Genomic DNA, 45843 nt, shown 5'->3' with positions numbered 1-45843 from the left:
CTGCCGTGGAATACACGGCCGACGTGCTCAACGCCACCGGCGAGCTGACGGTGGACTACATCTGGGCGCCTGTCGAACAGGCTACGCTGGCCGACTTCAAGATGACGTTCCTCGATGCAGCAGGCAACGAGCTCTCGGCCAACAGCGACTTCAAGAGCATTCCCATCCGCCGCAACTACCGCACCATGGTATCGGGTAATCTGCTGACCAAGCAGGGTACGTTCAACGTGACGATCGATCCGGAGTTCTATCAACCCGACATCACTGTTGTCACTACGGCGGAGGAACTGCATACAGCGTTCGCCAACGGCGGTAGTGTCACGCTGTCGGAAGACGTGACGGTCGAAAAACCGCTGGTCGTGGAAACCGGCAAGACGGTCGAAATCGACCTGAACGGTAAGGACATTATCAACACAACCTCGCTTCCTGACGGAGAGTATGGCAACACCACCGTATTCGAAGTGAAAGGCGGCGCTACCCTGAATATCAAAGGCGACGGCGACATTAAGGCTATCGGAACCAAGCCCAACGAAGACGGCTACCGCATGGCCGTCTATGCTTACGGCGATGCAAAGGTGAACATCTACGGCGGTAATTTTGTCAACGACCAAGATTATAATGACCATAACGCACAGCTCGACCTTATCTACGCGGATCAGCAGGCCGTTATCAACATCTACGGCGGTACGTTCGAGTCGAAGAGTGCCAACAACCGCGGCTATTGGGTACTGAACCTGAAAGACGACTCGGGTGCCGCCATCAACGTATACGGAGGTACGTTCATCAATTACGATCCGTCGAGCTCGATGACGGAAAATCCGGTAAAAAATTTCGTTGCGGAGGGCTACACGGCGATCAAGACCTCTGACGACCCGGCTCCTAACGGAACTTACACGGTGGTAAAGGGTACGGAGGTAGCAACGCCTGCGGATCTGGAATCAGCCTTGAAAAGCGGCGATATCACCATCGTTTCGAGCAGTATGACTATCGATGACTCTCCCTACATCTCCTCGGTCGCTTCCGCCAGCTTGTCTCTGAAAGAGGGTGCGGTATTGACAGCACAGGAAGGTTCCGAATTGCAACAGTGCATCCAGGTGAGCAAATCGTGCAAAAAGATGGTTATTAGCGGAAAAGGCTCCATCGTCGGACCGAAAAACAGTACAGCCACAAACATTGCAGGCATCTACAGCGGTTGCCCCGATCTGGTTATCGACGGCGCCATTACCGTTGACGGCGGCAGCGGCAGCAAAGGGACCAATACAGCGATCCGTATTGCGGAGGGCACTACGACGATCAAGGACGGATATTTCACCGTCGGTACGGATGCTTCCGGAATTGCTAACTCGTGTATTTTGGTAGCAACGGCACGCCCCTCTCAAAATGCTCACCTGAAGATTTATGGCGGTGTATTCGAAACGAAGGGCAATCCCATCAACGGTTGGTATCCGGTCATCAACATTCAGGACGCCGATCGGGAAAACGGCCGTGCCACGGTTGAAATTTACGGAGGTATTTTCGTTAACTACAACCCCGCAACGGGCGACAATACGGGTGCAGCAGACGATACGTTCGTCGCTCCGGGCTACAAATCGGTACAGACTACTTACAACGGGCAAACGGCCTGGGAAGTGGTACCGGAAAACTAACGGCCTGCGTCCCGAAAACAATATCAGGAAGGTGTGTCGAAATACACACCTTCATTCTTCTTTTGGCAAAGAGCTTTCTTCGCTATTTCAACGGTAAAATATCAGCAAAACAATGCCTTTTCCGTAAACTCCCCGACTTTCAGGTATTTCCGATAGATTTCCTCATACAGCTTCGCATTGGCAGCATTGGGAGTATATTCCATAGCAAACCCGGAGCTCATGGCTTTCTGAGCATCTTCAACACGGTTATATACCCCGGCCGCGGTAGCCGCAAACATAGCAGCTCCCAGAGCACAGGCCTGATCAGTCTTACAGACTTTGATCGGCATATTCAAAACATCACTCAGCGTCTGCATAACAAACGGAGATTTCAAAGCAATTCCTCCGATTCCGATCACGCTATCGATCTGAACCCCCTCATTCCGGAAACGATCGACGATCGCCTTCGAACCGAAAGCGGTAGCCTCTACCAAAGCCCGGAAAATACGGGGAGCGGTACTTCCCAAAGTCAATCCGGTAATCGTTCCCTTCAACAACTGATTGGCATCCGGGGTGCGCCGTCCGTTCATCCAATCGGTAGCAATAACCGTACTTTCTTCCGCCGGTATCTTTTCAGCCTCGGCCGTCAAAGCAGGAATAATCCGGTTGCAAGCTTCTGCCACAAGCCGCTCTTTCATCTCCTCATCCAGCAAATCGCTCTTTCCGACTATCTCTTTCAACGGGAATTCCAACACTCGTTTAAACCAGGCATAAATATCCCCGAATCCCGATTGTCCGGCTTCCAAACCGACCATACCGGGAATAACCGACCCATCTACCTGCCCGCAAATGCCTTTGATCAGTTTATGTCCGATCTCCTCATAAGTAGCCACCATGACATCACAAGTCGATGTACCGATCACCCGCACAAAAGTATGCGGAGTGACCCCGGCTCCGACAGCTCCCATATGGCAATCGAAAGCACCTCCCGCAACCACGACTTCTGTAGTCAACCCCAGGCGTTCAGCCCATTCCGGTGATAACTTACCTACCGGTTTATCGGCAGTCTCCGTCTTTTCAAACAAGCGTGAACGAAAACCGGCCAACAAAGGATCTAAAGTGGTCAGAAACTCCTCACTGGGTAATCCTCCCCATTGTTCGTGCCACATCGCTTTATGGCCACAGGCACAACGGCTGCGGACGATATCGTCACTCTTGGTCACTCCGGTGATCAAAGCCGGCAACCATTCACAATATTCTACGATCGAATATGCTTTCGCCCTGACATGCTCATCTTCACGAAGTACATGTAAAGCTTTTGCCCAAAACCATTCCGACGAATAGATTCCTCCTTCATAAGCCGAATAATCGATATTCCATTCTCCGCAAAGTCTATTGATCTCGGCAGCTTCCCGGATTGCCGTGTGATCTTTCCAAAGTACAAACATCGCGTTCGGATTCTCAGCGAATTCCGGCAAGAGCGCCAAAGGAGTCCCCGTGGCATCGGTAAAAGCAGGGGTACTCCCGGTTGTATCGAAAGCGATCCCCACCACTTTTTCCGCCGTACCGGCAGGACAAGCCGCCAAAGCCTCTTTCACCGAAGCTTCCAACACATCGATATAATCCTGCGGATGCTGACGATATTGATTGATCGCCGGATTACAGTATTTCCCCTCTTTCCAGCGGGGATAATATTTCACAGCAGTAGCCAGTGTCTCCCCTGTCAGCGCATTCACAACGATCGCCCGGGCCGAATCACTACCATAATCTAAACCTATAACGTATTTTTCCATATTTTCTCTAATTGAAAACTGAAAATTGACAGAAATAATTGTCAATTATCAATTAACAGAGTGCTTTATTCAGCATATAATAAACTTCGTTCATACGGAGTTCTTTCTTGAATTCCGGAATGGTGGTGTTTTTGTCGATCACAACCATTTCTATCCCTGCTATCTCGGCATAATCTTCCCAATATTCGGTAGTCAGGTCATACGAAAAACTGGTATGATGCGTACCTCCTGCCAAAATCCAGGCACCTGCACCGACTTCCAGATTCGGTTGCGGTATCCACAAAGCCGAAGCAACGGGAAGTTTAGGTAATTTTTTACTCTTGATACAATCCACCACATTGACAATGAGACGGAAACGGTTACCCAAATCCACGACAGTAGCAGCAACTCCTTCTCCTTGTTTGCTGGTGAAAACCAAACGGGCGGTTTCGCTGTCGATACCGATACTCAGCCGGTGTACTTCCAGCCGTGGTTTCTGCTCTGCAATCAACGGGCATACTTCCAGCATATGAGCCTGTAAGATGGCACTCTTTTCCCCATCGAAATGCAAGGTATAATCTTCGAGGAAAGAACATCCTTTAGGTAATCCCTGACTCATAAACCAGGTAGTCCGGTAAAGAGCCGCCGTTTTCCAGTCACCTTCCGCCCCGAAACCATATCCTTCAGCCATCAGACGCTGTGATGCCAAACCCGGAATCTGATCGAACAATCCCAGATCGTTGAAATTGGTTGTAAATCCTTTTGCTCCGGTATCTTTCAACAAACGGCGCAAGGCAATTTCGGCTTTTGCAGAGTTCCAGACTTTGGTATAAGCTTCCGTACCGGTCTGTTCCAGAGCAGCATCATGCTCGTATTCTTTAAAATAAGTAGCCACTAAAGCCTGTACATCCTTATCCTCGACAGCCTGATAATAAACCATCAGATCATTCACCGGGCAATAGTCGACATGATACCCCAATACCTGTTCTGCAGTCACTTTATCCCCGTCGGTCACAGCCACATTATTCATCTGGTCACCGAAACGAAGGATCAGCATATCCTGAGCATCGGCCCAGGCAGCAGCGACACGCATCCAAACTGCAATTTTTTTCTGAGCGGCCTCATCTTGCCAGTGCCCCACCACCACCTTGCGGGGTTTACGCATACGGGTCACGATGTGACCGAACTCCCGGTCACCGTGAGCACTCTGATTCAGGTTCATAAAATCCATATCTATGGTATCCCAGGGGATTTCTTTATTAAACTGAGTATGGAAATGCAACAACGGTTTCTTCAGTTCCTGCAATCCATGAATCCACATCTTAGCCGGAGAAAAAGTATGCATCCAGGTAATTACCCCGATACATTTCGCATCATGATTAGCAGCCTTGAATGCTTCCGTGATTTCTTTCGCCGAATTCACCGTACCTTTATATACTACTTTCACCGGCAAATTTCCGGATTCATTCAATCCTTTTACCATCTCATTGGAGTGAGCATCTACAGCCACAACAGCATCTCCTCCGTACAGCAGCTGAGCTCCTGTCACAAACCATACTTCAAAATTTTCGAAAGCCATAATTATTTTAAATTGATAATCGACAATTGATAATGCTATCCATTTTCAACAGTCAATCTGAATTATTACTTATTTTACCTATTATATTCCGGCAATGCACCCGACAGTAAAGGTCAACTGTGCATTGTCAATTCAATTTATTGTCCGTAATAAGCATTCGGACCGTGTTTACGGAAGAAATGCTTCTGAATCAGATAAGGATTCATAGATAAACGGGGGTTAACCGTAAATGCCACAAAAGCCATCTTAGCCACTTGTTCCATCACCACAGCATGGTGTACCGCTTCGTGAGCATCTTTTCCCCAGGAAAAAGGACCATGGTTTTTGACCAGTACTCCGGGGATATATTCCGGGTTCAACTTCCGGAAACGTTCCACAATCACATTCCCGGTTTCCTCCTCGTAGGCTCCTTCGACTTCCGCCTGAGACATATCCCGGGTACAAGGAATCGGCCCACTGAAATAATCCGCATGTGTGGTGCCGATATTCGGTAGATCGATACCGGCCTGAGCCCATGACGTAGCATACGTAGAATGGGTATGCACCACTCCTCCGATCGCCGGGAAAGCCTTGTACAACACCAGATGGGTCGGAGTATCCGAAGAAGGTTTCAAACTCCCCTCTACGATATGCCCGTCTAAATCCACTACTACCATATCTTCCGGTTTCATCTGTTCATAAGCTACACCGGAAGGTTTGATCACCACCAGGCCCGATGTCCGGTCGATAGCACTGACATTCCCCCAGGTAAAAATAACCAGGCCATGCTTCACCAATTCCAGATTCGCCTCACAAACCTCTTTTTTCAATGCTTCTAACATAACTACTATTTTAATTTATTACCAGAAATACCAATAGAACACAACGGTAATCAGTATAATGATAGCGGAATGGATGACATCCCATTTGTTCCAGCTAGCACGGGTAACCGCCTTTTGTTCGTCTGTCGTCGAACCGAATGTCAGGCCGACGATCTGTTCTGCAGGTGCCGGTGTTGTGAAACGGCTAACAACCACAATCACCAGCATACAGAACAATAACATACCTCCACAAAAGAACAACCAGTTCGTATCGTAAAACAGATATTTAAACCAGGAATCGCTGAAAGTCGCTCCCGAGGTATAATACACTTTAGCCCCCAAACGGGTGATACCGATAATAAATCCGGCGATCAAGCCCCACATACCACCCTTCGGAGTTGCTTTTTTCGAGCAAATACCCAATAAGAAAGCCGCTGCAATACCCGGTGCCAGTACAGATTGTACATCCTGCAAATAGTTATACAACACCGATCCTACACTTTTCATTACCGGAATCCAAAGAATACCTAACACGACTACCACTACCGTAGCGACACGTCCGACATAAAGCAAAGTCTTTTCGGAAGCCTTCGGTCTGTATTTTTTATAGAAATCGATTGTAAATAACATAGCGGAAGAGTTGAATAAAGAAGCCAGCGAACTCATCAAGGCTGCCAAAATACCGCATACGACCAACCCCTTAAAACCGGCAGGCAATAATTTAGCTACCAAAGTCGGGAATGCAGCATCGGCGGAACTCATCGTAAATGTTTCCCCATTCACGGTAATACCGTGTTTTTGCATAGCAAAAGCAACCATTCCCGGAATCAGGAATAAAAAGACAGGCGTCAGTTTCAGATAAGCACCGAATATAGCCCCCCGCCGAGCCTGAGTTTCATCTTTACCCGACAATACACGCTGTACGATAAACTGGTCGGTACACCAATACCAGAAACCGATAACAGAAGACCCGATGAACACCCCTAGCCAAGGGAAATTGGTATCCCGGTTACTCCGGATCAGATTGATCATCGAATCACCATATTCATTTACCGGAGTCACCCGACAAGCTTCCAACACCTGATCCCAGCCTCCGACAGCTTTCAAACTCAACACCAGAATCACCAAAGAACCGATCAGCAAAATCGGAGTTTGAAGCACAGAAGTATAAAGCACCGATTTCATACCACCGATCACCGTATACAAAGCAGTCAACAGCACCAATCCGATCGCAGCGATCCAGAAGAAATCGATTCCCCATAGTTCCTGAATACCGAACACTTCTTTGAAAACCAAACCTCCGGCATATACCGTCACGGCTACTTTAGTCAAGACATAACTGACCAAAGAGATTACCGATAAAATCGTCCGGGATTCTTTATTATAACGTCTTTCAAGGAATTCGGGCATCGTAAGCACCATACTTCTGGAATAAAAAGGCACGAACACCCAACCGAGAATCAGGATCATCCAGCCCTGAATTTCCCAATGTGCCATAGCCATTCCACTCGAAGCACCGGCACCGGCTAAACCGATCAAGTGCTCGGAACCGATATTCGAGGCAAAAATCGAGGCCCCGATAGCCAACCAGGTTGCATCACGTCCGGCCAGAAAAAAGTCGCCGGAACTTTTCTGTTTTTGTTTGAAAACCCAGACAACGATTCCAATCATGGCAATCGCAAAAAGGGCAATTACGATATAATCTAATGTTCCCACAATAATGATATTTAAAAATGAATATTTAGCGATACACTTTATTTCTCTACAGAAAATTTATAGATACAACGACTGGAATAAGTCTGCCCCGGTTCCAGGTAAACAGACGGCCATCGGGGTTTGTTCGGAGAATCGGGAAAATGTTGTGTTTCCAGGCAAACAGAAGCCCGTTGGTTATAAACGACCCCTTTTTTCCCTTTCACAGTTCCATCCAGGAAGTTGCCGGTATACACCTGAATACCGGGCTCATCCGTATATACTTCGAGTACTATACCGGACTCAGGCGAAGACAAACGGGCAGCGACAGTAGAAAGATCTCCTTTAGTGTTCAATACAAAATTATGGTCGTAACCGTTTCCATTTTTCAACTGAACAAAATCATAACGGTCTATCTCCCGTCCGATTTCTTTCGGTTGAGTGAAGTCCATAGGCGTTCCGGCCACCGGAACGATCTCACCCGTTGTCATAAAGGTACTGTCGACCGGAGTATACCCATCCGCATTCACATACAACAAATGATCCGTAGCGGCAACAGCCGGATTACCCGACAAATTGAAATAAGAGTGATTCGTCATATTGATCACCGTTTTCTTATCTGTCACAGCCTCGTACTGAATATCGATAGCATTATCATCTGTAAGATGAAAGCGCACTTTCGCCCGTACATTTCCAGGGAAATTCTGATCGCCATCCGGAGAAAAACGGGTCAGTTCGAGAGTCGTACCATCGATCTGATTGGCTTCATACATCTGATATTGCCAACCTTCCGGCCCCCCGTGTAAACAATGTCCATAGTTATTCTGCGGCAATTGAATAGTTTCGCCATCGATTTCGATTCTTCCCTGTGCAATCCGGTTAGCATACCGACCGATAGAGGCGCCAAAATCACTGGGTATATTCCGATAATCTGCCAAACTATCGAACCCCAATACCACATCTTTCCTATTGCCATGTTTATCCGGAACCAAAACAGACACGATACGGCCACCGAAATTAGTAATACAAACTTCCATTCCGGCCGAATTCTTCAAAGTATAGAGACCGGCCTGTTTCCCATCGATCTCTGCCTGAAACTTCTTCGGATTCAGTCCGGAAAGAGTTGTCTCTTCCTTCGCTTTTGGGGAACAAGAACTCATGATTCCTGCAACAACCACCAAACCCAATACAAACGTTTTCATAATCTTTGCTATAATTTATGATTTAGATTTCATTTTAGTATGTTCAAATTTTCAGGACTATTCACTTTTGAAACGCCCATATAAGTGTTTAAAAAACACTTCAAATATAGTGTATACAAAACACTTTAAAACATTTTTTACAACTTTCTTTGAAATATTTTCAATAAATCACTGTATATCTACTGATTACCAAAAGTAATTTAGACTATTTTTAAATAAAAACCCGGATATCACCGACGCCATCGTCGTACTCCTTATTATTAAAAGTACGATAAATTCAGATCCCGATGAACATTTGTAAAATCTGCTTTTTTTACATAAATTGCGCTCCTTTATGATAAAGCAAGAAGCCTGACGCAAACGATAACTTTTTTCGAAAGCAACAGGCAACAGATTAAGACACACCATTAATAAATTTATAACAATAAAGAAATCATGGATACTCGTATCGTAAGAAATCTATTCAAAGAAAAATTCGGAACCGAAGGAATGTTGTATTTCTCGCCCGGTCGTATCAACCTCATCGGCGAACATACAGATTACAATGGAGGATGTGTTCTTCCAGGTGCCATCGATAAAGGCATCTTAGCAGAAATCAAACCCAACGGGACAGACAAAGTCCGGGCCTATTCGGCAGACCTGCAAGCTTATGCCGAATTCGGCCTGAACGAAGAAGATAAACCCGAAGCTTCCTGGGCACATTATATCTTCGGAGTATGCCGCGAAATGCTGAAACGGGGGGCACAAATCAAAGGTTTCGATACCGTTTTTTCAGGTGATGTACCTCTTGGAGCCGGTCTTTCATCATCGGCAGCCCTCGAGAGTACTTTTGCTTTTGCTCTGAATGAGATTTACAAGGCCGGATTCGATAAAAAAGAATTGGTACTGACCGGACAAAAAACAGAACACCATTATTGCGGGGTAAATTGTGGTATCATGGATCAATTTGCATCGGTTTTCGGTAAAGCAGGCAACCTGATCCGTCTGGATTGCAGTACGATGGAATATGAATATATCCCTTTCGATCCACAAGGCTATAAATTAGTATTGATCGATTCTGTCACCAAACACGAACTGGTCGATTCACCCTATAACAAACGCCGCCAATCCTGCGAAAGGGCAGCAGCAGCTATCGCCGGTAATCATCCGGAAGTAAAACTGCTCGGAGATGCAACCCTGGAAATGCTGGAAGAAGTTAAAGATAAAATCAGTGAAGAAGATTACATGCGGGCAACCTATGCCATCCAGGAAAACAGCCGGCTTGCCGATACTTGCGAAGCTTTAAAACGAGGTGATTACGAAACCGTAGGAAAAAACATATACGCTACCCATCATGGCATGAGCAAACTTTATGAAGTCAGTACCGAAGAATTGGATTTCCTGAACGATGTCGCCAAAGAATGTGGGGTAACCGGTTCACGGATCATGGGAGGTGGTTTCGGTGGATGTACGATTAACCTGGTAAAAGACGCTTATTACGACCGATTCATCGAAACAGCGATCAGTCGTTTTAAGACAAAATTCGGTAAAGAACCGAAAGTATATCCGGTAACCATCAGTGACGGAGCACGCAAATTGAATTAAAACAAAATCATCCTAGCTAAAAAATTCATGGAGAGGGACTCCCCGGAAGGTTTTTCCTCTTCATGAAGAGGAAAAATAATAACAATGACAACCTATCCGATCCGGGCTGCCCAATCGGTAACAATCTAGCGTAACACAGGAGACAGGGGATAAACCAACACCCCGTCCCCCGTGAGCTATTTTATTTTTTCAGGAAAGCCTGGTATTCTTCCCACAAGCTATCTGTCGTCACTTGCTCGCCGAAAATATGTTTCATGGCTTTATCGAAGCTCCAGGGAACGATCTCTAAAACCGATTTATTGAATTTTCTCAGGAAATCCGGATCTTTGCCGGTCAACCACTCCAGGAAAAAACCGGTCGTCCGGTACCCATCCATCCAGTGTCCGCCCGGTTTACGGCTATCCACCGGGAAAAAGCCATTATGATAACGGACTGCATCGGCCATTCCTTCGATAAATACCCAGAATTCGGTTCCGGGTTTATAACCGCCGATCCCCTGAGGTTCCAGTTGGTAAGCATGAGTCAGCTCGTGATAAAGCACTCCCCGGGTTTCATAGAGCACCTTATCGTCTCCCTGGCTATCCTCCGATTTTTCCACCCACCGGGAACTATAGAAAATATTGACCACCGGCGGTTGTCCCCCTTTGGCCGGAATACCGTCGGTATCCTCCAGGTTGTATTCGATCTTCTCTACTCCCGGCATAGAATCCGTCGCCGACCAATAAAGCGTCTGAGCTACCCATAAAGCATGTTGCTGGATGAAAGCTTCCGGTTCGGGTACGATCCGTCTATAAATCTGAGCCCCCTTCGTTCCGGCCGCCTTATCTTTAAAATCAATGACAGGATAAGAGAAATTCTTCCAATTCGGAGCCTCCCACTTTTGAGCCCATACTCCTTGCGAACAGAATAAAACGAACAGAACAAACAAAACTTTGAAGTCCTTCATATCATACAAAACTTTGAAATCTAAAAAAATCATGAAGGCGATCACTTCGACAAAGTAAAACAGTCGATATCCGGAGCCCAATTATAACTGTTCCCCATCCGGACCGTATTGTATCCGGGTTTCAGAGTCACCGGAACAGTCACAGTCCGCAGCCCGTTATCGTCCCCCAGTTGTTTCAACACCTGTTTTTCCCCATTGACCGTCAGTTCCAGCTGCCGCCCGGCACCCTGTGTATATTGAACGGTCATCCGGTATTGTCCTCCTTTTTCGCTATATACCTCTTTCCATTCTGCATAATTTTCCGGTTGTCCCCCCAAATACCCGACGATCATTTTCCCGGAAGTACCTTCTTGCGGAGTATATCTGACTGCATTCGGATTTTTACCCAAATCATCGAATAAAGGCAGGTAAGCCCATTCGGCTTCGTACACTGTCGGTTCGATCCGTTTTTTCCCTTCGATCCGTAAAATCATCGCCCCATGGGCCGGAACTTCCTGTTTCAACGCCCCGTCCACTTTACCCAAATCGCGGTGTTTCACCAAATCCCTCACCTTTACTGTACCCTCGAACTCGAGATCTGTCAAAGGTACGGTGAAAGAACAAGGCTGCTCAGAAGGATTGTAAAGCGCTACAGCACGCACCTTCCCCCGTTTTTGTTCGATATCTTTTACCAACACATAACCTTCATTTTCGTGCTGAACGACATAAGCTTGCAAACCCAGCGGATCCTGATTCAGGGCTAAAAGTTCCTTATTTTTCAATAGCTCTAAAGTGGCATCCGACATTTTCTCCAGATTACATCCGATCAGCAAAGGCGAACTCATGATACACCATAAACCGAAATGAGCCTCTTCTTCGGTTTGGGTCAATCCTTCTCCCCCTACCGGGCTGGCTTCCCGGAATCCGACCACCATCATGTCCATATCGTTATAATGTCCGTCTCCTGCATAAGCCGACAGATAAAGATTTTTCCCGACGACATATTTTATCGATTCCCATCTGGCCTGGATATCACCGCTAATCCGCCAGGAACCGGCCACTTCTTTCGCCCAGGTACCCGGATAAGCCCAACGGCAAATGTTAAGGGCGACCTGCCGGTTTACGATATCGATATGCTGACGGATATCGGTATACCGGTCTCTTTCGTTCAACCCCAGATAACTGCCCCCGCAATAATCGATTTTAATAAAATCAAAACCCCAGTCCCCGAAATACAGCTGGGCATCCTGTGCTTCGTGCCCGTAAATTCCGGCCCCGATCCCCGCTTTATCCTGATCCGACATAGAACCACAGGTATTATTCCCGGCATCTGTATAAATACCGGCCTTCAACCCCAGATTGTGGATATGATCCACGACGACTTTCATACCGTTCGGAAACCGCTGTGCATGTTCATGCATCTTTCCGGTTTCATCCCGATAACCGAAAAATCCGTCATCGATATTTATAAACCGGTATCCTGCATCTTTTAAGCCCTTCTCCACCATCAAATCGGCCTGATGCTTGATAATATCTTCGCTGATATTTACGCGGTAGGCATTCCACGAACTCCATCCCATTAAAGGAGGTTTACAAGCCGGCTCCTGAGCCGTCGTTCTTCCGCCAAGCAGCGATAGCGCCGCTAAAGCCATCAAAAATTGTTTTTTCATGTGTAGTTATTTATGTGTTACTGTCTCTACAAACAAAGCCCTTAAAATTTATAAAAGCCGGCTTGACTTCATAATTCGAAATATCCTTGATAGCCCAACAACCAATAAACAAAATCGGGCGGAAATGACTCTAAAACATCCAGTCCGCTATATCGGCAAAGCCGGATACGAATTTTTACTATCGCTTTTCATGTCATTGGTCCTGAAAAGCATTGAAAAAGCTACGGTTTCAGTTCGTTGACATACTTCGAATAATTCAGCTCAAAGTTAGAATAATTATATTTATTTAGCAATACCGTATGGGATTCCGTCCCGGAATCCCATACCACTATAAATATGAATGTCTACTTACTTCACTTTCTCCAACATCTCCTCATACGACTGGCAGTAATACTCCATGACAGGCATTCTTTTTCCCCCTACCGTCATGGTCCGGCCGGAAGTGTCTTCTTTGCCTTTCAATGCTTTGACACGCTCTTCCAGCAGAGCGGCGAACTTCTTGCGTTCTCCGGCATTTTTCCATCCTTCCGCGCCCTGTCCGTAAAACAACGCGTTACAGGCATAAAACATCTGATCTTCCACCATGCGGCTAAAACGATTATACTCGGTCATCGCTTCCAACAGGGCTGCCCACTCCGCCGTGCCGATAGTTCCATCCACCAAAGCGGCAGCACGAATACCCTCCGCTTCCGGCACCCGGTATTCTTTCATGAGGGCATAATAGGCTTCCAGTCCGGCAACATCATACCCAACGATTTTCTTCGCCTCCCGCCTGAGGTATTTCCTTGCACCGGCTTCCCACACCCTCTCCAGATGCAGACCGGCCTTTTCACCGTAACGCTTCACCAATTCTGCCTTGCGGGCATATACCGACCGGAAGACAGCATAATCCGGAGTAACATAACCACAGAATATCCGATATACATTTGTATCCGTAAACACAGCGTCCGTCTTGTCTTTCAGGAAATCATCAGCTACGGAACGAATAGTCCCCGACATGGCGGCATCGTCGAGTAAAGCCAGGTATTCTCCGATAAATTCCGATGAACGTTCACCAGCGGCATAGCGTTTGTGCATACCCGCTAATCCGCCTCCCTTCACACCATTCTCCGCAAAGTCTATCAATTCGTCTACACTCAGATAGCCGGCATGACGGCATAGTAACTCGCCCTTCACATTCAACACCAACAGGGTGGGATAAGCATTGACATCATATCTCTTCCGCAATTCCACGCCCTCGCCTTTCTCCATGTCTATTTTTACCGACACGAAACGGGGATTGAAATACTCACCCGCTTTCTCCTGGACAAATTCTTTAGACGCCATCAATTTGCAAGGACCGCACCAACTGGTGTAACAATCCATAAACACCAATTTGTTTTCGGACTTGGCAGCCTCCAAAGCTTCGGCAAAGCCGCCCTCGCGGAAGTTGATCTGTGCCGAAAGAGATAAAGCCATTGCAGCCATAAATACAGCTAATACTATCTTTTTCATTCTATTGCAAATTTAATCGTTTAATACGCCGGACCGACATACCCGACTATCAGTCCGGCACTGTATCAGGAATAAAACCATTATCTCATCAATACGGGAAATCAGGTCCCATTCCATATAATTCCGCATACTTAGTAAAGGCATAATAATTCGGGCTCGCATAGTCCTGTAAAGGACAGGCATAGCATACCTTCTTCAGGATTCCGGTTCCGGTTACCGTATGCACCGGTTTGCCCGAAGGTTGTCCACCGGCAATCTTATACATCGACAACGTATATTCATCGCCATTTTGTATACCGATAACGATATAATCAAAAGATGAACCGTAAAACAAATCGGCCATATAAGTAATCGTTCCCGCCGGTAACCCTTCCACCGGTATGGCAGAAGTTTCGGTACCTTCCGTAAGGCTATAACGATACAAACGGTTGTCGTCTACTCCATAAATAGAGGTAGAAGTCAGTGCATTTCCGGCAATTACATCTGCCTTGGCTAAATGAAGGGAAGCATCTAACCGGATGACCTGATCGATACCTCCTCCCGGTTGTAACACAACCACATAACGTCCTTCCCCGGCAACGTCGAACAAATACCAGATCGTATTTTTACCGGCCCGGTGATTCCAGCCCGATGCCACAGGAGCCGCCTGTTCCCAATCCACTTTAACTCCCTCATAACCATCCTTGTACTTAATTTCTTCCATATCCGAACCGGAGGTATACATCAACCGCCGGGTTTCTCCGCTCCAAAAAGAAAGATTCTGCCCGTCGTAAGCCTGAATGAATGAACTGGTCCCTTTTCCGGCAGGATAACCTAATTTTCCGGTGCTGTATTCACTAGCGAACCTTCCACCGCCAAGATCATCCAGTCTTACTCCCTTATTCGAGAACAGCATATTCCCTCTCATTGCAGAAACCATAGCATAAGGCACTTCTTCCCCGTCCATCTCAGAAAAAAGCAACGAAGACCGGTCGAAAAGTGTCGACATATCTATCGTAGAATAAATCGAAAACTCATTCTGTCCGCTAGTGACAAAAACACCCGTAGCATAGGTCGATTTTGCCGTTGCGGGATCGATATAAATTTTGTTATATACCGGGCACATATTGCAAGGTTTCCCGCTTTGTGCTTCTCCCTGTACTGAAGCAATCACGTCCGGTATGACCGTCTTTTGACGGTCATTGTAAAAATCCATATCCGTGTTTCCGTCCGTCGTTTCTTTTAAAATATAAAATCCTTCCGAAAAGGCCGAAGTCACTTTCAAAGAAAATTCTGTCAGGTTGAAATAACCGGTTTCTTTATTCGTCACTTCGCAAACAACCGTATAAGTTCCGATTTTCAACTCCACAGGATAGGAAAGCTTTTTTTCCGCACCGATTTGCACGGTACGATAACCGTCTTCCGTACGGTCGCTGAACTCCCCGCCGTATATATACCACCGGTATTCCAGTTCCGTATCGGAATACCCTGTCACTTTCGGTGTCAATTCCAATACTGTCGAATAAGCGACGGCTGACGTATCGGCAAACTCCTCTATGGTTATTTCATTCACCATACTTTCCGGGGTTGCCATCGTACTGTCGTCTTCATAACAACCGGTAATCCCAAGTATGCAAGCCCAAAACAGGCCAATATATATTTTTTTCATCTTCTTACTGTTTAAATCATTCATATTACCTTCCCCATTCTTTCGGTGTAAAATCGACCGGCTTCCCGGTATCACTTTCCTTCCAGACGTCGAGCTTATTCTGCAGGCGTTCTACATTCTCCTGCTCCAACTGTTCGGCAAACCACCCGGCCAGCCACTTAATGTAGTTGGGATCTTTCGGTGATAAAGTTCCGAATCCGTATATATCTGCGAAAAGACTGTTGATATATTCGTCATCCCAACTTTTTTCCGTCCATTTCATCATCAATTCATGCTTTTTCTCCCCATATTCTCCGAAATAATAATCCAAAGACGCCAAATCCCAGGCATTCGGTTTAGACAGACGGTCGGAAACCGTCAGCGTATAAGTAGAAAATTCCGGATAGCCTGTTTTGAAATTTGCATTTTCTCTAAAAGTGATTCGCAAAACGACATTCCCTTCTGCCAAAGAAGGATCACGTTTCAGGATCACCGGAATATGAGCGGTTGCCGAATGGGCAGGAACAACATAGAACTCCGCCAGTACCGAATCGTCAAATGCTATATAATGCGTACCTGCAACGGCATTCTTCGTTCCTTCCACCATCACTTGCTGCAAGGCCAGCGGACGGTCTTCCGCTGAAAGTTTTCCCATAATATCCACATCTAACCATACCGTATCGCTCAATTGTCCTTCCGGTGTTTTCAGTTTGAAAGAATGGCTCCCGTTTCGCATCATCTCAGTGACCTCTTCCGTACTGAGCTGGCTACCATAATTAAAATTCAACAAACAATCCGGATCTTCAAACACCGGTAAATCTTTTTCACAGGCAGTAATACACAACAACAACATGCTGCATAACCATATATTCAATCGTTTCATCGCTATTCGTTTAAAAAAATTAAGGATTAAATTCCGTATTTACACAATTCCACAAGATATAATCATCCTCCGTCATTTCCTGAGTCTCCAACCACAGTATATCCTTGACCTGATTTCGCTTGTAGGTATAAAACAACTGTCCTTCGGCAAAAAACTCCCGCCGGTATTCAGCCATCAGCTCACCGGAACGATCGTTTAAACCGTCAAATACATCTTTATCCAAAGCGACACCGCATTCCAACATATAATCTTTATACAAAGCATTGGCCTCACTGAGCGAAGGTGTTGTCTCCACCGCAATCAAATACATCTCGGACATCCGGAGCATGGGTATAATCTGATAATACAACGCTTTATTCTCCACATCATCGGCAAAATAATATTTCAGAATAGTTACATTCTTCTTCGAAGTTGAAGATTTGGCATTTTTGTTCCACATGAATGCATAACGGTTGTCCGAATCCGTCGGAACTCCCTCAAAAAGCCGGGTCAGACGTTCGGGCGTAATATAGAGATAGTTTACTCCGGTTTGTACATCAGCCCCGCCGATCAGAATCGAAGCAACATCTTTCACATTATATTTACTCAGATAAAAAAGACACTCGTTCGGGCAGGCCTTATAACCGTTGGTTTCACGATCACTGCTACCGCTCAGTGTCATCACCGGATTTCCATCCCGGTCTTTGGCATCGATGACCGCCTTCGCTGCATCGTAAGCCATTGCCAGATATTTCGGATCGGCTTTCCCCAGATAAAGATACATCCGGGACTGCAAAGCCTTTACAGCCCAATAGTTCAGACGGGACTGCCGGTAACACATATAGGTATCTTCAATCTCCACCGACGAAGGTGCATTCAATTCTTCAAAAGTATATCCGAAAATCGGATCATTGTCTTTGAGCAGCTTTTCAGCTTTATCAAGGTCGGCGATCAATTTTTCGCTATATCCGGTGAAATCATAGCGGGTGGCTCTCTCGTCGAAGGCCGTCACTTCGGAATAAGGCAAGCTTACTTTTGTTCCTTGTCCCCCGGGGACTTCACCGAACAAACGTAAAACATCCAACTGACAATAGGCACGGATAGCATAGGCTTCACCGAGGATTACCGAACGGGTTGCTTCGTCGGGGAAAGCGGCTGCATTATCTTCTGCATGTTTGATAACCAGATTGGCCTGAACAATGATATTATAAAGCTTGGAATAAATAGCCTGGACAGCCTGCCGTGCTCCGTCATTGTCGTATTCGTGCAACATCAGGTGATAATCCTGATACCGATCGCTGGTAGACGAGGGTTCATCCGGCATATGCCACAATCCGGCCAAAGCTTCCGTACAACTCATCGTCAAACGGCAACCATACACATCTTCGTTAGCCAAAGCCATATAGCATCCGGTGAGAGCATCCCGAAAACCTTTGTAGGTCGAAAACTGATCTTCTTCTTTCTGTTCCGTATCGGGACGCACATCCAGCCAGTCGTTGCAAGAAACGGCCGACCACCCCAACAGGGCTATAAATCCTATAAATTTATATATTTTCATATCTATCGTTATTTATCCTGTCGTTAAAATAAAAATTTTATACTTCCCTGAATATTCCGGGCAAAAGGATAACTGGTACCCCGTTCCATCTTGATTGTCGAGAAATGCCACAAATCGGACATATTCACACCGAAGGTCACCGATGTCGCCCGCATGTATTTCTTTACCCACGCAGAATCCCATTTATACTGAAGCCCGACAGACTGAATCTCGAACACCTTATCGTCCATGACAAAGCGGGAAGTGGCACGGGTCGAACTATCGTCGTATTTCCTGAATGGAACGATATCCCCCGGTTTCTGCCAGCGGTCGTACAGAGCCCGGGCATCCACATTCTGTGCCATCAAGGTGGTACGCCCGACTTCTACCCGGTCGATAATCGTCGAATTGTACCTCTTCCCACCCCAATAGAAGGAAGCCGATACATTTACCGTCAATCCTTTCCACATAAACATCGTATTGGCAATACCCCGGTACCTGGGATCTGCCTGACCGACATAAACCTTATCGGAAGCCTTCCAGATATCCGTCCGGTTACCGTCTTTATCCAAAAAAATCTCCTGTCCGTTGGCCGGATCGATTCCCAGAGAACGAACGACATAAATACCGTTTTGCGGACGTCCTTCATAAAACAGATTGGCGACATCTACATCCTCTTTCAGATAAGCCTCGTTCTGGGCTTTAATGGCTTCCGACAACTTCGAAACATAATTCTTATTGTAAGTCAGCTGACCACCGATAATCCAGTTGATATCCCGCTCAGCATTCCGGATAACATAAACACTGGCAGAGGCTTCCCAACCGTTGTTTTTCACTTCTCCGACATTGTCGACGTAGGAAGCAAAACCGTTGGAATGCGGCAGATCCATATTGGAAAGCAAATTAGAGGTTTTCTTGGTATAAACGTTGAATTCCCCCTTCATACGTCCTTTCCACAATCCGAATTCCACCCCGAAGTTGAATTCATCGGTTTTCTGCCAGGTCAGATAAGGATTACCCAATCCCTGCAATTCCGCTCCGGTCCAATACATATACCGGTTGTCCGTAATATATTTATACAACGTATTGGCACCGTCGGATCCCTGCTGTGTACCGGTCTGTCCGTAAGAAGCTTTCAACCGCAGAATATTTGCAAAACTACCCTTCAGGAATTTTTCATTGTGCAGGTTCCAGCCGATACCGGTACTCCAGAAAGGAGCATATCTCTTTTTCGAACCGAAATCGGATTTCCCATCCACCCGATACGAAAAATCCACGAAATAACGGTTATCATAGATATAATTGACATTGGCTGTCAATCCCAACCGACGGCTTTTGGATTTGGATCCGCCGGGACCTTCGTCTTTGGCATATTGCCGGGCACTGGCCAGAAAATGGATATCCTCATTCGTAAAACCTTCGGCAGCGATGGCATAATTATACCCCTCGGATTCATTCAGCGAATAATCCAAACCGACATACACCTGATGTTTATCGGCAAAAGTCCTGGTATACGAAAGCGTTATATTCCCGGTATATTCATTCGTACGTCCGGTGGTATAATCATAAGTTCCCCGGCGCAGGAATCCCTCGTCGGTTTCATATTGCGAATCGTCGGTGAAAGTGGAATGTTCTGCGGGCAAAAACCGATCAGACGTATTGTCCGTAGCCGTAATCCCGACTTGTCCGCGTAAGGTCAAGCCTTCGAACGGATTCCATTCTATGGCGAAATTATCCGTCAGCGTACGGTAACTACTCTTATCGAAACTGTTCAGGGTGGCATCGTACAACGGATTTTGATATCCTTGGTAATGAGCATGAAAACCGTCGAACATCCGCACCAGTTTTCCATTCTCATCATACGGAGCATTATAGGGTTGTTGTTTTACATAATCACTGAACGTACCGTATTTACTCTCTTTACTTTTGGTTGTCCCGTAAGAAGCCTGATTTTTAAAGGTGAAATTTTTCACTTTATACATTAAGGTCAGAGAGGTGTTCAGACTTTTACGCTCGGAATCCCGCATGGCTCCCTGTGTATTTTTATAGCCCACACTGGCACTCCAGCGGAATTCGTCGCTTCCACCCTCCATACGTAAATTATAATGCGAACCGACCCCTGTGTGCAACGGTTTACTCAACCAATCGGTATCTGTGCCGGAGGCAATTGCCCTTTTCCGTTTGGCATAAGCCTCTTTATACCATACATCATTACTCGGCAGGCTTTCATTCTTATACAATCCGAGATCCCACTCCAACTGCAATTTTTCAGCCGCATTCAACAAATCGTAAGAGGTCAGGTCAGGAGCTTCGATATCGATCCCTATTTCTGCATTAACGCGCAATTTACCGGCTTCCGGTTGCTTTGTCGTCACCACAATCACTCCGTTAGAACCCCGCGAACCGTATATCGCCGTAGCAGCAGCATCTTTCAGGATATTGATCGATTCGATTTCCTCGTCGTTATAGTCCATCAAACGCTCCAATGCTATTTCAAAGCCATCCAGGATGATCAACGGGGTATTCACCTCATTGCTCAGGCTTTCGTTATACTCCTGTACACTCATAGGCAGAGAAGAATTACCCCGGATATTCACTTGCGGCATCCGGTTGGGATTGCTACCGTTAATATTATCCACAGCCAGATTAATGGACACATCTATATTTTTCAGTGTCTGAAGCAGATTCTGGCCTTTATAGATTTTCAATTGCTCCTTATCGATCGATGAAACAGCTCCGGTATAACTCTCTTTCGCTTTCTTGAAAATACCGGTCACCACTACTTCCTCCATCTCTGCCACCTCTTCCTGCAGGGTAACGTCCAGTTCGGTACGTGTGCCCAAAGGAAACTCCTGCATTTTCATACCGATCATCGAGAAAACCAGAACGTGTTCACCTTCGGGTAACGTCAGGGTATATTTACCGTCGATGTCCGTAGAAGTTCCCAGCGTCGTCCCTTTCAATACTACCGTTACTCCGGGAAGTACATGGCCGGCAGCATCTCTGACGACCCCCTTTACCACTTTTCCATTCACTTGCTTCCGGCTAACTGCCGGACGCACGATAACGGTCTGGTCTTCAAAAACAAATTCTACATTCTTATCGGCAAACAAACGTTTCAGCAATCCACCGACCTCTTCATCGTCGGCCCGAACCGTCAAAACATTTTGTCCCTGAAAATGCTTCTGATCGTAAAAGAAAAACAAACGGGTCTGTTGCTGAATTTCTTCAAACAACTGCATCACCGTACAATTCCGCAAGTTCAGGGACACCCGTTGGTTTTGTGCAACCGACCTGGCCGATACACTCACACACCCCAAAATCATAAATAAAACCATTAATTTCATCATCCTTCCGATTTGCCTTAATTTCCCGGACCTGGGAAATCGTACAATTTCTTTTTTTTTCATAAATTTGTGAATTGGTTAATACTATTATTTGCTATGATAGTTTGATCTCCGCCGGAAGAGGGTGGCAGCCCTTTTCCGGTTTCTTTTGTTATTTCACTTGAATAATACCTTGTTGGATAGTAAAATGTACACTGGTGGTACGTTCTATCTTTTTCAACACGTTTTCTATGGTCTCGCTCCGCTCCAGTACTCCGCTGAATTTACGCGTCCGGACCGTCTGATCGGTAAAAACAGCCTGTACACAATACCAGTCGGCCAATTCCGTCATAATTTCCTCCAACTCAGCCTCTTCGAAATAAAATACTCCCTCACGCCAGGCCGTATATTTGCGTACATTCACCTGAGTGACCCGGATCTGTGTCCCCACGGTTTCCGCCAGCTCGCCCGGTCGTAACACCACCTCCCGTTTTCCGCCGTTCTCCACCTGTACGCTTCCTTTTACCAACACTGTCTGTACCTTTTGCTTCCGGCAGGTATTTACATTAAACTCTGTTCCCAACACTTTGACAGCAACCTGACCGGCATGTACAATAAAAGGACGGTTTTCATCCCGGGTCACTTCGAAATAGGCCTCCCCTTCCAGTTCTACCTCCCGGGTATCGCCGAAAGCCACCGGATAAACCAAACGCGAGCGGGCATTCATCCACACCCGTGTCCCGTCGGACAACACCAAATGATATTCAGCTCCCTGAGGAATATCCAGCCGGTTCATCCGGCTGATCTTCTCCCCGCCCTGATCCGCAGCATAGAACAATTGTTTGTTTTCCGGATGATTCACCACCTCTTCTCCTGCCCCGATCTTACCTTCCCGGGCAGAAAGATCGATCCGGCGGCCATCAGACAGCGACAGGATAACACCGGGACGCCCACTCTGTCCAACGGTCTCCTGAGCATCGGCCAACTTCTCTGCCGGAGCCTGATCTTCACCATGCCACAAATAAAATGAAGTAAAAGCAATGGCAACCATAGCCGCGACAGAGGACATATAAGAGATCCGGCGATGCAGGCGTTTTCTTTGTATGGCGGAATTCAATTTTTTCCACGCCTGTTCCTGGTCATAACGATCCATATATTCCAACGAACGTCCGATCCGGTAACAATCGATGAAAGTTTTTCTATTTTGTTGTTTTTCATTAGTCATTATTCACTCTTTTTATATTGTAGAGTGAAAAAGTAGTTGAATGAATGACAAGTAAAATGTTAATTTTTATTAAAACGAATAAAATAAAAAGGAGAGATGATAATCTTTTCTCAATTTTTTCAACGCCCGGGCTAAATGTGTCTTTAAGGTATTTACCGACATACCGAGTTCCAAAGCAGCTTCCACACATTTTTTATTTTCCAGGATAACCGCTTTGATGGCAGCTATTTCTTGCTTCGGTAATTTCTCCAATTTCAGCATCAATTCTTTTTCCTGCCGTTCCAGTTCTTCCCTTTCCAGGACAGCCTCCTGTGGAATCTCCACCGGGACTCCTGTCAGTAATTCCATCGGCACCAGCTTCTTCTTCTTCAAAACAGCCAATGCTGCATTATGTACGGAAGTATACAGATAACTACGAAAATTGCCGGTAATGGCGCGATAATATTTTCTTTCCCAGAAAGCGACAAAGAAATCCTGAACAATATCCTCGGCCAATTGGAAAGAATCGGTCAACTGTACGACATACACACACAATTGCATATGATACACATCGAACAGCAGACGAAACCCTTCCTCCGGCATTTCTTGCAGTAGTCTCTGGATCTCTTTATCTCTATCGGCACCATATCTCTTCATAATAACGCCCTACGATCGAAATCACAAAGATAGTAAAATTGACCTATATTGCATAAAGTAGAAATTTTCAGATTCACTGTTGTCAGCAGCAATATGGTAAGTAAAAAACAATCTCTTCGTTTCATTCCATCTTCTATTTCTTTAATTTTGCTTTCCGAAAACAACCGATCAGCACGTATAACGATCGAAAAAAATAAAATCATGTCAATAGAAAAAGTCAAAGCTTATTTTGCCACCCTGGGTCGTGAAAAAGAAGTCATGGAATTTCCAGTGTCCAGTGCAACCGTCGAATTAGCCGCACAGGCATTGTCCGTCGAACCGGCACGTATAGCTAAAACCCTCTCTTTCCAAGGCGAAGACGAAAATCATTGTATCCTGATCGTCACTGCCGGAGACGCAAAAATCGATAACAGTAAATTCAGACATTTCTTCAAAATGAAAGCCAGAATGTTAAGTCCTGAGAAAGTGGCAGAATCGACAGGCCATGCCATCGGAGGCGTCTGCCCCTTCGCTAATCCTGAAGGCGTACGAACTTACCTGGATATTTCCCTGCAAAGATTCGACACCGTTTTTCCGGCCTGCGGCAGTAGCAATTCAGCCATCGAATTGCATTGTGACGAATTATTCCGATACGCCCTGGCTATCCAATGGATCGACGTCTGTAAATAAAAATCTTTAAGTTATCGGAACTTTTATCGCTGAAAAAGCAGCATTATTTCTGTATTTGTCCGTCTTCAGTATCCGGGATTGGAGACCCGGCCGTTTCTGCCGGCCATCTATCTTTTTGATCTATATCAAAAATGAAGCAAGATATTTCCCATACATTTGTCTATTATAATCTGAAATAAATCATCGATTCACATGAAAACAGAATTAGACAAATGTATGGCCGGTGAGTGGTACGACTGTCATGATCCTATTTTTATCACACAAAAAGGGAAAACCCGCCAATTGTTGGCACGCTATAATGCACTGCCTTACGAAGAGAAAAAAACAAAACAGGAAGTCTTGAAAGAAATGTTCGGCAGTATCGGTAACAACGTATCTGTCGGTACTCCGTTCCTATGTGATTATGGTTGTAATATTCATATCGGCGACAATGTATCTGTCAATATGAACTGTTCTTTTATCGATTGTAATAAAATCACCATAGGTAGCCATGTTTTAATCGCTTCCAATGTACAAATCTATACAGCAACCCATCCTATCGAGTTGTCCGAACGGCTCACTCCCGGTTGGACTCCGGATCAAGCTGCCTATTTCTGCCGTACTTATGCACTTCCTGTGACTATCGAAGACGGTTGTTGGATCGGTGGCGGTGTGATCATATTACCCGGAGTGACTATCGGCAAAGGGTGTGTAATCGGAGCCGGAAGTGTCGTAACCAAAAATATTCCGGCCGATAGTCTGGCAGTAGGTAATCCTTGCCGGGTAATCCGTGAGATCAACAAAAAATAAGTACATGGTAAAGTCAGTCGCTTTTGATTCAGACGGAACTATCGCATCACAGCTAAAGGAACCCGCAGCTGCTTCATTTCCCTGAAACAATGCGGACCGGATCCTGTTTCGTCATATCCTCCTCACAGTTCAGGCCCAGAGAAAACGGATTATTTCTTAAAAACAGGCTTTCATTCTGCAGCGAAAAGACAGACGTCATCTTACAGTTCGATTAAAGTACCCCCAAACAACAATCCTCCGGCAGAAAATCATGCCGGAGGATTGTTTATAGTCTTCGGCTATTTACCCGTTCCTATCCAGGTACATTTATGCCAGATATATTCCAACGGACCTTGTTTATGCCTGGCCAGCCACCATTTACAAAATTTCAGTTGTAACAGAAATATCAAAAAGCCGACCGATAAACTAAGGGTATATCCGCAATAAGGGGCAAGATTCAGACCTATAGGGAAATAAATGAAAGCACCTATTATGGATTGAGAGATGTAATTGGTCAGGCTCATTTTACCATAAAAACGCAAACCGGCGACTGCTTTGCTGAAATTTTTATGTTGATAAAGCAGAATAAACGAAGCCACTAAAACCAAAGTAAAAGCCAGCTTCTGCCACATATCGAATGCCGTTCCCACAGTTTGCTGCACGATTGGGTCATTTTCCATGACCAGTTCCTTTAAGGTGTATAAAGGAGCAAAAGAAATAGCAGAAATGATGAGTACTTTTGTCCCAAAAGCTATATTCTTTTCATTCGTCATGAAAAGTTGTTTTCTGCCGATAAAAAACTAACAGAAATAATCCGGCAGGAAAAAAGGCGGCATTCCATGTTGCAAAAAATGCAAAGGATAGCGTTATCCTTATTTCATTGACAACAAAGTTTCCGATTCTGAAGCGATAAGGCAAATACACATTTAGGGGAACATTATTAAAATGAAGGATTTCGGGAATAAGGATTATTCGGGAGATTGCTTTGAACTGGCAGGCAGACTGTATGGGCTTAGCTATAAGGGACCGAAAGAGTTCGCCGAAATCATATTATTCATGTGAATGGTCAAATGGATACTCCTTTTTTATCGGCTTTCTGTACCGGGTGATTCCGGCTGACGGTGTTTGCCTGCCTTGTGCCTTCCTGACAGACGGGCGCCTGCTGCGACTGATCCAGCTTTTTGTTCTTGTCCAGATCCCATTTGAAAAAATCAAACTTCGCCCGCTTGTAGCCGGCACGGACGAAAGCACTGAACAAGTTCCCCTCGTTGTCGGTCATGCCCTTGATGCAGGTCGCCTTACCCTGTGCCAGTGATACCTGCAACTCTCCTGTAAGATCTTCCTCTTTCAGCCGTGTGGGGAATTGTGATGTAATCAGGTTAATTGTGGCACGGAAATAGAGGTAAAAGGCTATGGCGCAAAGGGAAAGGAAAGAATAGGGAACGAGTGGCTAGAAGATGGCGTGAAGTGGCTTACCGGCAAGAAAGAATAGCATCCCGATACAAAAACTTCAAAATAAAAAGCGTATCTTCGCAAAAAAACATAAAAAAATACAACCCGATATGATTACCAACCGAGAAGAAGTGATAGATAAAGCATTTAAGGTGTTTCTGAAGATGAATTACGAAAAGGCGAGTATCAGCACGCTGGCGAAAGCCTGCGGAGTGGTAAAGACAGGGGTGGTGTATTATTTTCCCCACAAACTCGACCTGTTCATGGCGGTGGCAGACAAGTATGCCATACAAATGCAGACGCCGTCCAATAAGTTCGCAGAACCGGCAGAAACACTTGCGGAATTTATCGACCAGTATGTGGCAGGAGTAAGAACAGCCATGAACCGTATTGTCAAACTGGTGGAATGCAACGTGGATAACAATGACTGCTGTCCTAACTTCTACTACTTCCATTTCCTTTCTCAAGTGAGGATGTACTACCCCGGAGTCCGTGAAAAAATGGAAAATACCTTCCAAAAGGAGCATGAGTTATGGTGCAAGGTAATACAAAAAGCCAAGAATAACGGTGAAATAAAGCAAGATACGGACGTGAAAAAAACCGCCTCACTGTTCCGTCAGGTGTTCTTGGGCATGTCCTATGAGCAATCGTTCCTGAACGGTCTGGACGTAGAAGAATTGAAGGACAAATTTGATAGTTTATATTCGCTACTGAAAGCCTGATTCCTTTTAGTAATATTTAAAAGATATTTTTTTCTGAACAATCGTTCAAATTTTAATATGTTGTTTATCTTTGGCGCATAATTTAACTGCCAGAGATATGGACAAGGTACATAGACAGCATGGAAGTATCGTCCTGTACGAAGAAAAAAAGGATGGTGAGCAATATATACGGATAGCATATGCTGATAATCCGGTCATTGCCCCGATGCTATCTCAAGAACCTGGGATAAGCCTGGACGGAAACGGGAACGCCTATATAAAAGCATCGGACTTCCGGCTGCCGATTTTTCACGACCGTTATTCTCCTCACACCTACATTGATTATAGCCGGCTATACGCAGGACTCCCCAAATCCAAACGGGAATACACCTTCCCGAAACTCCATCCTGATGAAGACACAATAACAGATAGAATAGAAAGATTAAAAGAGTGGGTCGATCAAAGCAGTCTGGGACATTTGCCTTTACCGTTAAGGATTGATTTGATGAAACGGATCGGTAATATACGTGTCATACAGAAAATACAATGCGAGTGTTGCAAGATGGAAAAGCCACGCGACTTTGACCCTTTTGGCCACGCAGGATTTGCCCACCTTTGGCTACAATATGATTGACCCTTTAAAGTCCTGGTGTTGGGGGTCAATTTTATTTTACCCTTTTAAAATTTCTCGTTTTTCTTAGACCTTAACTTTCGCATACTTTCACCATATAGCTCTATGGTATGAGCTGTATGTATGATACGATCAAGGATTGCATCGGCTATTGTCGGGTCACCTACCATGTCATACCAATTGGAGGATGGGTACTGCGATGTGATGATGATGGATTTCCGTTCATGCCTGTCCTCGATGATTTCAAGCAGTATGGGACGCTCCTTTGCGTCAAGCGGTACGATGAACAGGTCGTCAAGGATGAGTAGTTGGCAGCGCTCAATCTTCTTGAGTTCCGTTTCAAGTGTACCTTTGACTTTGGCGACTTTCAGCGCACCGAGCAGTTTCGGGGCATTGGCATAGAAGGTCCGGAATCCCCTTTTGCATGCTTCGTGGCCGAGGGCACAGGCCAGATAGCTTTTCCCCGTTCCTGAAGAACCGGTAATGAAAAGGTTCTGTGCCTTATGCACAAAATCAAGGGTGGCGAGACGTTCCATCTGGTTGCGCTCCAGCCCCCGGTTCGTGGCATAGTCAATCTGTTCAATATAGGCCTTGTAGCGGAATGCCGCATTCTTGGTAAGCCGTGCAATGGCAGCCTGTGCACGATAGTCCCATTCGCGTGCAAGGAGCATGGACAGGAACGTGTCCGCAGTCATGGATTGCGGAGTGGTACCGGCAAGACTTTCCCTGAAAGCCTCTGCCATACCATGCAATTTCATGCGGTTCATTAAATCCAGTGATATGGTATTCTGGTCTTGTTGTCCCGTTACGGGAGCTGTTTTATTGTTTACTTCCATAAATATGAGTTTTATTGTTTGTCCTTTCTGTAATATTCACGTCCACGTATATTTTTGTGGGTCAATGGAGCCGGGGAAGTCACGTTGGGCTGTACTTTCCCGTCCTCATCGGGAAGGAAATCCGCATCTTCTCCCAGTTCAAGCACCTCGCGCAAGGCCTGATATCCGTATTGCAACTTCTGGTCCGCACATGCACAAGCCGCAACCAGACGGTCACGACCGTATTTTTTCTCCAGGGTCAGGATGCCACGGCATGACCTGAACGCTTTGGGTGGATATTGCATGGCACGCTCCACTTCCCGTAGATAGTTCAATACAATATTGTCTATTTCCGAGGCACGCCGGAAGAGTTCCTCCAAGTCCTTGTCATAGGGACCATAGTGTCCCGGCAGGTTGTGCTCCTTTTTCCAGGAATAAGCGTAAGGAATGTCACAGCGGTCATGGGTGGCGACAAGGCTCATGCCACAGTAGATTTCCACCGTGTCGGCATCATAGAGAATCGTCATGCGCCTGCCTACATACTCCTTTGGAACGCTGTAATGGTGTTTGAACAACGAGACGTAAGAGTTATTCCCGACAGTCATTAGCTTCCTTTCTTTCACCACGTAACGTTTCACGGGAAGCGGTCGAAGATAGTCCTTCTCTCCCTGAAGGAACATTTTCTTGCGTGACATCTCCCGTCCGGCCATCACCTTTTCATTGAAATCAAGCAGGGAGATACGGATAGCGGTATTGAGATCCTCCAGGCTGGAGAATGTCATTCCCTCCATATCAAGGTAAATGGAACGGTAAAGGAGCTTTACGGCATTTTCAACCAAGGCCTTGTCCTTGGGGTGGCGTACACGGGCAGGATAGACCGCACAGCCGTAATGTTCGGCAAAAGCGGCGAAATCATCATTGATGGCAGGCTCGTTGCGGTCGCTGCGTGTAACGGCCGCCTTCAAATTGTCGGGGACGATAGCCGCAGGAACGCCTTCAAAATATTGCATGGCATTCTCGCATGCCTTTATCAGGTCTTCCTTGCGTTGGGACCATACGGCCTCGCAGTAGGTATAATGGCTGAACGGAAGAATGGCGACGAACACCTCGGCCTTTTTCGTCTCACCTGTCATTTCATCAACGACTTCAAGCCTATCACCGGCAAAGTCAATATACATCTGGTCTGCGGCATAGTGCTCGACATGACCGACGACCTTGATGTGAAACTTGTACTGACGGACAGCCCGTTTGAAGGAAGACAACCGGAAACCGTCCGGATATTCGGCATGGTATTCCTTGAACAGTTTTCGGACACTCATGCCTTTGCGTGACAGGCGGGATACATATCCGGGAAGCAAGGCATCCAGTTCGATCCTTCTGGAAGAAGGTTCCCGATGCCGGGACTCCGTACAGCCGAACAGTTCATCCAACTGCCCATCGGGTAGGGAAAGAAGCTGTTCAATGCTCTTGCCGCTTGAAAGGAACAAGCGGACATACTTGCGGACAGTATTACGGGAAGTATGAAACGTGGACGCCGTTTCCTTGATTCCCATGCCGACCGCATAACATCTTAAAATGTTTTTGATTCGTTTATCCATTTGTATAGATTTTATTATCGTCCCCGTTACACCAGGACTCGGGTACTCAAATCTACACAAAAAAATCTATGACAATAGGTAAACTAAGTGGTCAATGCGATTTTGGCCAAAAGGGGCAATCATATTGTAACCAAAGGGGACAATCCTGCGTGGCCAAAAGGGTCAAAGTCGCGTGGCTTTTCCATTAACGAAGCAATTGTTATTCATTGATTTTTGCCACCAATTCGGTTGGTGTTAATACTTCCATCTTGGCAAAGGCAAACCATTTCTTGCCCAAGTCCTTAATGGATGCACCGATATGGTACACGACATCATCTATACACAAAAATCTGTCGTGTGACCTGCGGAACACACTTACATTAATAGGTGGATATTGGCTGTTGTGTCTGTTGATATCAAGACGCAATTGCTGGTTAATCTGTTGGGTATATATGTCAGCAGTTATACCATTGTCTCTTTTGTCCAGCAAAGTAAGAACGGTTTCGTCTACATAATTGTCTATCAGAACAATGCTTCTTTTGGCACTCTTTACCAAGTCTGAAACAAACGTATAGGCATCATATACTTGCCCATCATAGAATATTCCTTGCTTTGGCTGAACACTTCCTTCATCAAGCCTGCGGAACACTTCATCTATGCGTTTGTCTGATTCTTGTTGATGTTGCATCATTTCAAGCTGATGATATTCGATGGTTGACAATCTTCTGAATACATCAGCATTGTTTATTAAGAAATGGCGCATTGACACAAAAGCATCCATGATACGGATGCTGACACGAATCGCAGTTTCGCTTCTCAAAACAGAGGCTAACATGGCAACACCCTGTTCTGTAAATGCAAATGGGCAGACCGTAGAATGCTTGAGATTTTTGAACCGGTCACAATTTGTGACCAGTTCGTCCATTTCATGTTTGCTTAACTGAAATCTGAAATGCTCAGGAAAGCGTTCTATATTACGCTTGACACTTTGGTTTAAGACCTTTGTTTCCACACCATATAGGTCGGCAAGGTCTCTGTCCAAGATAACTTGGACACCACGGATTGTCAATATTCTATTTTCAACAGAAGATAACTGGTCACAATTTGCGACCAGTTCATCATTGTTTACTGTTATGTTCTTTTCCTCTGCCATTATATTTTTACTTCGGGGTTATCTACTATAATAATATCCGAAAGTTCGACCTGTAATAATCGAGATATTTTTATCAAGCTCTCAACATCAGGCTGATTGCAATTGGTACACCACTTTGATATAGTGGTTTGGTCCTTACCAAGTTGTTCGGCAAGCCATTTGCCTGTTTTCTTCTTTTCTACAAGTAATAGCTTTAGCCGATTTAAATCTTTGTTTGCCATATTGTCATCTGTATTTTTTCGGTCTATCATTTATCAATGTACAAAAATAGCACTTTTCTGTTGAAATCCTATTAAAAATGACTAATATTTAAGGATATTTCGCAATTGTATGATTATAAATCATATTTGGATGGTGCTTTGAATTGATTGATAGATTCTGAAAACTATTACTCAATTGTAATTCTTAAAAAACAACAAAAAGAATACAATAATGCGTATTTTTCAAAAATTAGATTTACCTTTGCACCTGTATTCAAAGCGTTCTTTGTATATTGCAAGGTTGTGAAAGAAAAAGAATATAGCTCGTTTCTAAATCGTTAGCAGTTACATTCTTTGTAGTTCTTAATTCACTGATACTCAATCAATAAAAGATTTTGTTGTGTCGCGCAAGATGAAAAGTTATATGTTTATCAATATTACAAAGCGTTGCTATTTCATCAAGATACTCATTCATTTTCTGATTACTGATAACAGGAAGTAATTTCCCGTTTGGTTGCCTATTTTTGTATTTTTCCAGTATTGCTTTGGGTACGTCTAATAAGGGAACATTAGAATTAACAAGAGTTTTCTGTCGTTTTGTTTTAATCCATATATTCCCGTCAAAGGAACGCTGAATATGTTCTTCTCTCAAATTATCTATATCGACAAAAGATAATCCGGTGTAACAACTGAATACAAATATATCTCTGACTTGACTCAGTCTTTTAGAAACAAATACTTTATTTGCAATAATATCCAGTTCTTCCTGTGTCAGATACCCTCGATCCACTTCATCAAAATGAAATTTAAACTTATAGAAAGGATCATTTTGAATAATCCCAGAATCCCTTGCAGAAGCCACGACTTTACTTAATCGCTGAATAAATTTCATTGATGTATTGTTAGTACACTCATGCTCCTTACGAAGATACAGATAGAAGCCCTCTATAAAAAATATGTTAATCTTACATAAAGGAATATCCTCCACTTTATATTTTTGCTTCATAAAATCAATTAACCGCTCTTTAGTAAGCACATAACGGGAATAAGTTCTTTTAGTTACTAATTTTGCATCGACTTTTAATTTATATTCAGCATTGAATTTTCCAAAAAAGTCTATCAATGTCGTTTTCCCCCTTTTTTCTTCGGCTACTCTTTTCAAAGTCCTTTCATCCTGTCCTAAGTAAGCTTCCCTTATTTTTTCGGCTGTCACATAGCCATCTTCTGCAGATAAAGTCTGATAATGTGCTGATATAACTTTACGTATTGAATTAAGCATTGTATTTAACTGTACAATTTCTGCACTTCGTCCTATTGCTTTCCCTTTCGCCACACTCCATAATTCAGATTTGATTGATAAATGAGGGCGAAACTCCACCGCATTCCCATTTACAGTAATACGACCGATAATCGGCATTTCTCCGTTTTTATTGCGGACAGTTCGTTTAAGAAAAAACGATAAAGAAAAGGTACTTTTCATAATCTCATTTTTAACAACAAACTTAAATATTGTATTGTAAATGAGATAGTCTATGTACATGACAAGATCGGTCAGATAACAGCCATTCCATGTAATTACGTGGCCATTTTTTAAATCTTAAAACATAGCCATAAATTAGCCACAAATTAGGGGTATTATGTGGCTATTTTTAGTCTTTTGACAGGAATACCATCAAAAGAAAAACTCCTACAATACCTTAATATTGAAGGAGTTGTCCGTTTTTTGCTGCCTTTTGGCTTTTCTTAGAGTGATCCAGCTGGGATTCGAACCCAGGACCCCAACATTAAAAGTGTTGTGCTCTACCGGCTGAGCTACTGAATCGTCGTTTCTTTCAGAACGCGGGTGCAAAGATAGGGAGGAAATCGGAGTTTGCAAATTTTTTATGGCTTTTTTTTCTAAAAAAATATTACTCTTCGATAATACTTAAAGAATCGATTTTCTCCAAACGTTTTATTAGTTTCGGGAGTTCTTTTCGGCGGATCGCCAACAACATTTCGCAGGATAATTCAAAGTTGCGTTCCAGGACTTCGGGATTTTCCTCCTTGATCACCTTCATGACATCGTTCAGGACTAGGTAACTGAACCGAATCCGCAAAATTTCATCTACGGTTTTTTCGACGATGACGGCATTCCGGATGGCATCGGCAGCAGCTTCACGATAGGCATTGATCAACCCCGATACCCCCAGCTTGGTTCCCCCGAAATAGCGCACGACAACAATCAGTACATTGGTCAGGTCGAAAGATTGAATCTGTCCGAATATCGGCTTGCCGGCTGTAGAGGAAGGCTCTCCGTCATCATTCATCCGGAAATGGGTCTTAGCAGCTCCTAAGCGCCAGGCATAACAATGATGCCGGGCATCGTAATACTTTTCTTTTATCCCGGCAATAATTTCCCGAATTTGTTCTTCGGTAGCCACAGGGTAAACAAAGGCCAGAAACTTACTTCCTTTTTCTTTATATAAGCCTTCGGCTACTACTTCGACGGTTCGGTACAGATCTTCCATTCCAATTACAAAAAAGGACTCAATTACTGCCTCCAAAGAAGAGTAATTAAAAAACTTTCCGTTCCAATCGGGCACCTCAGCAGTTAAACATTCAGTTTACCGAATCTTCTTCTATTCCGGTTGGAACAATGCGGCTTCAGTAACAATGCCGCTTTAATTCCGGCAATACAATTTCCGTTGAATCTCCTCCACCTGGATCTTAAAATTCCGGTCAGTTTCGATCAGGTCGGTGACCGCTTTGCAGGCGTATAAGACCGTAGCATGATCTTTTTTACCGATTTGGCTACCGATATACGACAAAGAATACTTCGTATAGTTTTTACAGAAATACATAGCCAGTTGACGGGCTTGTACCACCTCACGTTTTCGGGTTTTCGTCTGTAAAAGCTCCGACGGAATATTAAAATGTTCACAAACCACTTCCTGGATTTTATCGACCGTCAATTCTTCCGTAGGTTTCTTCACCATTTTTCCAAGGATATCTCTAACGACGTCCACCGTCAGGTCCCTCTTATTAAAAGTCGACTGAGCCAGCAAAGAAATCATCGCTCCTTCTAATTCCCGGACATTATGATCGACATATTTACAGATATATTCGATCACTTCTTCTGAAAAATCGATACCGTCTTTCCGGGCTTTGTTCAACACGATTTCTTTACGTGTATCGAAATCCGGCGCCTTGATCTCGGCCGATAATCCCCAACGGAAACGGGACAGCAAACGATCTTCCATTCCTTCCAATTCGGCCGGAGCCTTATCACAAGTCAGGATCAACTGTTTCCCGGACTGATGCAAATGGTTGAAAATATGGAAAAAAGTATTTTGAGTACCGGTCTTTCCGGCCAGTTCTTGTATATCATCCAAAATCAATACATCGATCAACTGATAGAAATGAAGGAAATCGTTCACTTCATTCCGACGCACCGCCTCTGTAAACTGAGTCTGAAAGATATTGGTCGACACGTACAAGACGACCTTATTCGGAAAATTCTGTTTCACTTCCAGACCGATCGCTTGTGCCAAATGTGTTTTTCCGAGCCCTGAACCACCATAGATCAACAAAGGATTGAAAGCCGTTCCTCCGGGTTTCTGAGCGATAGCCATACCGGCAGACCTTGCCAAACGGTTACAGTTGCCTTCGATATAACTTTCCATGGTATAGGAAGGATTCAACTGGGAATCTATCTGAATCTGATTGGAAGCCCGTTCAAACGGGTTCTTCAGCGTACTGTGACCGGTCTGATCCAGATAAACCGTGCTGCTTGCAGGCTTCCTTACCGGATTAGAAGCTAAAGTCGTTGTCAGTGGCTCAGAAGGTTTACTTCTCTCCACCACAACCGAATAAGCCAATTTTGCATTGGGGCCGATTACCGCTTTCAAAGCACTCTTCAGAATATCGATGTACTCCCCTTCCAAAACTTCATATACATAAGCACTGGCAACCTGAATTGTCAGTACATCATCTTTAAAACGAACAGCACGTATCGGCTCAAAAAGCGTCTTAAACTTTTCAGGCAATACTTGCTTTTGAATCAAAGACAAACATTTCAACCAAATATTCTTACCTTCCTTTTCCATAGTCTATTGTTAGTCAGGTGTTTCTTACTTTTCACAACCCGCCTCTTTTCAGCATGCTAAATTCCATAAAAAAAAATCATAAAAAAAATGGGATTTTACTTGGTTATATTCAAAAAAAGCTTATCAACCAAGAACCAAGACATTAAATATAACCATCTGATAACAAATATATTACACTCCATCAAAATCATTTATTTTTATTAAAATACCTATACCCCATTTATCACATTCAAAGGTTAAAAAAAGGAGAGTACCCAACCTAATCGTTTCAGCTTAAAGGAAAAGTTTCTCGCAACATATTAACATAATAAACATATTATACACATCATTATGTTAATAATCACCACAACGGCAACGCTCCTATTTAGAATGATTCAAATTAAGATTTTATTGAATTTTAACAATAAATGATTGTTTAAAGATTTTATTAACATCTTTCAGATCTTTCTCCGCTTGTTTCAAATTCTTATAAGTTTGGATCAAATAAAGATATTTCCCGTTTTTACGCATTTCCCTTAAATCGGGATATTTCCGGTATAATTCGGAATCCAAGGCCAAGGGTTCCTCCGATTCCGCAATCACGATCCCATAAGTATCCTGGGTCGATTTACCGGAAGAAAAGTCGAACAAAGATAGATTCACAAAGCGTTTTGGATTTTGCCGGAATTCGGTCAGTAATTTATTGAGATTTTCACTCACTGCCGTCAGATTATAATACAAATCACGGTCATTCACCACTCCCCCTAGTGTACCTTTCCCCCGGTTGATCTTCATGACAATGGAATCGGTCTGTGCCAAAACACTATTCAAATAACGAACGGTATTAGCCAGATTAACCGCTTTAAGCGAATCGCTGATCCCGGTAATATTATCCAGGCTACGGGTTATATTCGCATTACTGTTTTCCAGGTTTCCGGTTATGCTATTGATATTCTCGAGAATTTTAGAAATCCGGGAGGACTCGTTGGCCAGCAAATCGTTCAAAGTACCGGAAGCATGCTCTACGTTATCCAGTGTGCGGCTGACACTTTTCAAGGACCCCCGGATATTTCCATTGGCATCTTCACTAAAAATCTCCTGCAAAGCCACCAATACCGTATCCAAAGAGACCATTACCGTCTCGGCTTTCTTCTTCAAGGGTTCCAATTGTTTGTTCAGTTGTTCCATGATACCCAATTCCAATTCCGTTCTCAAGGTATCCCCGCTCTGGGCATAAGTCGTTGCATCTCCGGGGATGAGGTTGATGGCTTTCGAGCCCATCAAGTCGGCGCTACGGATAGCAGCAATGGTATTGGAAGATATCTGCAATTTTTTTCCCACGGTAAACTGTACCAATACCTTATCGTACCGTTCACCGGTAAACTGTATGGCACTGACCTGTCCGACACTATATCCCCGATAGATTACACTACTGGAAACTTTCAATCCATCCACCCGGTCATAAATACCATAAAACACATTATTCCGGTCGAACAATGCTTTCGCTTTCAAAAAATTAATTCCCCAGATCAATATAACAACAGCAACAATTGCTGTTAATGCCAGTTTCACTTCTCTTTTAACCTTCATTCCCATAACATCTTATATCTTACTACTTTTTATTTTTCCGACTCCAATTTTCTGGCTTCTGCCACAGTAATTACTTTATTATTATATATCGCAATGATGAAACAATCTTTCACTTTACGCTTTACGGAAGAAAGTTTTTTCTTCACTACATCTAATTCCTTATCCTTAGCCACATAATAACGATAGCGTCCTCCGGAATTTATTTCCTCCACCTTCTCGCCTGTACAAAGCTTTGCAGGAGTTTTGACTTTCGAAGGAACAGAAGCCACCTGAATAGCATAAAACAATTCGTTTTTTCCGGATTCGGCAACTTGCGTTTTTTGTACTTCTGCAGCCTTTACGGGCTGATTTCCATCCGATGCCACTACCGGTCCGGGTTGTCCGGAGCGGTTCACGCTACTTTTTTTCTCTACTTGTCGTTTATAAGTTTCAATTCCTTTAAAAATAGCAGTAGCGATCTTCGTTTGTCCGGCCTGCGACATTAAAAATTTCTCATCTTCCCGGTTAGAGATAAAACCCGATTCGACAAGGATGGCAGGCATTGTTGCATCTTTCAGTACCAGATAACCGGCTTGTCTGACCCCCCGGTCTTTATGATTGGTCGCTTTGACCATCTCTTCTTGTACGGCACCGGCCAGTTCCAGGCTTTTTTCCTGATGGATATTCTGCATCAAACTAAAAATAATATAAGACTCGGGACTTGTCGGATCGAATCCGGCATAATTCTTTTCATAATCCTTTTCATGCCTGATTACAGCGTTTTCTTTCATCGCCACTTCCAGATTTTCCTTGTTTCGGGTAGATCCCAGCACATAAGTCTCCAGTCCCCGCACAGAAGGAGTTTTACAGGAATTGATATGAATAGAAATAAAAAGATCGGCTTTACAGTCGTTGGCGATCTTGCCCCGTTTATTCAGCTCTACAGGCACGTCTTTCGTCCGGGTATACACCACCCGAATATCCGGATAGCGTTCCGAGATCATCTTTCCAAGCTTTAAAGCAATTCCCAAAGTGAGGTGTTTTTCCTGAGTAAGGGCACCGATTGCCCCGGGATCGCCTTCTTTATTAGCAAATCCACCATGACCGGCATCAATACAAATACATTTGATTTTTCCCGATTCTTTCTGAGCCATAGATTCATATGCGGAAAATATTACCAGTAACCAAAACAATATTCCGGTAAGTCCGTATCGAATTATCATGATATTTAAAACTTTTTAAAAAGAATGCTAGCTATTAACAATCAATATTTCTTACATTTGCAAACCGAATCCAAGGACCGGAATGCGTTTATTCATCACAAAAATAGTATAATAAATTGCAACTAAGAGCAAATATACTTCAATTTCTTACGATTTGCATCATTTTTATGATGGCAGCATGTTCCGTAGCATCACGGTCTTCACATGCCCGGAAAGATATTGCCGCCAGCGAAACGCAAGAAAAGACAGCAGCGGGAAAGCAGCAAGAATCAGCACAACCAGATTCGACGGTTCAAGATAAAACTCCCGGGCCGGTGATTAAAGAAGTCCACCACCCGGTCAAACGTCCGGCATCGGTCAGAGACAGTTTATCTGCTGCCGATTCGGCTTTAATGGCTCCCCGTCCAACTGTGTCGGATTCTCTACTTGCAATAGTCAATATCGGAGTTGCAACCGATTCGACTCCCCGTCCGACTGTGTCGGATTCTCTACAGGTACAATCCGATACACTCCAAACGGATAGTACGAAAACAGAGAAACCTCTTTTTAAAGATGTAGTAGAATACAATGCAGCCGATTCGATCATTCTGGATGTTCCCAATAAAAAAACTTTCTTATATAAAAATGCCTTTGTCAAATATCTGACGACGGAATTAAAAGCCGACTACATCGAATTAGATATGGAAAACAGCCTGGCTTATGCTTCCGGTCTTCCTGACAGTAGCGGTACGATCGTCGGCAAACCCAAATTCAAGGACGGTAGCCAGGAATTCGAAAGTCTGGATCTCAAATATAATTTCAAGACAGAAAAAGGATTTGTCAAAGAGATCATCACCCAACAAGGCGAAGGTTACGTCCAGGGAAAGCTGACCAAGAAAATGTCGGATTCGGTATATTGTATCAAAGACGGCTGGTATACCACTTGTGACAAACACGATCATCCGCACTTCTACGTACGGTTGAGCAAGGCCAAAATGATCCGGGACAAAAAGGTCGTTTCGGGATTTGCCAATCTTTACATCGAAGATGTACCTCTCCCTCTGGCTATCCCGTTCGGATTCTTCCCGATCACCAAAAAAGGAACCTCGGGAATTACTATGCCTACTTACGGTGAAGAACGTATGCGGGGATTCAACTTGCGGGACGGAGGTTACTACTGGTTTATCAACGATTATGTAGACCTCACGGTTACCGGTACGATCTATACCAATGGGTCGTGGGGCCTCAACGTAGGTTCGAATTACAGAAAAAGGTATAAATTCAGCGGTAATTTCGATTTCTCGATGAGCCGGAACCATACCAGTGAAAAAGGAACTCCGGACTATACCCAGTCCAAAGACTGGTCCATCCGCTGGCAACATTCCCAAGATCCCAAAGCCAACCCTTATACGACATTTTCTGCTTCGGTAGATATGTCTTCTGCAACAAACAACTATTATAACGCCAACAATATCAATGATATAGCCAACCAACGTAAACAATCCAGTATTTCCTGGAGCAAAAAGTGGCCCGACCGTCCGTTCAATATCACAGCCAGTTTTACCCACAACCAGAACAGCCGTGACTCCTCGATCTCACTTTCTTTTCCGAACCTGAACTTCCGGGTATCCCAGGTATATCCTTTTCGGCGTAAAGAACGTGCAGGTAAATTAAAATGGTATGAGAATATCGGTTTTACCTACAATGCAGAGTTACGTAACAGTATTCAGACCAAGGAATCCGAACTGGGAAAATCTTTCCAGAATATGGCCCGGGACTGGCAAAATGGTTTTAAACATTCTATTCCATTGAGTACCAGCATCAATATTGTAAAAGACCTATCCCTTTCTCCCTCGTTCACTTATAACGGTGTAGCCTATCTAAGTTCGATCCGTAAAGGCGACTGGGTAGCCGATTCTACGATGCCGGGAGGGGGTTATATCCCTGTCGATACGGTATATGGCCTGCATTACGCCCACAATTACAACGCAAGTCTGTCTCTTTCTTACAACCCGACGATTTACGGTATGTATCAATTCTTACCGACTAGCAAAATTTTTGCCATCCGGCATGTCATCCGCCCCAGTGCCAGCGTATCGTATACCCCTAAAATCGGTGTACCTAAAAGTAAATACTGGAAAACTTACACAGATTCACAAGGTAACGATCAGGAATATTCTATATTCGACAACAAGTTATACGGAACCCCTTCCGGTGCCGAAGAATCGGGGAGCCTGAGCCTGAGCCTCGACAACAACCTGGAAATGAAAGTCCGGAACGACAAAGATACCACCGGCAAGGAAGAGTATAAGAAAATAAAACTATTGGAGAGCTTTCGTTTACAATCCAGTTATAATTTCTTTGCCGATTCTATGCGCTGGTCGGTGATTCAGTTATCGGCCCGGACCAAAGTATTCAATGAAAAAGTCAACATTAACCTGACCGGAACGTTAGACCCTTATGCCATCAATGCCAATGCCGTCAGAATCAACAGGTACAATGGAGGCATCGGACGTCTGACCCGCGTATCGGCTTCTTCGGGCATACAATTCTCTTCGGACAACGGGAAAAACAAAGAGGAAAAGAACGATAGACTGAACGGTCATTATGATGAATATATGGATTTCGATGTTCCCTGGAGTATCAGTCTGGACTATACGTTCAGTTATTCGAAGAATTATTCGCGCAATACCGCTCCCGGAGCCAAAAAACCTTTGAGCAGCAATACCATTTCGCAGATGGTGCGTATCAACGGCAACTTTTCCCTGACCCCGAAATGGAAGATAGGCTACAGCACCGGTTATGACTTCCAGCAGAAAGAAGTGACGGCTACCAGTTTCAACCTCACCCGCGACCTGCATTGCTGGGAAATGACCTTTTCCTGTATTCCCTTCGGCACTCACCAGTCCTACAATTTCCAGATCAACGTCCGTTCCAGTCTGTTGAAAGACCTGAAACTAACGAAGCGGGACTCCTGGTACGACAGGAGGTAAGCACACCCGGCACACCCGCTCAGCAATGTGCCGGTCAGCAACCGCAAGTCGCGCCGATTTTTTTCTGCCTTTGTCAAAAAAATTCTCCTTACCGGACAATATTGATATGAAAACGTACATTTCTGATATTTGTTTTCCTACCCCTATTCTATTTTTGCAGAGGTAAACCGAACAATTATGAGGGAAATAATATTCATATCTATACTCTGCGGAATGCTGAATTTCGTGGCTTGTCAAAAAAAAGTGACCGATTATCCGATCCAACCCGTAAATTTCACCCAAGTCCATTTAGCGGATTCTTTTTGGAGTCCTAAACTGAGTATAAATCGCGAAGTATCCATCCCGACGGCTTTTCACCAATGTGAAATCAACGGCCGCCTGGACAATTTCGCTCTTGCCGCAGGTCTGAAAACCGGAGAACACCAGGGAGATTTTCCCTTTGACGACACCGACATTTACAAAGTAGTCGAAGGAGCTTCCTACGTGCTGGCAGTGCAATACGACCCACAGCTCGACCATTATCTCGACAGTGTCATCCACCTGATAGCAGCAGCCCAGGAACCGGACGGTTATCTTTACACTTGCCGTACCAATCGTTGTGACCGCCTTCAGCGCTGGATGGGCAGCCGTCGCTGGGAGAAAGTCAATAGCCACGAACTTTACAACTGCGGACATTTATACGAAGCCGCCACGGCTCATTATTATGCTACCGGTAAACGTCATTTACTTGACGTCGCGATAAAGAATGCCGACCTGGTATGTCAGGTTTTCGGAACAGATTCAGGACAGATCCATCAGCCCTCGGGGCATCCCATTGTCGAGATGGGGCTTGTTAAAATGTACCGGGTGACCGGTAATCCCAAATACCTGGAAAAAGCGAAGTATTTTTGTGAGGAAGCGGGACGTCTCTCCGATGGGCGCCCTGCCAGTCCGTATAGCCAGGACCACAAACCGATCAAGGAACAAGACGAGGCTGTAGGACACGCCGTGCGGTTCGGTTACCTGTATTCGGGTGTCGCAGATGTCGCCGCCTTGTGCCAGGATCAAGGATTCATCGAAGCTTCAAAACGGCTATGGAACAATATCACCGACCGGAAATTATATATCACAGGAGGTATCGGAGCCAGAGCCTGGGGAGAAGGATTCGGGGAAAATTACGAACTTCCGAACATGACTTCCTATTGTGAAACTTGTGCCTCTATCTCCAATGTCTACTGGAACTACCGTCTGTTTTTACTAACCGGGGAATCGAAATATTACGATGTGCTCGAACGTGCCTTATACAATGGAGTCATTTCGGGAGTCTCTCTCGATGGGAAACGTTATTTTTACGACAATCCTTTGATGTCGGACGGTAGTCATGACCGGAGCGAATGGTTCGGTTGTTCCTGTTGTCCTTCCAATATCACCCGCTTTATGCCGTCCATTCCGGGTTATGTGTATGCCGTCCGAGGGAATACTCTTTTCGTCAATCTATACATAGGCAACGAAGGTCAAATGACTCTGGACGGCCAATCAGTCCGTATCAAACAGGAAACCCGTTATCCCTGGGAAGGCAGGATCAAGCTGACTTTGGATCACTCTCCTGCTTCTTCGTTTACTCTGGCTTTGCGTATTCCCGGTTGGGTACAACAGCAACCTCTTCCCGGCACCCTATATACCTATCTCGACAAAGATACAACAAGTTATACCATCAGCCTGAACGGAAAAACGGTAAAACCGGAAGTCCGGAACGGTTATGCCCTTCTCCGAGGCGACTGGAAGGGTAACGATCAAATCGTCCTGAATTTACCGATGCAAGTCAGAAAAGTGATCGCCGACCCACAAGTTATCGACGATCGTAACAAATATGCTCTAATATACGGTCCGATAGTATATTGTGTCGAAGCCAGCGATCATGACGGTTACGCTTTGGATCTGTTTACAGAGGAAGATACTCCGTTCAGTCCGGAGTTTAAGCCCGATCTGCTTCACGGTGTCATGACCCTAAAAGGCCAGGGATATCATTTACTTTCCGACGGCCATACGACTCTGCCAACCTCCGTGACGGCCATTCCTTATTATGCCTGGGACAACCGCGGAGCCAACGAAATGAATGTATGGATCCCTTATACCCGCGAGGCCAGCATTCCACGCCGCACAGAAACCCTGGCTTCACAAGCACAGGCTTCTGTTTCGATCCCTTACGGAGGATACGGTTTGAACGACCGGTTCGAACCCCGCAATTCGGCGGATAAATCGATGCAGTTTCACAATTGGTGGCAATGCTTTGGCACAGAAGAATGGGCTCAATACGAATGGGACCAACCGATGACTCTCACCGAAGCATCCGTATATTGGTTGGAATTAGGACATTACGATATCGATTTCCAACTCCCGGTCTCCTGGCGTCTCGAATACAAAGCCGGCGAGAAATGGCTGCCGGTAAAAAATACCGATCCTTACGAAATCGCTAAAGATAAATATTGTACAGTCCACTTCCAGCCCGTCAGAACCAAAGCTCTGAGATTAACCGCCCAGTTACAGGAAGGCAAATCAGCCGGAATATTGGAATGGAAAGTAAGGTAAAGTCTCTTAAAACTTAAACTTTACTTTTACCAACAGAGGGTTGCTATCTTCCGGGATCCGGAGATGAGTTTTCTGAATAATAGCTCTTTTTAAAAGATCCTGCCGATTCAGTAAGATTTCATCCCAGTCCCGGTAATCGTTATAGATACCATAAAAAAAGTCTTTATCGGCCCCCACAATCATGAACATCCCGTCGGCATCATCTCCTTTTCTCTCCCAGGTAATCGTTTTGCTATTTTTAAAAGAGTGGATACAATAACAATCGGTTGCCTCAGGTCCGCAATACGAGAAATAGAAGTAATCCCGGGTATCGTAAATATAGACCGGCATTTTATAATAATCAGAACGGAGATAAGTTTGCAGATCCGATGAATACCGGTTTTTTATCGTCTCTTTCCCAAAATCGATTTTCACCCGGGGTACCGGCAAACTATCCGAAAGATAATAACAGATATTATCACTATCCTGAGGCCGGAGAATATATCGATTATCGCTAGTCTGGGTTATCAGAGCTATATTCAGGCCATAGTCTTTACGAGGCAGAAATTTTTGCAGGATTCGCCCCTGTTCGTCATAACGATACAAACAATAGAAATCTTCCGAAAAATTATTCTCGTCCATTTGCGGGCAATAATACAAAAAAGCCGAATGACCGGGTCCACTCGCTATCGCATCGAAGCCATTACATATCTCTGGAAGCTCCAGTGTCGTTTTCCGGATAAACCGTCCGGTCTCCGTACTATATTTCACGATCTCACATCCTCCCAAAATCCATAATTCCCGGGCATCCTGGCTGAGGCATACATCATCGATAGTAAGGTATTCTTCGGGGCCACGGCCATTCTTTCCGATTTGAAATAAAAACTTTCCTTCAGGACTGAACATGAACATGCTGGCAGTACTTTTAATCAGTACATTTCCGTTAGGCAAAAGCAGTATTTTTCCCACCAGTCCGATCAACGCTTTCCCGGTAGTCTCCAAAGGAACAACTTCAACCGAATCGATATACGGCAACAGGTCGTCCACCGCATTTCCTGCACTCAAGGGAGTTATTATTTCCTGTTCAACCGAAACCGGTTTACTCTGATTTCCGCACCCGGCAAGAAACAGGAAGAAAGAAAAGAAGAAAAAAGATTCTAATTTTAGCATAGACATAAGGTTCTCTTTTTCAACAAAGATAATAAAAAAGGTTTATAAACCTTAAACAAGCAAGAAGTAATTTTAAGTACCTTACGCACTAATTCTATTTAGGTTTTAAAAGTTGTACCCCGAACTTCAGGTTCTCTCAACAGGAACAAAGTGAGTCCCGGCAAACCGGTCACCGAAGACGAATTAGTAACGACGAATAAACTTACATTTTTTAATTTTAATAAAAAATCATTATTCACTTGTTTATCTTCAATTTTTTCTTTTCCTTTGTAAAACAGATACAAGAGGTATCTGTCAACAAAATGTTGATGCGTTACTATTACGCGTTCTGAAAGCAAGAAAACTGACAATTTTTAAATAGGAAATCAGAACGATTGTAGCAACGCTCACGTAGGAGGTTCGTATATCAATGATACCTAAGCGTGAGCTTGCTCTTTCTGTTCCTAACCATTGTCAGTGGTTCTTGCCAGATTGAGTTAAGTTCCACGCTTTGTTGTTTTAAAGGCAGCTCCGCGTTTTTCTCAATCCACTCAACATATATACAATTATCAGGCTACTGTTTGAAAGCAGACCGGATACTCCAACAGGCCTCCCAAGCCGTGTGTACAACTATTATACATTCAACCGGCTGCTTTCTTTCAACTATTGACTTGGGATTTCGGGCTAATGAATAGCCGGAGGGTGTCCAAAAAGTATTTGGCACCCTCGATTTATTCGTATCCCTATTGGAGACTGAAATCAAATATCCGATTCTACAAGGGGGTATTTTGCCTTTT

The 45843-nt window shown here is 44.6% G+C and carries 33 protein-coding genes, 1 tRNA gene and 1 pseudogene; 8 read left to right on the top strand and 27 right to left on the bottom strand.

What is annotated here, in order from left to right; all coding sequences use genetic code 11:
* The coding region (locus AC5RDS_RS05540) for a DUF6562 domain-containing protein (RefSeq protein ID WP_494222249.1) at positions 1-1646 on the top strand (1646 nt) is incomplete at its 5' end.
* Positions 1647-1747: 101 nt separating this feature from the next.
* Here the strand turns inward: AC5RDS_RS05540 and AC5RDS_RS05535 are convergent.
* The 5 genes from AC5RDS_RS05535 to AC5RDS_RS05515 form a co-directional block, all read right to left on the bottom strand.
* Entirely contained in the window at positions 1748-3418 is a 1671-nt protein-coding gene (locus AC5RDS_RS05535; RefSeq protein WP_013610398.1) for a ribulokinase, read from the bottom strand.
* 52 nt (positions 3419-3470) lie between these two features.
* Positions 3471-4976 (bottom strand): L-arabinose isomerase, encoded by a 1506-nt coding sequence (gene araA, locus AC5RDS_RS05530; RefSeq protein ID WP_438269875.1) that lies wholly within the window; start codon positions 4974-4976, stop codon positions 3471-3473.
* Between the two features lie 137 nt (positions 4977-5113).
* Positions 5114-5797 carry an L-ribulose-5-phosphate 4-epimerase gene (locus AC5RDS_RS05525; RefSeq protein WP_046404608.1) on the bottom strand — a complete coding sequence of 228 codons (684 nt, stop codon included), beginning with the start codon at positions 5795-5797 and terminating at the stop codon, positions 5114-5116.
* Between the two features lie 18 nt (positions 5798-5815).
* The gene (locus AC5RDS_RS05520) at positions 5816-7492 is read right to left on the bottom strand and encodes a sodium:solute symporter (RefSeq protein ID WP_118104803.1); all 1677 of its coding nucleotides are present in this window, start codon (positions 7490-7492) and stop codon (positions 5816-5818) included.
* A 38-nt stretch (positions 7493-7530) separates the two neighbouring features.
* Positions 7531-8628: an aldose epimerase family protein gene (locus tag AC5RDS_RS05515; protein WP_370751957.1), complete on the bottom strand. Its 1098-nt coding sequence runs from the start codon at positions 8626-8628 to the stop codon at positions 7531-7533.
* A gap of 477 nt (positions 8629-9105) precedes the next feature.
* Between AC5RDS_RS05515 and galK the strand changes: the two genes are divergently transcribed.
* Positions 9106-10254, top strand: a complete 1149-nt coding sequence (galK, locus tag AC5RDS_RS05510; protein ID WP_046404785.1) for a galactokinase — start codon at positions 9106-9108, stop codon at positions 10252-10254.
* A 181-nt stretch (positions 10255-10435) separates the two neighbouring features.
* Here the strand turns inward: galK and AC5RDS_RS05505 are convergent, their stop codons facing one another.
* From AC5RDS_RS05505 to AC5RDS_RS05465, 9 genes are all read right to left on the bottom strand, one after another.
* A complete protein-coding gene (locus tag AC5RDS_RS05505; protein ID WP_195329120.1) occupies positions 10436-11200 on the bottom strand; it encodes a basic secretory protein-like protein in 765 nt (254 codons plus the stop codon).
* 41 nt (positions 11201-11241) lie between these two features.
* Positions 11242-12849: an alpha-galactosidase D gene (locus AC5RDS_RS05500; protein ID WP_046404783.1), complete on the bottom strand. Its 1608-nt coding sequence runs from the start codon at positions 12847-12849 to the stop codon at positions 11242-11244.
* A 348-nt stretch (positions 12850-13197) separates the two neighbouring features.
* Entirely contained in the window at positions 13198-14343 is a 1146-nt protein-coding gene (locus tag AC5RDS_RS05495; protein WP_013610390.1) for a thioredoxin family protein, read from the bottom strand.
* Positions 14344-14431: 88 nt separating this feature from the next.
* On the bottom strand, positions 14432-15991 hold the full coding sequence (locus AC5RDS_RS05490) for a PKD-like family lipoprotein (RefSeq protein WP_013610389.1): 1560 nt from the start codon (positions 15989-15991) through the stop codon (positions 14432-14434).
* A 25-nt stretch (positions 15992-16016) separates the two neighbouring features.
* On the bottom strand, positions 16017-16853 hold the full coding sequence (locus tag AC5RDS_RS05485) for a DUF4843 domain-containing protein (protein WP_087393992.1): 837 nt from the start codon (positions 16851-16853) through the stop codon (positions 16017-16019).
* Positions 16854-16872: 19 nt separating this feature from the next.
* Positions 16873-18390, bottom strand: coding sequence for a RagB/SusD family nutrient uptake outer membrane protein (locus AC5RDS_RS05480; protein ID WP_013610387.1), 1518 nt, complete (start codon positions 18388-18390; stop codon positions 16873-16875).
* A gap of 23 nt (positions 18391-18413) precedes the next feature.
* Complete coding sequence (locus tag AC5RDS_RS05475) at positions 18414-21719, bottom strand: SusC/RagA family TonB-linked outer membrane protein (RefSeq protein WP_157741818.1); 3306 nt, start codon at positions 21717-21719, stop codon at positions 18414-18416.
* 148 nt (positions 21720-21867) lie between these two features.
* Positions 21868-22920: a FecR family protein gene (locus AC5RDS_RS05470; RefSeq protein WP_087382577.1), complete on the bottom strand. Its 1053-nt coding sequence runs from the start codon at positions 22918-22920 to the stop codon at positions 21868-21870.
* A 69-nt stretch (positions 22921-22989) separates the two neighbouring features.
* On the bottom strand, positions 22990-23556 hold the full coding sequence (locus AC5RDS_RS05465; RefSeq protein WP_013610384.1) for an RNA polymerase sigma factor: 567 nt from the start codon (positions 23554-23556) through the stop codon (positions 22990-22992).
* Positions 23557-23757: 201 nt separating this feature from the next.
* Here AC5RDS_RS05465 and AC5RDS_RS05460 point away from each other — a divergent pair, with 201 nt between their 5' ends.
* Both AC5RDS_RS05460 and AC5RDS_RS05455 read left to right on the top strand, forming a co-directional pair.
* Positions 23758-24225 (top strand): YbaK/EbsC family protein, encoded by a 468-nt coding sequence (locus tag AC5RDS_RS05460; protein WP_041556174.1) that lies wholly within the window; start codon positions 23758-23760, stop codon positions 24223-24225.
* Between the two features lie 192 nt (positions 24226-24417).
* Entirely contained in the window at positions 24418-25014 is a 597-nt protein-coding gene (locus tag AC5RDS_RS05455) for a sugar O-acetyltransferase (RefSeq protein ID WP_022159942.1), read from the top strand.
* A 278-nt stretch (positions 25015-25292) separates the two neighbouring features.
* On the opposite strand, the pseudogene AC5RDS_RS05450 reads toward AC5RDS_RS05455, so the two are convergent.
* A pseudogene (locus AC5RDS_RS05450) lies at positions 25293-25821 on the bottom strand (DUF418 domain-containing protein); the annotation flags it as partial.
* Between the two features lie 238 nt (positions 25822-26059).
* Complete coding sequence (locus AC5RDS_RS05445) at positions 26060-26272, bottom strand: hypothetical protein (RefSeq protein ID WP_494222248.1); 213 nt, start codon at positions 26270-26272, stop codon at positions 26060-26062.
* Between the two features lie 283 nt (positions 26273-26555).
* Here AC5RDS_RS05445 and AC5RDS_RS05440 point away from each other — a divergent pair, with 283 nt between their 5' ends.
* Both AC5RDS_RS05440 and AC5RDS_RS05435 read left to right on the top strand, forming a co-directional pair.
* Positions 26556-27167, top strand: coding sequence for a TetR/AcrR family transcriptional regulator (locus AC5RDS_RS05440; RefSeq protein ID WP_494222247.1), 612 nt, complete (start codon positions 26556-26558; stop codon positions 27165-27167).
* Between the two features lie 97 nt (positions 27168-27264).
* On the top strand, positions 27265-27780 hold the full coding sequence (locus AC5RDS_RS05435; protein ID WP_494222246.1) for an Imm5 family immunity protein: 516 nt from the start codon (positions 27265-27267) through the stop codon (positions 27778-27780).
* A gap of 44 nt (positions 27781-27824) precedes the next feature.
* On the opposite strand, the gene istB is transcribed toward AC5RDS_RS05435, so the two are convergent.
* The 10 genes from istB to AC5RDS_RS05385 form a co-directional block, all read right to left on the bottom strand.
* The gene (gene istB / locus AC5RDS_RS05430; RefSeq protein ID WP_013610662.1) at positions 27825-28613 is read right to left on the bottom strand and encodes an IS21-like element helper ATPase IstB; all 789 of its coding nucleotides are present in this window, start codon (positions 28611-28613) and stop codon (positions 27825-27827) included.
* 11 nt (positions 28614-28624) lie between these two features.
* Complete coding sequence (gene istA / locus AC5RDS_RS05425; protein ID WP_118113350.1) at positions 28625-30190, bottom strand: IS21 family transposase; 1566 nt, start codon at positions 30188-30190, stop codon at positions 28625-28627.
* A 199-nt stretch (positions 30191-30389) separates the two neighbouring features.
* Positions 30390-31322: an ORF6N domain-containing protein gene (locus AC5RDS_RS05420; RefSeq protein ID WP_349174885.1), complete on the bottom strand. Its 933-nt coding sequence runs from the start codon at positions 31320-31322 to the stop codon at positions 30390-30392.
* The gene (locus AC5RDS_RS05415) at positions 31322-31543 is read right to left on the bottom strand and encodes a helix-turn-helix transcriptional regulator (RefSeq protein WP_118064070.1); all 222 of its coding nucleotides are present in this window, start codon (positions 31541-31543) and stop codon (positions 31322-31324) included. Before AC5RDS_RS05415 ends, AC5RDS_RS05420 begins: the two co-directional genes overlap by 1 nt.
* A 361-nt stretch (positions 31544-31904) precedes the next feature.
* Positions 31905-33002, bottom strand: a complete 1098-nt coding sequence (locus AC5RDS_RS05410) for a site-specific integrase (RefSeq protein WP_494222245.1) — start codon at positions 33000-33002, stop codon at positions 31905-31907.
* A 269-nt stretch (positions 33003-33271) separates the two neighbouring features.
* Positions 33272-33344: transfer RNA gene (locus AC5RDS_RS05405), tRNA-Lys, on the bottom strand.
* Positions 33345-33429: 85 nt separating this feature from the next.
* Positions 33430-34029: an IMPACT family protein gene (locus AC5RDS_RS05400; RefSeq protein ID WP_118113054.1), complete on the bottom strand. Its 600-nt coding sequence runs from the start codon at positions 34027-34029 to the stop codon at positions 33430-33432.
* 153 nt (positions 34030-34182) lie between these two features.
* Positions 34183-35607, bottom strand: a complete 1425-nt coding sequence (gene dnaA / locus AC5RDS_RS05395) for a chromosomal replication initiator protein DnaA (protein WP_013610367.1) — start codon at positions 35605-35607, stop codon at positions 34183-34185.
* A gap of 387 nt (positions 35608-35994) precedes the next feature.
* Positions 35995-37176 carry an MlaD family protein gene (locus tag AC5RDS_RS05390; protein WP_013613788.1) on the bottom strand — a complete coding sequence of 394 codons (1182 nt, stop codon included), beginning with the start codon at positions 37174-37176 and terminating at the stop codon, positions 35995-35997.
* 29 nt (positions 37177-37205) lie between these two features.
* Positions 37206-38378, bottom strand: coding sequence for an N-acetylmuramoyl-L-alanine amidase family protein (locus tag AC5RDS_RS05385; RefSeq protein ID WP_013613787.1), 1173 nt, complete (start codon positions 38376-38378; stop codon positions 37206-37208).
* Between the two features lie 167 nt (positions 38379-38545).
* Here AC5RDS_RS05385 and AC5RDS_RS05380 point away from each other — a divergent pair, with 167 nt between their 5' ends.
* Together AC5RDS_RS05380 and AC5RDS_RS05375 are read left to right on the top strand one after the other, a co-directional pair.
* A complete protein-coding gene (locus tag AC5RDS_RS05380; RefSeq protein ID WP_494222244.1) occupies positions 38546-41350 on the top strand; it encodes a putative LPS assembly protein LptD in 2805 nt (934 codons plus the stop codon).
* Positions 41351-41527: 177 nt separating this feature from the next.
* Positions 41528-43918: a glycoside hydrolase family 127 protein gene (locus AC5RDS_RS05375; protein WP_306446131.1), complete on the top strand. Its 2391-nt coding sequence runs from the start codon at positions 41528-41530 to the stop codon at positions 43916-43918.
* Between the two features lie 6 nt (positions 43919-43924).
* Here the strand turns inward: AC5RDS_RS05375 and AC5RDS_RS05370 are convergent, their stop codons facing one another.
* On the bottom strand, positions 43925-45067 hold the full coding sequence (locus AC5RDS_RS05370) for a DUF4934 domain-containing protein (protein WP_191835261.1): 1143 nt from the start codon (positions 45065-45067) through the stop codon (positions 43925-43927).
* Between the last annotated feature and the right edge of the window lie 776 nt (positions 45068-45843).

It is taken from the genome of Odoribacter sp., assembly GCF_985060555.1.
This window is presented reverse-complemented; position numbering and strand designations above follow the sequence as displayed.

Bases quoted from the DNA above. Each gene is read 5' to 3' on its own strand.
- AC5RDS_RS05535 (WP_013610398.1), bottom strand. From the start codon at position 3,418: ATGGAAAAATACGTTATAGGTTTAGATTATGGTAGTGATTCGGCCCGG.
- araA (WP_438269875.1), bottom strand. From the start codon at position 4,976: ATGGCTTTCGAAAATTTTGAAGTATGGTTTGTGACAGGAGCTCAGCTG.
- AC5RDS_RS05525 (WP_046404608.1), bottom strand. From the start codon at position 5,797: ATGTTAGAAGCATTGAAAAAAGAGGTTTGTGAGGCGAATCTGGAATTG.
- AC5RDS_RS05515 (WP_370751957.1), bottom strand. From the start codon at position 8,628: ATGAGTTCTTGTTCCCCAAAAGCGAAGGAAGAGACAACTCTTTCCGGA.
- galK (WP_046404785.1), top strand. From the start codon at position 9,106: ATGGATACTCGTATCGTAAGAAATCTATTCAAAGAAAAATTCGGAACC.
- AC5RDS_RS05505 (WP_195329120.1), bottom strand. From the start codon at position 11,200: ATGAAGGACTTCAAAGTTTTGTTTGTTCTGTTCGTTTTATTCTGTTCG.
- AC5RDS_RS05500 (WP_046404783.1), bottom strand. From the start codon at position 12,849: ATGAAAAAACAATTTTTGATGGCTTTAGCGGCGCTATCGCTGCTTGGC.
- AC5RDS_RS05495 (WP_013610390.1), bottom strand. From the start codon at position 14,343: ATGAAAAAGATAGTATTAGCTGTATTTATGGCTGCAATGGCTTTATCT.
- AC5RDS_RS05490 (WP_013610389.1), bottom strand. From the start codon at position 15,991: ATGAAAAAAATATATATTGGCCTGTTTTGGGCTTGCATACTTGGGATT.
- AC5RDS_RS05485 (WP_087393992.1), bottom strand. From the start codon at position 16,853: ATGAAACGATTGAATATATGGTTATGCAGCATGTTGTTGTTGTGTATT.
- AC5RDS_RS05480 (WP_013610387.1), bottom strand. From the start codon at position 18,390: ATGAAAATATATAAATTTATAGGATTTATAGCCCTGTTGGGGTGGTCG.
- AC5RDS_RS05475 (WP_157741818.1), bottom strand. From the start codon at position 21,719: ATGATGAAATTAATGGTTTTATTTATGATTTTGGGGTGTGTGAGTGTA.
- AC5RDS_RS05470 (WP_087382577.1), bottom strand. From the start codon at position 22,920: ATGACTAATGAAAAACAACAAAATAGAAAAACTTTCATCGATTGTTAC.
- AC5RDS_RS05465 (WP_013610384.1), bottom strand. From the start codon at position 23,556: ATGAAGAGATATGGTGCCGATAGAGATAAAGAGATCCAGAGACTACTG.
- AC5RDS_RS05460 (WP_041556174.1), top strand. From the start codon at position 23,758: ATGTCAATAGAAAAAGTCAAAGCTTATTTTGCCACCCTGGGTCGTGAA.
- AC5RDS_RS05455 (WP_022159942.1), top strand. From the start codon at position 24,418: ATGAAAACAGAATTAGACAAATGTATGGCCGGTGAGTGGTACGACTGT.
- AC5RDS_RS05445 (WP_494222248.1), bottom strand. From the start codon at position 26,272: ATGACCGACAACGAGGGGAACTTGTTCAGTGCTTTCGTCCGTGCCGGC.
- AC5RDS_RS05440 (WP_494222247.1), top strand. From the start codon at position 26,556: ATGATTACCAACCGAGAAGAAGTGATAGATAAAGCATTTAAGGTGTTT.
- AC5RDS_RS05435 (WP_494222246.1), top strand. From the start codon at position 27,265: ATGGACAAGGTACATAGACAGCATGGAAGTATCGTCCTGTACGAAGAA.
- istB (WP_013610662.1), bottom strand. From the start codon at position 28,613: ATGGAAGTAAACAATAAAACAGCTCCCGTAACGGGACAACAAGACCAG.
- istA (WP_118113350.1), bottom strand. From the start codon at position 30,190: ATGGATAAACGAATCAAAAACATTTTAAGATGTTATGCGGTCGGCATG.
- AC5RDS_RS05420 (WP_349174885.1), bottom strand. From the start codon at position 31,322: ATGGCAGAGGAAAAGAACATAACAGTAAACAATGATGAACTGGTCGCA.
- AC5RDS_RS05415 (WP_118064070.1), bottom strand. From the start codon at position 31,543: ATGGCAAACAAAGATTTAAATCGGCTAAAGCTATTACTTGTAGAAAAG.
- AC5RDS_RS05410 (WP_494222245.1), bottom strand. From the start codon at position 33,002: ATGAAAAGTACCTTTTCTTTATCGTTTTTTCTTAAACGAACTGTCCGC.
- AC5RDS_RS05400 (WP_118113054.1), bottom strand. From the start codon at position 34,029: ATGGAAGATCTGTACCGAACCGTCGAAGTAGTAGCCGAAGGCTTATAT.
- dnaA (WP_013610367.1), bottom strand. From the start codon at position 35,607: ATGGAAAAGGAAGGTAAGAATATTTGGTTGAAATGTTTGTCTTTGATT.
- AC5RDS_RS05390 (WP_013613788.1), bottom strand. From the start codon at position 37,176: ATGAAGGTTAAAAGAGAAGTGAAACTGGCATTAACAGCAATTGTTGCT.
- AC5RDS_RS05385 (WP_013613787.1), bottom strand. From the start codon at position 38,378: ATGATAATTCGATACGGACTTACCGGAATATTGTTTTGGTTACTGGTA.
- AC5RDS_RS05380 (WP_494222244.1), top strand. From the start codon at position 38,546: ATGATGGCAGCATGTTCCGTAGCATCACGGTCTTCACATGCCCGGAAA.
- AC5RDS_RS05375 (WP_306446131.1), top strand. From the start codon at position 41,528: ATGAGGGAAATAATATTCATATCTATACTCTGCGGAATGCTGAATTTC.
- AC5RDS_RS05370 (WP_191835261.1), bottom strand. From the start codon at position 45,067: ATGCTAAAATTAGAATCTTTTTTCTTCTTTTCTTTCTTCCTGTTTCTT.